Genomic DNA, 53,087 nt, shown 5'->3' on the forward strand with positions numbered 1-53,087 from the left:
CGGACTCTTGCTCGTCCTCGGCATCCTCAACTCCCCAGAGTCGAGCGCCTACGCGATTCCGAGCGTACCCGACACATCATATGTTAGCGGCGCATTCAAAACCGCCGAGCGGCCGAGCCGGGCGCATCAACCTTGGGAGCCGCCGGCTACGGGCGTCGCGCACCTTTTGCCGGCGGTCCGTTCGGACTCGCCTGTTCGAGACGAGCGCCAATCAAAGCCGCGCATTGCCTAAAGTTCCTGACTTCCGCCCGGCAAATTGCTGCGCCTCTCTCAGATCATTCCTCGCCGGGGTGGCCGGCCATAGCTCGCACGCAACTCCATCTCCGTCACGATCGTGATGATTCTTATCCAGCACAACGCCAGCCAAACGAACGTTCAGCCGAGCCACGGTTCTTCACGAACGCGTGGGTGCGCCCTCACTGGGCTTTGAACCGGCCATATCAGCCCTATCTATGCGCCGGGCGGCGTTACGCCCGAGAAGGACCCTGATGCCGCTGTCCGAGTGGACGAGAATGGCCATCGCATCTGCCGTGGCCGTGATCGCAATATCATTTTTGGCAATTGATGCCGGCGTCGTGAACACCGGCGCGATCGCAAGGCGCGTCGAGACGGCAAGGGCGTCCGTTGTCGATGCGGTGGTGCGGCAGCACCAAGTCGCTTTCGCCGTGCAGGCGTGGGCGCGAGGCAACGACAAGCCGCTTCCGGAGAAGCAGCATCTGGAGCAGTGCCTGGCGATCGACTGATCGAGGTCCGCCGTCTCGCGCATCATTTCCAATCCGCCACCTGGTGCGTTCGCCACCACTCCGCAATCGCCGCAGCCAGATCATTCCACAGCTCCGCCGGCAGATCCGGCACCGCCACGCGAACGCTGAACTCGTCCGTGGTCGCATTGTGAAACCATTCGGTCGCGGCAAAGTCGAAGCCGAAGCTGCCGGCGTGGCGGATCGGGAAGCTCGCCCGGCCGAGATCGCGGCTCATCGCTTCTGCGGCCTGCCGCGCGCCGGCCTCATCGAGGGGGAGCCTGCTGCGCAAAGTGACGTACAGCCCGTGGGTGAAATGAAGCTCGGCCGAGAGCGACCGGAGCTCGCGCGCAAAAAGCCGGGTCGCATGGCGGCCGTTGCGCAGGATGATTGCGATGCGTCGTTTGGTGAGAGCCCAATAGGCCTCCGTTCCCACAAACGGAGGAAAATGCGCCGGCAGCGGCGCACCGCCGAGAAGCCGCACGGCGTCACGTGACTCTGCCGCGAGGCGTCCAGCCAGCGAATCTTCGGCGCGCTCACCGCCCCAACCCACGAACACCGCAGAGCCGAGGCGCCCGTACTCCACGCCGAGCGAATCGAGCTTGGTATGGCTTCGCACCATCACCACCGGAATCCCGCTTCGCCTCGCCCAGCGCAGGACGCGCCTGATGCGGCCCGACCGGCCGGCAAAGCATGTCGTGTCGAAAATCATGAGATCGAGACCCGAACCGTCACTGTGCAGCGCTGCTTCGAACGCGGCAGCGGAGACGCAGGAATCCAGCAGGAGGATTTTCGGCGCATCGGCACGAACCGAGACATTCGCAAACGGCGAGCTCAACGTGACGAGCCGCAGCTCCGGGACGAAGCGCTCGATCAGCTCCAATGTCTCGCCGTAGGAGCCCGGCAGCACCAGGATGTCGGCGCCGACGATGATCCGGGTGGCCGCAAGCAGCAGCGCGGAAATCGCGGCCATGCCGGAAGCGGTATAGATCGTCTCGCTGTAGCAGCCGGTTTCATGCTCGTAGAACGAGGGACCGTCCACCTTCAGATCCGCGCGCTGATAATCGTAGCTGAACGCGAACGGACCGCTGGTCGGCGAAGCCGTGGCCGACCAGGATGTCTCCGTGGCCTTCCAGTCCTGCAGCGCGTGTTCGGCGCGCAGCGCGGCCGTCAGCTGGAATTTGGTCTTGATCACCTCGTCCACCGAACGTGGACACGGTACGTGGCGAGGGTTGCTCAGGCAGCCATTCAGCAGCCCGATCTCCCTGTTCTTGCGCTGCAGATAGGCCTCGATGGTCTCCATGTGGCTCTTTGGCGAAACGTCTCGTCGTTCAACGCCGGGCGCAAGCAGGAGGTCCAAACTTCAGTGCGATCGAGGACGATGCCGACAAGCTGTCGGTGAATGCGGACGCGATCCGACGACGCAAGCCGCCCATCAGAACCAAAGGCTCTACAGAGCCTCTTGTTTGTTCACGATCCGACTCCGCTTCGTTCGCAAAGCACGAATCGCGACTGCGCAAATCGGCTGCGCGCAAGTGTTAAGATGAGATTGCCGCGACGCTATCGGTTCATGCGTTCGCGATCACGACCAGCGGCCGCACCCGGTAGGCATCGATGGCGGCGTTCGACAGCAGCAGCCTGCGCTTCTCGCCGCGCAGCATCATGCGGTCGATCCTGTTCAGGATGAAGCGCGCCGATTCCCTGTGCTCGCCCGTGAGCAGGCCGGACTGGTCGAGATATTTCCAGGCAATCTCGAACGACTGTGCGCGCAGCTGGAGGTCGGTCATATCCGCACAACGTCGGCGCGGAACGGATGTTCCTGATTTCGGCGGGGCGCAATGTGGCGCGCGGTGTCCGCAGGCGCTAATCCGTCTGCTCATCCTCGCGACGCTCGCGGGCAAGCTGGTGCCACGCGATGGCGAGCTCGATGAGCCGTTGCCGGTCAGGGCCTTCGGCCGCCGCGGCGCGCTTCATTGCGGCCTCAGCTTCGTGCTGCGGGTCGTACTTGTTACACATGAGGCCGATTGTAGCCCTCTGATCTGGACAAGTGCGTGGCAATTTCGTCCGTATGATTGCGGAGAACGGGCGTTGTCGCGAGGGATTTCGGCACGCTCAGATTGTGGCGGATAGGAAACTTCACTCGCGGTTTCAGCAGTGTCCTCGACGCACGTGAACGAAGGTTCGTCGGCCTTCGGACCCATCTGTGAATTGCATCACAGCGGACGTCCGGCGCGTCGCGGTAAACATCGTCTCAACGCTTCCAGGAAGCGCAAGACGGCGTGGGAGGTCTTCCCGTCATGAGACAGGACGCAGCGGCTCAAGCCGGCATTCCGGCACAGCGACAGAGGCCCGATCTGTTCGGCCTCGCCTGCCTTGCGACCATCGGCATCGTAATGCTGGCCTGGATCGCAGGCCTGGTCTGGGGCGCGATGGCCTTCTTCAACTGGCTCGTGGCCTGACGCGCGATCGGCTCGCATCCGCGCGGCGGAATCGGCCTGTGCGAAAAACAAAAGAGGCGGGCTTTCGCCCGCCTTTTCGATTCACATCCTGCGCAGGAAGCTCAGTAGCAGGCGCGCGGATCGGCCTGGACGTACTGCCCGTTCGGATAGCGGTAGTAGCAATTGCCCTGGGCCACGTAGTAGCCGGGGCGCGAGGCGGCCGTCGCGCCGGCGATGGCGCCGGTCGCGCCGCCGATCACGGCGCCTGCGGCCGCGCCCGTCGCGTTGCCCGAGATCAGGCCCCCGAGCACACCGCCGACAATGGCCCCGCCCAGCGCGCTCGCGCCCGGATCGGCCGGCGGAGGCGGAGGTGGCGGCTCATAGGCGACCGGAGGCGGCGCCGGGGCATAGGCCACCGGCACGTCGTCGTAATATTCCTCCGAAATGTAGCCGGGCGGACCGGCCATCCGCTGCGGATAATAGTACCAGACGCCGCCAACGTCCCACCACCAGCCGGAACGGCCGTTATGGACTTCGCGGCGCCAGCGCCCGCCCTCCCAGGCGAGGTTGCCGCGATAGGCATGTCCGCCCCAGTCGCGCGCCGGCGCGGGGCCACGCGCGTAGTTGCGGCCGGGCGGCGGTCCGCCGGCCTGGTGCGGGCCGGGACCGGGGCCGCCAGCGTGAGGCTGACCACCGGGCTGCGGCGCCGGCCGGGCCGCCTGCTGCGGCGGAGGACCCTTGCGCATGTTCTGATTGGCCTGCGGCGGCGCACCGGCGCCCTGACCGGCCGGCGGCGGGCCTGCGTCCCTTGGCGGCCTCGCCTCCTGCGCCTGCGCCTGCGCCTGCGCCGAGAGCGCGAGCAACGACATGGCCGAAACCATGGGAATGATGATCTTGATGCGGCTGGACGCACTCATGCGTGCTTGACCCCTACTCTCTCTGCCGTGGTCCCCGCGCAATAGACGATTCGTCCAGCGCCGGGCTGATGCCGGCTGACATAACTGACTTTCTTGATCGGCCAAGTCCCGTTACAAATGGTTAAGATCACGGCAATTTTTCGGCCCGGCGAGGCCGCGGACGGCATCACGCAGCGCCTAGCGTGCGGGCTCGATCACGTTGCAATTGGTCCGCCCCGACATCAGGCAGTCCTGCATCTTGCTCGCCGAGGTCAGATCCCGGGCGAGCCACCAGCCGACGCCGAGGATCACAATGGCAATGATCAGCCCGGCGATGGCGCCGCGGCGATTATCAGCGGCTGGAGGTCGCGGCGGGGTTCTGGGCTTCTCGCCCGGATCGGGCTTGGACGTGGCCTTGGAAGCGGCCTTCGAAGCGGTCTTGGACTCGGACTCGGGCATGGCGACCTGATTGCGCGGGCGAGCCGGCTTTAGCACCTCTGCGGCGTGGCGTCACATCCGGGTTTACCGGTCCGGCTCAACCGCGGGTCTGGCGGATCGCGTCCTTGCGTGAGGTCTCGACAGCCGGGATTGCCTGCTGGGCGCGCGGTGCGCAGGTCGTGAGCACGAAGGCCGTCTGGCTGCACTCCCAGCCGGCGCCCAAAACGGTGTTCTCGACCGGCTGCGGACGGGCAAACAGCAATGCGGCCCCCGCCAGCGCCGCCACCACGAAGGTGAGCGCAAGCGCCTTGAGGCCTAGGCGGAAAATGGTCATGCCCGAGCTCCGTCTCGTCTTGGGGCGGACGCTAGGCGCGGCGTCGGGTGCCCACTATGAGGGACATCACAATTCGGCAGTTTTTCGGGGCTACGAGAGATCGTCGGGGCGCGATTTTTCGTCTACCTGATCGGCTGCGATTATGGGTGGCTTCGCGACGCGCGCCGATGTACACGCTTCTGCGTCGCGTGGCGCCTGCTATGCCCAGCCGACGTACCAATTGAAGTGATGTAGGATCGAAAGCGAGGAAGACAAGGCTCGTCCATGAGTGGATTCAGGGAACCCGGCTTCGCAGACCGGCAAAAGGCGGCGCAGGACGCACGCAAAAATCTTTTGAACAAATTCAAGTCGCAGCCGGGCCAAGACGATCCGGCGGTGGCGGCACGCCGCGCCGAGCGCGAGGCACTCGCGGCCAAGCGCGCCGAGACCAAGGCCGCGCGCGAAGCCGAAAAGGCCGAGCAGAAGCGCGTCGCGGAAGAAGCCGCAGCCGCGGAAGCCGCGCGGATCGCCCGCGAAGCCGAAGAAGCGGTTGCCAGGCAGGCCGAACTCGAGGCCGAGCAGAAGGCCAAGCGCGACGCCCGCTACGCCGCCCGCAAGGCGAAGCGCAAGTAGCGGTCGCCAAGCCATCTTCGCGAAGTCACCTTCGCAAAGTCACGTTCAATTGAACTTGAGCTGAAGCATATTCCAGGGCGGTCCACGTGGCCGCCCCAGAATTTTTGACGTGAGCCCGCGCGCGCCTGTGATCGCTGCCGCGCGCGCGGACGACGGCCAAGATCAGTTCTTCTTCATCATCCCGTCGTCTTTCTTCATCCCGTCCTTCGACATGTGATCCTTCTTCATGCCGTCGTCCTTGGACATGGTGTCCTTCTTCATGCCGTCCTTGGACATCGTGTCCTTCTTCATCATGCCGTCGTCCTTGCCCATCTTGTCCTGGGCAAAAGCCGCCGGAGACAGCGCGAGGCCGAGCGAGACAACGGCAGCCGAGACGCCGAGCGCGATACGGGTACGAATGGTCATGGATCGTCTTCCCTTCGAGATGTGTTTGTCAGCGACGGACGCCGCTATCTGATCTCGACGGATCGACGGACGGATTTGTTACGGCGCGCAGATAATTTCTCCGGGCCTCCGCGCATTCGCCGCAATCACGTTCGCGATATCCGGCCTCCATTCGGAGGAGTGTCGACGGCAAGTGTGCAGCGCAGCAAGACCGGCCCTTGCCGCGGCATTCGGTCTCGAACTATCAGATGAGAGAACATCGCCTCAAAGACCGGCTAGGATGGGCCCGAACGCCGGTCTGGCAAGACCCGACCCAAATCACGCCAACAAGAACAGTCCAAAGAACCGTCCAAGGGGATTACACCATGATTACGCGCCGCCATCTGATCGCGACCGCTGTCGCCGCACCCGCCATCCTGCGCTTCGGCACCGGTACCGCGCATGCCGCCACCACGCTGAAGATCTCGCATCAATTCCCCGGCGGCACCATCGACAAGGGCGACTTCCGCGACCGGCTGTGCCGCATGTTCGCCGCTGAAGTCGCCAAGCGCAGCAACGGCGACATCGCCGCCGAGATCTATCCGAACTCCTCGCTGATCAAGACCAACGCGCAGTTCTCCGCGATGCGCAAGGGCGCGCTCGACATCTCGCTGTATCCGATGCCCTATGCCGGCGGCGAGCTGCCGGAAACCAATATCGGCCTGATGCCCGGCCTCGTCACCACCTACGACCAGGGCATGCGCTGGAAGAAGGAGCCGGTCGGCAAGGCGCTCTCCGACTTCCTCGCCGACAAGGGCATCATCCTGCTCACCTGGGTGTGGCAGGCCGGCGGCGTCGCCAGCCGCTCCAAGCCGATCGTCGCCCCCGAAGACGCCAAGGGCATGAAGGTGCGCGGCGGCTCGCGCGAGATGGACATGGTGCTGCAGACCGCCGGCGCCTCGGTGCTGTCGGTGCCCTCCAACGAAATCTACGCGGCGATGCAGACCGGCGCGTGCGATGCCGGCATCACCTCCTCCACCAGCCTGATCTCGTTCCGCCTCGAGGAAGTCGCGAAGTCGCTGACCTCGGGCGCCGGCGCCTCCTACTGGTTCATGCTCGAGCCGTTGATGATGTCGAAGGCGATCTTCGACAAGCTGCCGAAGAACCAGCAGGACGTGCTGCTCTCGGTCGGCGCCGAGCTCGAAGCCTTCGGCCGCAAGGGCGCGCAGGACGACGACGTCGAGGTCGCCAAGGTCTACGAGAAGGCCGGCGCAAAGGTCTCGGCGCTCGATGCCGCGACCGTCGGCAAGTGGCGTGACATCGCCCGCGACACCGCGTGGAAGGATTACGGCGCCAAGACCGCGACCGCGGCCAACCTGCTCAAGCTCGCCACTGACGTTGCGGCATGAGCCACGGTCCGCTTCCGGATCGTGACGACCAGGCGAGCGTTGCCGCAGGGACCGGCCCTGCGGCGGCGATCGATCGCGGTCTCGCCGTCCTCAACAGCATCATCGTCGTGTTCGCGGCGATCGCCCTCGTCGCGGCCTGCGCCATCCTGAGCTACAGCGTGCTGAGCCGCGCGCTGTTCAAGGCCGCCAATTACTGGCAGGACGAGGCCGCCGTGTTCCTGCTGGTCGGCGCGACCTTCATGACAGCCGCCTATGTGCAGCAGAACCGCGGCCATATCGGCATCGAGGCATTCGTCGGCCTGCTCTCGCCGTTCGCCAACAAGGTCCGGCTCTGGCTGGTCGATGTCGCGACGTTCCTGTTCTGCGCTTTCTTCACCTGGAAGTCCTGGACGCTGGCCCATGAAGCCTATGTCGACGGTCAGGTCTCGAATTCGATGTGGTCGCCGCCGCTTGCCATCCCCTATTCGCTGATGGCACTCGGCATGAGCCTGCTCTGCATCCAGATCCTCGTGCAGCTTGCGCTGCCTTTCGCTGGAGCCAGGCGGCCATGAGCGTTTTCGGTATCGGCCTCGCCTATGGCATCGCGACGCTCGTCATCATGTTCTCGGGCATGCCGATTGCGTTTGCACTGGGTGCCGTCGCGGTCGTGTTCATGGGCATCTACATGCCCACTGCGTCGCTCGATACGGTGACGCAGAACGTCTACGAGGAAATGGCCTCGATCACGCTGCTGTCGATCCCGCTCTTCATCCTGAAGGGCGCCGCGATCGGCAAGTCACGCGCCGGCCAGGATCTCTACTCGGCGCTGCACGCCTGGCTGCATCGCGTGCCCGGCGGCCTCGGCGTCGCCAACGTCTTCGCCTGCGCGCTGTTTGCGGCGATGGCGGGCTCATCGCCCGCGACCTGCTCGGCAATCGGTTCGGCCGGCATCCCCGAGATGCGCAAGCGCGGCTATTCCGGCGGCTTTGCGGCCGGCATCATCGCCGCCGGCGGCACGCTCGGCATCCTGCTGCCGCCTTCGATCACCATGATCCTGTTCGCGGTCGCCGCGGAAAAGTCGCTGGGACGGCTGTTCCTCGCCGGCATCGGGCCCGGCCTGCTGCTGGTCTCGCTGTTCGGCTTCTACGCCGTGTACCGCTTCCGCCGGGAATATGCGGCCGCGGAAGCGATCTACAAGAACGGCGGCCCGGAGGCGCCGATCCTCGCCCGCGACGAGTACACGCTGGCCGAGCGCTTCAGCGTGCTGCCGCGCGTGATCCCCTTCGTGCTGCTGCTCACCGGCGTCATGATCGCGCTCTATGGCGGCTACGCCACGCCGTCGGAGACCGCCGGTCTCGGCGGCCTGCTCGCCCTGGCGCTGATCGCTGCGATCTACAGCGTGTGGCGCCCGAGCGACCTCGCCCCGATCATGAAGTCGACGATCCGGGAATCGACCATGCTGATGATGATCATCGGCATGTCGCTGCTCTATTCCTACGTGATGAGCTATCTGCACATCTCGCAATCTGTCGCCGAATCCATCGTCGCGATGCACCTGCCGCGCTGGGAGCTGCTGTTCGCGATCCTCGTCATGGTCGTCGTGCTCGGCTTCTTCCTGCCGCCGGTCTCGATCATCCTGATGACGGCCCCGATCATCCTGCCGCCGCTGCGCGCCGCCAATTTCGACATCATCTGGTTCGGCGTGGTCATGACCATCGTGATGGAGATGGGCCTGATCCATCCCCCCGTCGGCCTCAACATCTTCGTCATCCGCAACGTCGCGCCGGATATTCCCCTGCGCGAGGTGATCTGGGGCACCCTGCCCTTCGTGCTGCTGATGATGTTCGCGGTGCTGCTGCTCTGCTTCGTGCCTGAAATCTCGACCTGGCTGCCGGATCTCGTGATGGGACCGGACGGGAGCAGATAGCGACAAACCAAAAGTGCCGTAGGATGGGTAGAGCGCAGCGAAACCCATCGTCTCCCCGCGCGGACGGAATTGATGGGTTTCGCTGCGCTCTACCCATCCTACTGGCTGCTTCCCCGGAAACGAACAGTGGTGGGTTACGCCTTCGGCTAACCCACCCTACGAGAGCTACGGTCTCTCCTTCCGCCGCCCTTTCGGCGCGATCGCCACGACCTGCAGCAGATCCTTGCGCACGGCCTCGATGTGCCGCTCCAGGAAGCGGCAGGCCTCCTCGACCTTCTGCGCCCGACACAGCGCGATCAGATGGGCGTGCTCCTTTTCGGCCGTCCCCATCGCCTTGGTGTTGGAGAGCTGCAGGCGCGTGTAGCGGTCGCTGGTCTGGAGCAATGACAGCACGATCGCGCGCGTGCGCGGCTGCGGGGCGTGCATATAGAGCGCCAAATGGAAGTCGGCGTTGAGCTGGCCCCAGTCGCTGACATTCTTGGCCTTGATGGCCTTCTCGAATTGCCTGTGGATGTCGTCGAGTGCTTCGAAATCTTCGGCGGAGAAATGCGGCGCCGACTGCGCCAGCAGGCGCGGCTCCAAGATACAGCGCAGGTCGAACACGTCGTTGATCTCGTCCAGCGACAGCTCGGAGACGATGGCGCCTTTTTGCGGGACGATGCGCACCAGCCCTTCGGCCTCGAGCTGGAACAGCGCCTCGCGCACCGGGATGCGGCTGACGCCATAGGCATCGCCGAGCGCATCCTGGCGGAGCTGCGAGCCGGCCGGATAGGTGCCGTCGAGGATCGCCTGCCGGAGCTGGTCGACGATCGCAGCCGACAGGGTGCGATGTTTCAGAGGCTGTTTCATCTGATCGTCTGCTGTCCTTCCCGACTCGTCCGGCCGACGCGGTCCCTGTCTTGCATGTTGCGGCGCGCGACAAAAGTGCGGAGCCGGGCAAAAGCCCGTGCCCAGCAAAAGCGCGCCCTGCCTCCGGATTGACCGCAATCTCCGTTTGACACCCCAAATGTATAAATTATACATTTGGCAATCGCACGACAAATCTTCGGGGGTTGGGGCTTTCTTCATGATCGAGCAGACGATGCCGGCCACGCGCGCGCTCAGCCTCCGACGTACGGTCGTCCGGATGTCGGGTGCCCTGCTCGCCTTCGAGCGTCTGGCGCTGATGGGCCTGATGTACCTGCTCACCGGCCTGATCCTGGTGAACGTCGTCACCCGCTATGCGCGTTTCCCGATCTACTGGATCGACGAATCCGCCGTTTATTGTGTGGTCTGGCTCACCTTCATCGGCGCGTCCGCGATGACACGGCTGCGGCTCGACTTCGCGGTCACCATGCTGACGGAGCGTCTTTCTCCGCAGCACCAGAAACTTGCAAAGGTGATCTCGACCGGCCTCGTCGTGGTGTTCGGCGTCGCCCTGACCATCACCTGCGTGCTCTGGATGGATCCGGTCGGGCTCGCGCGTGCCGGCTTCGACGGGCGCAAGCTCGCGGCCGAGACCTTCAACTTCCTCTACACCGAGCGTACGCAGACGCTGAACTGGCCGACCTGGGTGCTCTATCTGACGCTGCCGATCTTCGCGGTGTCGATGACCGTGCACGGCCTCGCCAACCTCCTGGAAGATCTCGGGCTGGTGCCGCGCACCCCGCCGAAAGGCTTCGAGCTCTCCGAGCTCGACGGGGTCAACTGATGATCACCTCAGCCGCCTTCGTCGCGATCATGCTGGTCGGCGTGCCGATCGGGCTCTGCCTGTGCCTTGCCGGCCTCGTCTACATCGCGGCATCAGGCAATCCCGTGCTGTTCCAGTCCTATCCGCTGCAGCTGTTCGGCGGCGTCGACAGCTACGGCCTGATCGCTATCCCGCTGTTCATCCTGATCGGCGAGATCATGAACGGCGGCGGCATCACGCGGCGCATCGTCGACATGGCGATGGCCTTCGTCGGCTCGCTCAAGGGCGGGCTCGCCTACGTCAACATCCTCGCCAACATGTTCATCTCCTCGATCCTGGGCTCGGCGACCGCGCAGGTCGCGATCATGGCCCAGATCATGGTCCCGGAGATGGAGAAGAAGGGCTACGACAAGACCTTTGCGGCCGGCCTCACCGCCTATGGCGGCATGCTTGGCCCGATCATCCCGCCCTCGGTGATGTTCGTGGTCTACAGCGTGCTGGCGCAGGTTTCGGTCAGCGACATGCTGATCGCCGGCATCGTGCCGGGCGTCATCCTCACCGTAATGTTCTGCCTCGTCATCGCGCTGATGGGATACATGTACAACTATCCCCGCGCCGACTATCAGACGCCGCGCCAGCGCCTGATGACGATCCTGCGGACCTCGCCGACGCTGCTGATCCCGATCGTCATCGTCGGCACGATCCTGAGCGGCCTCGCCAACGCGACGGAATCCGCCGCCGTCGGCGCGGTCGCCGCGGCGCTGGTCGGCAAATACTGGACCAAGGAATTCGAGTTCTCGCAGCTGCCGCAGATGATGCTTCGCAGCGGCATCTATTCCGCCATCGTGCTGTTCCTCGTCGCAGCCGCGGCCGTGTTCTCCTGGGTCCTGATCTTCGGCAAGGTGCCGCAGGAGACCGCCGGCTGGATCCAGTCCGCAGCCAAGGACCCGGTCAGCTTCATGCTGATCTGCAACGTCATCCTGCTGATCATCGGCACCGTCATCGACGGCATTCCCGGCCTGATCATGACCGTGCCGATCCTGCTGCCCGTCGCAACCGACGTCTACCACATCGATCCCCGGCACTTCGGCGTCGTGGTGGTGATCAACCTCGTGCTCGGCCTTTTGTCGCCGCCGGTCGGGCTCTGCTTCTTCGTCGCGGCCGCCGTCACCGGCGCCAAGCCCGGCAAGATGTTCATGGTGACGCTGCCGTTCTTCGTCATCTCCTGCGTCCTCCTGGTGCTGCTCTCGCTCTATCCCTCGCTCTCGCTGATCCTCATCAAATAGGCCCGTTCAAAAGGAAGCCCGACCATGCCGCTTTCACGCCGCCGCTTTCTCGCCGCCAGTGCCGCCGCTTCGGTGTTCGCGCCGTCGCTGGCGCTCGCCCAGGCCAAGGAATTCCGCCTCGGCCTGATCACGCCCAACGGCCATTCCTGGAACAAGGCCGCGCTCAAATTCGGCGACGAGCTCAAGGCCGCAACCAACGGCCGCCTGACCCTGACCGTGTTCCACTCCGGCCAGCTCGGCAACGAGCCTGCGATGATGCAGCAATTGCAGTCCGGCGCGCTCGACATGGGCTTCATCCAGGCCGCCGAGCTCGGATCGCGCGTGCCGCATATCGCCGCGATCAACGCGCCCTACATTGTTCGCTCGACCCCGGCGGTGGCGAAATTCGTGCGCCACCCGGCGGCGGTGAAGCTGTTCGATGTGCTGCCGCAGGAGACCGGCACGATCGGGCTCGGCTGGGGCATCACCGGCATGCGCGCGGTGTTCTCGTCGAAGGACCTGAATTCGCTCGCCGACATCAAGGGCATGAAGCTGCGCATCAACCCGACGCCGGTCTATCGCGACTTCTATTCCTCGCTCGGCGCTGCGCCGACGCCGATCCCGACGCCGCAGGTGTTCGACGCCATGGCCAACGGCCAGGTCGACGGTCTCGAGGCCGATCTCGAATTCTCCTGGAACCAGCGCTTCGACAAGGTGTCGAAGGTGATCCTGCAGATGAACGCCGTCTTCATGCCGATGGCGGCGGTCGTCTCCGGCCGCGTCTGGCAGTCGCTCCCCGCGGCTGACCGCGAGCTGATCACCAAGACGATCAAGACGACGCTGGACGCGCAGATCGACGAACTCGCCGGCAACGAGCCGGCACTGATCGAGAATTTCAAGAACGCGCCGATCCCGATCCGCCAGGTCCCGGCCGGCGACACCGAAGCCGTCATCGCCGAGTTCGACAAGATCTGGCTGCCCAAGGCCCCCGTTCTCGCCGAACTGCGCAAGGTCGGCGCAACGCTCTGATCCTGCCCGCCATCCGCTTCACAACTGCCGGCGGCGCCAGCCCCCCGCCGGCCTTTTCATCTGGAGAAAAACAATGAGCCGCCGCGTTTCCTGGGAAGGTGTCTTCCCGGCCGTCACCACCCAATTCCACGACGATCTCTCGCTCGACATCGACGCGACCGCGAAGGTGATGGACGGTCTGATCCGCGACGGCGTCTCCGGCCTGATCGTCTGCGGCTCGGTCGGCGAGAACACCTCGCTGGAGCGCAAGGAGAAGGTCGCGATCATGGAGACGGCCAAGTCCGTCGCGGCCGGCCGCGTGCCGGTGCTGTGCGGCATCGCCGAATTCACCACGGCGTTCGCGGTCGAGACGGCCAAGGAAGCCGCGCGCGTCGGCATCGACGGCGTGATGGTGATGCCGGCCCTGGTCTATTCGTCCAAGCCGCACGAGACCGCCGCGCATTTCCGCGCCGTCGCCAGCGCGACCGACCTGCCGGTGATGCTCTACAACAACCCGCCGATCTACAAGAACGACGTCACCCCCGATATCCTGGCCTCGCTCGCCGACGTCGAAACCGTGGTCTGCTTCAAGGACTCTTCGGGCGACACGCGCCGCTTCATCGACACCCGCAACATGGTCGGCGACCGCTTCGTGCTGTTCGCCGGCCTCGACGACGTCATCGTCGAGAGCGTCGCCATGGGCGCAGTGGGCTGGGTTTCGGGCATGTCGAATGCCTTCCCGCGCGAAGGAGAGACGCTGTTCCGCCTCGCCAGGGCCGGCCGCTTCGCCGAGGCGATGCCGCTCTACGAATGGTTCATGCCGCTGCTGCATCTCGATGCGCGCCCGGACCTCGTCCAGTGCATCAAGCTGTGCGAGCACATCATGGGCCGCGGCACCGCGCTGACCCGCCCGCCCCGCCTCGCTTTGCTGCCGCAGGAAAAGGCCGAGGTCGAGGCCATGATGGCCAAGGCGCTGAAGAACCGGCCGCGCCTGCCCGATGTCGGCCTGAAGGCCGCTTGAGCTAAGGTCTTGCAGGGTGGGCAAAGCGCAGCGTGCCCACCACCTGGCGGTGATTGCGAACGATGGTGGGCACGGCGCGTTGCGCCTTTGCCCACCCTACGGGGGCTGTTTCCATCGTCATTGCGAGGAGCGCAGCGACGAAGCAATCCAGACTGTCTCCGTGGAAAGACTCTGGATTGCTTCGCTGCGCTCGCAATGACGGAGAACTACGTCGCCGCCCGCTTCTTCTTCGCGTTCAGCGCGGACGCCACGCGGCTCACCGGCGGCTTGCCCAGCACGGTTCCCATCGCGTTCGTTGCCGCCAGCAGCTTCTCCATGTCCACGCCGGTCCTGACGCCCATGCCCTCGAGCATGTAGGCGACGTCCTCGGTCGCGACATTGCCGGTCGCGCCCGGCGCGTAGGGACAGCCGCCGAGCCCGCCGGCGGCGGCGTCGATGACGCGGACGCCTTCCTCCAGGCCGGCATAGAGATTGGCGAGCGCCTGCCCGTAAGTGTCGTGGAAATGCATCGCAAGCTTTGCCGGCGGGATGTTGGCGGCAACCGCGCGCAGCATGTCCTTGGCTTTGCTGGGCGTGCCGACACCGATGGTGTCGCCTAGCGAGATCTCGTAGCAGCCGAGATCCCACAGCGTGTTGGCGAGGTCCGCAACCGCCTTCGGCTTGATCTCACCGTCGAAGGGACAGCCGAGCACGCAGGAGATATAGCCGCGGACCGGCACGCCATCGGCCTTGGCGCGCGCCAGCACCGGCTTGAAGCGTTCGATGGACTCCGCGACCGTGCAGTTGATGTTGGCGCGCGAAAAGCCCTCCGAGGCCGCTGCGAACACGGAAACGACCTTCGCGCCGGCGGCGCGCGCGGCGTCATAACCCTTCTCGTTGGGCACCAGCACGTGAAATTCGGCGCCTTTCACATGGGCGACGCCCCGCAGCACGGCATCCGAGCTTGCCATTTGCGGGATCGCCTTGGGTGAGACGAAGGCGCCGACCTCGACCGTGTCGAGGCCGGCCGCCACCAGCGCCTCGATGAAGGCGATCCGGGCCTCGACGCTGACGGGCGTCTTCTCGTTCTGGAGGCCGTCGCGCGGCCCCATCTCGATGATGCGGACGGGATCGCTCATCTCATTCTCCCGATGGTTCGACCACGGCGAGCTCGATGCCTTCCTGGACGATGTCGCCGACCTTGCACTTGATCGACTTCAGCACGCCGGCATAGGGCGCACGCAGCGTCTGCTCCATCTTCATCACTTCCAGAGTGAGGATCGGCGCGCCCTTGTCGAGCTTGGCCCCTTCCTCCGCCAGCACGGCGACGACGGTGCCCGGCAGCGGTGCGGCGATCTTGTCCTCGCCGGTCTGCTCCTCGGTCTCGCCGCCGAACTGATCCACCCAGTGCAGGTCGAAGCGGCCGTTGCGCGTGCGCAAATACAGCTCATGGCCGGCGATCACGGCCGCGACGGACGATTTGACGCCGTCGAGCGTCAGGTCGAACCCGCCATCCTTCGCCGCGATCGTGAACGCCAGCTCGCGCTCGCCAATCACCAGCGTCGACGGCCCGCTGCCGTAGTTCAGGGAGATCTTCTGCTCGGGCCCATGTCCGACGCGGAAGGAAAAATTGCGCTGACGCCGGCCCACCGGCTGCCAGCCAAAGGTTTGCCACGGTGAATTCACTTGCCCTTGCGCAGCCTGCCGCTCCTCGTTGACGATCGCAGCCACCGCGGCGCAGAGCTCCAGCTCGCCGGGCGCGGGGGAAGCCGAGGTCAGGACCGTCAGCTCGCGCTCGATGAAGCCGGTGTCGATCGCGTTGGTCCGCACCTTCGGGTGCGTGATCAGCGCGGAGAGGAACGGGATGTTGGTGACGATGCCGCGAACGTCGGACTCTTCCAGCCCGCGGTTCAGCCGGTCGATCGCGACATCGCGCGTCGGCGCCCACGCGATCATTTTTGCCAGCATCGCATCATAGTACGGCGAGACGCTGTCGCCTTCGCGGTAGCCGGCGTCGACGCGCAAGCCGCCGGTCTCGGCCGGCAGCCGCCAGGTCGAGATCTTCCCGACCGACGGCATGAAGTTCTTGGTCGGGTTCTCCGCGTAGACGCGCGCCTCGACCGCGTGGCCGTTGAGCTTGATCTCGTCCTGCTTCAGGGGCAGCGCCTCGCCGAAGGCGACGCGGAGCTGCCATTCGACGAGGTCGATGCCGGTGATCAGCTCGGTCACGGGATGCTCGACCTGGAGGCGCGTGTTCATCTCGATGAAGAACACGTCCTTGCCGTCGGAGACGAACTCGATGGTGCCGGCGCCGACATAGTTCACTGCCCCCGCCGCCTTTCGCGCGGCGGCGCAGACCGTCTCGCGCTGGGCAGCGTTGAGCGTCGGCGACGGCGCCTCCTCGATCACCTTCTGGTGCCGGCGCTGCAGCGTGCATTCGCGCTCGAACAGCGAGAGCAGATTGCCCTGGCTGTCGCCGATGATCTGCACCTCGATATGCCGGGGATTGTCGACGTATTTTTCGATTAGCATGCGGTCGTCGCCGAACGCGGCCTTGGCCTCGCGCTTGGCACTGACGATCGCGGGGCCAAGCTCGGCGGCCGAGCGCACGATGCGCATGCCGCGGCCGCCGCCGCCGGCGGAGGCCTTGACGAGAACGGGGAAGCCGACCTTCTCGGCCGCCTTCGCCAGCGTCGCATCGTCCTGGGCGTCGCCGTGATAGCCCGGCACCAGCGGCACGCCGGCCTTCTCCATCAGCGCCTTGGAGCCGGATTTCGAGCCCATGGCGGTCATCATCTCGGCGGTCGGGCCGACGAAGACGAGCCCGGCATCGTAGCAGGCCTGGGCGAATTCGGCGTTCTCCGACAGGAAGCCGTAGCCGGGATGCACGGCCTCGGCTCCGGTCTTGCGCGCGGCCTCGATCAGCCGTTCGACATTGAGATAGCTGTCGCGGGCTCTTGCCGGCCCGAGCAGCACGGCCTCATCCGCGAGCGCGACATGCATCGCGTCGCGATCGGCCTCGGAATAGACCGCGACCGTACGCAAGCCCATGGCCCGCGCGGTGCGGATGACGCGGCAGGCGATCTCGCCGCGGTTGGCGATCAGGAGCGTGCGAAAACGGCGGTAGAGCTTTGAGCGGTCCATCGCATCACATCCTGAACAGGCCGAACTTGGTGGGCTCGATCGGCGCATTCGCCGCCGCCGAGAGGCCGAGGCCGAGCACGAGGCGGGTGTCGGCCGGGTCGATCACGCCGTCGTCCCATAGGCGCGCGGTCGCGTAATAGGGATGGCCCTGGCTCTCATATTGCGCGCGGATCGGCTCGCGGAATTTGTCTTCCGCTTCCTTCGACCAGCTATCGCCCTTGGCCTCGATATTGTCGCGCCTGACCTGGCTCAGCACCATCGAGGCCTGCTCGCCGCCCATCACCGAGATGCGCGCGTTCGGCCACATCCAGAGGAACCGCGGCGAGTAGGCACGGCCGCACATGCCGTAATTGCCGGCGCCGTAGGAGCCGCCGATCACGACGGTGAATTTCGGCACCGAGGCGGTCGCAACCGCCGTCACCAGCTTGGCGCCGTCGCGCGCGATGCCACCGGCCTCGTATTTCTTTCCGACCATGAAGCCGGTGATGTTCTGCAGGAACACCAGGGGGATGCCGCGCTGGCAGCACAGCTCGATGAAATGCGCGCCCTTCAGCGAGCTTTCGCTGAAGAGAATGCCGTTGTTGGCGATGATGCCGACCGGATAGCCCCAAATGTGGGCGAAGCCGCACACCAGCGTCGTGCCGTAGAGTTTCTTGAACTCGTCGAATTCCGAGCCGTCGACGACGCGGGCGATGATGTCGCGGACATCGAACGGCTTGCGGCCGTCCACGGGGACCACGCCGTAGATCTCCTCCGCCGCAAACAGCGGATCACGCGGGGGATGCATGTTGAGGTTCGGCCGCACCGACGGCTTCAGCGTGCCGACGATGCGGCGGGCGATGCCGATCGCATGGGCATCGTTCTGGGCGTAGTGATCGGTCACGCCCGACTGCCGCGAATGCACATCGGCGCCGCCGAGCTCTTCCGCGCTCACGACTTCTCCGGTCGCCGCCTTCACCAGCGGCGGGCCGCCGAGGAAGATCGTGCCTTGATTGCGCACGATGATGCTCTCGTCCGACATCGCGGGCACATAGGCGCCGCCGGCGGTGCAGGAGCCCATCACGATCGCGATCTGCGGAATGCCCTGTGAGGACATCTGCGCCTGATTGTAGAAGATGCGGCCGAAATGCCGCTCGTCCGGAAAGATCTCGTCCTGCAACGGCAGGAAGGCGCCGCCGGAATCGACCATGTAGACGCAGGGCAGATTGTTCTGCCGCGCAATGTCCTGCGCGCGCAGATGCTTCTTCACGGTCATCGGGTAGTAGGTGCCGCCCTTGATGGTGGCGTCATTTGCGACGATGACGCATTCGCGGCCCGAGATGCGCCCGACGCCGGTGACCACGCTCGCGGAATGCACGTCGCCGCCATAGAGGCCGTAGGCCGCCAGCGGCGACAGCTCGAGGAACGAGGTGCCGGGATCGACCAGGAGGTCGACGCGCTCGCGCGCCAGCATCTTGCCGCGTGAGGTGTGGCGATTGCGCGAGGCCTCGCCGCCGCCGCCGGCGACCTGGGCGAGCTTTTCGCGCAAATCCGCGACCAGGCCGCGCATGGCCTCGGCGTTGCGTGCAAAATCTGATGAGGACGGATCGATGCTGGAATGGAGCGGCATGCAGGTCCCGGGTGGCTGGTGAGGTCTGAGAGGCCGCGGACAGGTTGGACCAGTTCCGCGGCAATTCCAATTGGGAGGAGCTTAGGCGGTCTCCGCCATCAGCTCGCGGCCGATCAGCATGCGCCGCACCTCGGATGTGCCGGCACCGATCTCGTAGAGCTTTGCGTCGCGCCACAAGCGCCCGACGGGGAATTCGGAGGTGTAACCGACGCCGCCCAGCGCCTGGATCGCCTCGCCGGCCATCCAGGTCGCCTTCTCCGCGGAATAGAGGATCGCGGCGGCGGCGTCCTTGCGCAAGCTGCGGGCATGATCGGCGCGGTCGCAGGCGCGTCCGACCGCATAGACATAGGCCCGCGTGGCCTGCCAGGTCGCATACATGTCGGCGAGCTTGCCCTGCATCAGCTGGAAATCGCCGATCGGCTGGCCGAACTGCTTGCGCTCGTGCATGTAGGGCACGACAGCGTCCATGCAGGCCGCCATGATGCCGAGCGGGCCGCCCGAGAGCACCGCGCGCTCGTAGTCGAGGCCGGACATCAGCACCTTCACGCCCTCGCCCACCTTGCCCATCACGTTCTCCTCGGGCACCTCGCACTCGTCGAAGAACAGCGGATAGGTGTTGGAGCCGCGCATGCCGAGCTTGTCGAGATGCTGGCCGTGGGTGAAGCCCTTGAAACCCTTCTCGATCAGGAAGGCGGTCATGCCGCGCGGGCCGGCCTCCGGATCGGTCTTGGCGTAGACAACCAGCACGTCGGCATCGCCGCCATTGGTGATCCACATCTTCGAGCCGTTGAGCACGTAGCGGTCGCCGCGCTTGTCGGCGCGCAGCTTCATCGAGACCACGTCGGAGCCGGCGCCGGGCTCGGACATCGCGAGCGCGCCGACATACTCGCCGGAGATCAGCTTGGGGAGATAGCGCTGGCGCTGGGCGTCGTTGCCGTTGCGGCGGATCTGGTTGACGCAGAGGTTGGAATGGGCGCCGTAGGACAGCCCCACGGCCGCCGAGCCGCGCGAGATCTCCTCCATGGCGACGACATGGGCGAGATAGCCCATGCTGGAGCCGCCATATTGCTCCGGCGCGGTCATGCCGAGCAGGCCGAGGTCGCCGAAGCGCTTCCACAGGTCTGCCGGGAACAGATTGGCTTTCTCGATCTCGGCCGCGCGCGGGGTGATCTCCGCCTCCACGAAGGCGCGGAGCGTGTCGCGCAGCATGCCGATGTCTTCGCCCAGATCGAAATCGATGCTCGGGATGTTCAAGGCGATTCCTCCGTAATTTGAGACCGAACCTAGCGGGGAGCCGGCCCTCTTGCGGTCGAAAAGGTTGCATTTTCCGCCAAACTTGGCGAGGATTTTCGGATGCCTTTTCAGGTCGCAACCGCAGTTCCGCGCCGCGCCGTCACCCCCGCCGCCTTCGTCCGCGGCGTGGTGGCCGCCTATGCGCGCTACGGCCGCGATCCGGCCGAGGCCCTCAGCCGGGGCCAGGTGGCGCCGGACCTCGTCAATTCCCCGGACGGACGGGTCACCGCGGCCCAGTTCGAGGCCCTCGCCGGCCATGCCATGCGCGAGCTCGACGACGAGGCGCTGGGCTGGTTCTCGCGCCGGCTGCCATGGGGCACCTATGGCATGCTGTGCCGCGCCTCGATCACGGCACCGACGCTGGAGGTGGCGCTGAAGCGCTGGTGCCGACATCACCGCCTGCTCACCGAGGACGTGCTGCTCGACCTCGCCGTCGGCGAGGAGACCGCAACGGTGACCATTCGCGAGCTGCGCGACCTCGGCGCCTTCCGCGAGTTCTGCCTCGTCACCCTGCTCCGCTACGTGCTCGGCTTCTCCTGCTGGGCGGTGGATTCCAGGATCGCGCTGCGCGCCGCCGAATTTCCTTTCCCGGAGCCCGGCCACGTCTCGGTCTATCCGACCATCTTCTCACGGACCATCCGCTTCGATGCGGCCCGGGCGGCCATCGTGTTTGACAAGCACTATCTCTCGCTGCCGCTGACGCGCAGCGCCGCCGATCTCGACAACATGCTCAAGGGTGCGCTCAGGCTGACCGTGCTGCCCTATCGGCGCGACCGCCTGCTGGTCGAGCGCGTCCGTCGCGTGCTGCGCAATGCGCGCGGGCGGGTGCTCGGCGCCGAGGACGTCGCAAGCGAGCTCGCGCTGTCCACCCGCACCATGCATCGCCGCCTGCGCGAGGAGGCCACCTCGCTGCGCGATCTCAAGGAAGAGGCAAAGTTCGAGCTGGCAAAGCAGGAGCTGATGCGCGGCCGCACGCCGATCAAGCGCATCGCGGAGATCGCCGGATTCCGCAACGAGAAAAGCTTCTCGCGCGCCTTCCGCAGCTGGACCGGCGCCTCTCCACGCGAGTTTCGCGGCCGCTACAGGTAAGGCGCGCACGCGCCTGCCCGCCATAAATTGACGGCCCCCGAGATCGCTCTCGGAGGCCGCAATGTCCCGGATGAGGTATCAGTTAAGACGTTTAGTTCTGCGCGCCCGAGCGAACCTTGGGCTGCTTCGTCTGCTTCGGCTGGAACGCAAGCGCGTCGTTGCTGGTCTTCGCGCCACCGGCCTGCGAGCACGAGCCGCCGATGCCGCCGGCCGCCTGACGGCAGGCTTCCATGGTCGGATAGCCGCAGCCATGCGCGGCCTGGGCGCCGTTGGTGATGCAGTAATCCTCGGCCTGCGCGGCCGGCGCGGTCATCATCAGAAACGCAGAGGCGAACAGCGTCGCAGCGGAGGCGACGAACGTCTTCGAAATCGAGGTCATGTTGTCTTTTTCCTGGCTCAGGGTCCCACAAAAGAGTCCTCCGCATGCGACGCAGGCGCGAGGTTCACACCTCGGATGTAGGCCGCCGTCAGGAACCGACAATCACGGTTCGGCGCATTGCAGGACTTCCCAAATCACATGTCAAAATTAGGTGAGTTACTAAGCAGTATAATTCGGCTTTTGTGAAATCCCGATTCGCACGGCGCGGCCCGGCTAGCCCGCCGGCAGCGCCGCCACCTCCTGCAACGGCAGCGGCACGTCCTTGGCAACGCCGAGCACGGGGAAGCTGCGGACGTTCTTGACGTTCGGCATGGCCGCGAAATGCAATAGCTGCTGGCGCATGCTCTCGACGCTCGGAGCCACGCATTTGAGGAGATAGTCGGTGTCGCCCGAGATGCGCCAGCACTGCTGGATGCGCGGGATTACGGCGATCGAGCTCTCGAACGCCTCCAGCACCGGCTGGGCCTGGCTGCCGAGCTGGATCGAAACGAACGACACCACCTCATAGCCGAGCCGCCGCTCGTCGATGACGGCGCGGACCGCCCGGATCACGCCGCGGCTGAACAGCGATTTCAGCCGCCGCAGGCAGTTCGGCGCGGACACGCCGACGCGCAGCGCCAGCTCGTTGTTGCGAACCCGCCCGTCCTCTTGGAGCTCGGCAAGTATCTTCAGATCGACGCCGTCGAGCTGGTCACGCCCCGCCATCCCCTGCCCTCGTCATGGTCCCGTCACGCGAGGCAGCGAAGCACGGGGCGGAAGGGGTGCCAAGGGGCTGGAGCTGCACATGGCGCGCCCGCGCGCGAGCAGAATACGTCTGTCCGCCGTCATGGCCGGGCATAGCCGTCCGAAGGACGGCGTCGCTTCCGCTCGCCTATGTCCCGGCCATCCACGGACTTTCAGACGCCCAAAAACGTGGATGCCCGGGACAGGCCCGGGCATGATGAATTCGGCGCGCGTGGATGCGGGCGGTTAGTGCGTCCAGGGCTCGCCGCGGCGGAACGAGAAATTGTCGGCATAGGCGACCGGGCGGCGGATCGATTCCTGGGGCTCGATGACCTGGTAGGCGATGCCCTTGCGCTCGCAATAGGCGACCGCCTCGTCCTTGCTGTCGAAGCGAAGGGTGATCTGCTGCTTCATGTCGCCCGACGAGGTCCAGCCCATCAGCGGCTCCACCGACCGCGGCTGCTCCGGCTCGTAGTCCAGCTGCCATTCCTTCGTCTTGGACCGGCCGGATTGCATCGCGTTCTTGGCGGGCTTGAAAATGCGTGCGGTCATGGGTGGTCCGGGCCTCGTTTTGCGTCTTTATCGTTCAATTTCGATGCGTCAGGGTGGCAGTTGTTGCAAACCTCAGGGATAGTATAGAGACACCGATCGGGAACTGATTGGTGATTCCGGCCCTCCGGTAGCCTCTGCGACGGTATAGTCATTATGCTGCACCGTGACAATTGCGTACCCGCCTCCCGCCCCGGGGTCCCGTCCGGGGCTACTGCCTCGCCGACATCAGCGTATCCGTCCCCTCCGAAAGCTCCCGTCGCATGGCCTTCCTGAACATCAACGCCACGCTGCCCGAAAAGGGCCGCGACCTCCGGCTCGACCTGTTTCGCGGCGTCGCCAACTGGGCGATCTTCCTCGACCACATCCCCGACAACGTGGTGAACTGGATCACCACGCGCAATTACGGCTTTTCCGACGCGGCCGACCTGTTCGTCTTCATCTCCGGCTACACCGCCTCATTCGTCTATGCGCGGATGATGCTGGAACGCGGCTTCATCGTCGGCGCCACCCGGCTGACCAAGCGGGTCTGGCAGCTCTACGTCGCCCACATCATCCTTTTCGTGATCTACATCGCCTCGATCAGCTATCTGGCGCTGCGCTTCGGCGATTCCGAGATGATCAACGAGTTCAACGTTGCCGGCCTCGTCGACAACGCCACCGAGACGCTTCGCCAGGGCCTGTTCCTGCGCTTCAAGCCGCTCAATCTCGACGTGCTGCCGCTCTATATCGTGCTGATGGGCCTGTTCCCGCCGGTGCTGTGGTTCATGCTGCGCAAGCCCGACCTGACCATGGCGCTGTCGATCGTGCTGTGGCTCGCCGCGCGCCATTTCGGCCTCAACCTGACCGCCTATCCGGCTGGCCAGTGGTACTTCAACCCCTACGCCTGGCAGGTGCTGTTCGTGTTCGGCGCCTGGTGCGCCATGGGCGGCGCCCGTCGTTCGATGACGCTGATCAACTCGCCGATTACGCTGTGGCTCTGCCTCGGGTACATGCTGTTCGCGCTCGTCATGACCATGGCCGGTCGTTTCCCCACCTTCGGCGGCATGTTCCCGGAATGGCTGTTCTCGGCCTTCAATCCGAACGACAAGACCAACCTTGCGCCCTACCGCTTCCTCCACTTCGTGGTGATCGTGGTGCTGGTGATCCGCTTCGTGCCGAAGGACTGGCCGGGGCTGGAGTGGAAGGTGTTCGATCCGCTGATCGTCTGCGGCCAGCAATCGCTCGCGGTGTTCTGCGTCGGCGTGTTCCTGTCCTTCGTCGGCCATTTCGAGCTGTCGATGAGCTCGGGCTCGCTGTTCGCGCAGCTCTTCGTCAGCATCGCCGGCATCGCGATCATGACCACAGTGGCCTATTACATCTCGTGGTCGAAGAAGCAGGACAAGCCGCTGAAGCCGCCCCCGGCCAAGCCGGCCGCCGCGGCCAAAGCGGCCTGAGAGAGGCGGCCTGAGAGAGGCAGCCTGAGCAAGGCCGCCTGAAGGTAGACCGCTGAGAGAGGCGGCGGCTAAGCCGCCTCCTCGCCGTCGAACTCGGTGAATTTCTTGTAGATCCAGTCGCGGCCGTCGTGGCGCCGCCAGACCTTGCCGTAAACGAGCTGCCCGTTGATCGAGCGCCGCGGCACGATCACTGTCCAGAGGTGCCAGATTTCGGTCCAGCTCGTTTGCGAACCGACGATTTTGAAGTTGCGATCGAAAGACATGACGCAGAACTCGACTGATACGCGCGCCGCAACGAACTGTGACCTTGTGTGAGCACGGATTTCAGGCAGCCGTCGCGGGCCAGGGCCGATTTGACCACGCCAGCGGAAGCGGCCGCAACAACCGCTCGCCCTTAACCTAACCGGTCAACCTTACCCGCCGCGAACGGCCGGCGAGACAGGTTGAAACCCGGCGCCGGCTTTTCTAGAATAGATGCGCAATTTGAGAACGAGCGCGCCGTTTTGGACGCGTGGCGATTTTGACCGACATTGATTTTGAAGAATGACTTACTCGGCTGGGGCGATCGCAATGAACTTGCAGTGTGTATGTCTGCGCCTGGCGGTGCGTTCGACGCCGCCTGCCCCGCTGCTCCTGACATCTGTCCAGGAGCCGCCCAAGCCCGCCAACGACAATCAGATGGTCTGGCCGTTCGTGCCGTTTCCGCCCGGTTGGCACGCGTCGAGCTGATTGCGCCTGCCTGAAAAAGCGCAACGCCGCACAAGCGGAATATCATCGCTTGGCGGCGTCCGTTTAGGCATTGGGCGCTGAAATCCCCAACACCCTTATGTCTGTGGCGACAGCCAAAGGTTCGATGAATCCCGGGTAATTCTGCGCCGCGTGCAGTGCGGTTAGACGGCGGCGGCAGCACTCGACGTGCTGCCGGATGCGCTCTGGCCACCGGTCCCGAGCGCGCCTTGCGCGTTGTAGGTCTGCCCCGCCTGATTGCCTTGACCACCTTGCGAGCTCGCGGACGTCTCGACCTCGGTCGTGCCGTCGGAATAGGTGATCGTCGTCGTGGTGACGCCGTCGATGGTGATGGAGACCTCGCTGACGATGGTCTTGGCCGACCCGCCGCCTCCCGATCCCGCGCTTCCGCCCGCCGACTGCGAAGACGATGCGGCCGATGCCGCCGATGTCGATGACGCCGCCGCCGTCGACGAAGCCGCCGACGTCGAGGATGCCGCGGACGACGATGCCGCCGCTGTCGATGCGGATGACGTCGCCGCCGCACTGGTTGATGCAATCGCACTGATGGACATGAAAGCCTCGCTTGAAGATGTCCTCGGGCGCAACGGGGTTGCGTGCCCGATCGTCTCCTTCAACGCGGCGGTCGGGCGAAGCAGGCGCGCGGAGGGCGTGAAAAAATCGACGAGGCAGTCATTTTCCGCACCCGGCGCAGCAACCAAACAGGCCACCCGCGCGTTGCTGCTTTTTCCCACCAATTATTCCCTCTCCCTTTTTCCCTCTCCTGGCACCCGCGAGCGTCCCAGACGGCGCGCCCGTTGCGGATGACCAGTCATCTCGTCTCACGTCCGTGTGAGCTGGAGCGCGGCCGGTGAATTTCTTCGACCGAGCAGAGACCAATCAAGAGCAGGCCGCAAGGCAAGGGGGTGCTGTGAGCCAGATTGATACGACCGAGAAACTCGAGAGCGCGCCTGAAGCCAAAAACTCATTGTTCGCACTCTGCGGCCTCGGCTTTGCCGCCATCGCCATGCTTGGCTGGATCTGCGCCCTCGCCTGGATTGCCTGGCGTCTCGCCGACTGGCTGCTGTTCTGAACTCCGGAACGCGGCCGGCTCCCGGCAACGGGAGCGGCCTCCCGATCGCATCAGTAGTGATAGTTCACGCCAACCGTCGCGGCATGGATGGTATCCTTGAGGTGCGCCACCGTGATGCCTTCGACAGGACTGATCAACTGGATCGGGCCCTTCGTGCCGAAGTCGTGGTAATTGTATTCGACGTTGGCCGACCAGCTTGGCGCAAACGCCCATTCCACACCGGCGCCCATCGTCCAACCGGTCCGCATGACGGACGCGCTTGGATCGACCGCAAAGCCGGCCGTCGGGCTGACATAGGCGTCATCGACCTTCTCGTGAGTCCAGGCGACGCCGCCCCGCGCATAAAACAGCCAGCTTAAGCCGTAGGCGTAGCCGAGCCGTGCCGTCACCGAACCCAAGAAGTCGTTCTTGAGGCCGAACCGCGATGGCACCGCGAGATTGCCGAGCGCGGGAAATCTGACACTGCTGCCGTGCTGGCTCGACAAGCTCGACCATGCGGCCCGGCCCTCGGCGCCGACGACCCAGTTGGATTCGAATTGATGGTCACAGCCGGCCTGTCCGCCGCCGACAAAGCCGGAGGATCCGAAATCAGCGGCCCCCCCAGCGCTGTTGATCGTGCGATCCTCGCTCGCGGCGCCGCCGATATGGCCGCCGATGTAGCATCCGGTCCAGTTGAAGGTGACTCGCGCAGTTGGTGGCGCCTGCAACGCAAGATCAGCCGCAGATGCCGTCGTTGCGGACAGGGCGAAAATCGCCGCGCCGTAAAGAGCTTTCAACATGTCCTCACACTCCCCCGTTGCATCGCTGGATTTGTGCACGCGAAGCTGACGCGGAGGTTGCGTGGTGGACAAGTTGTCGCGGGAAGCCTGCCGGCGGAGCCGGACGCCAGCGATGACGGACCGGAGCCTACCGGGTCGAAATCTGCAGGAAGTTGAAGGAGATTCAGGCCGGGGACTGGTCGGGGCAGCTGGAGCCTAACCTTTCCACACGAAAACCCCGGAAAACCTTGTGTTTCCTGCACTTAGCCCCTAACTCTGTAGGGGAGAATTGTAGGGAAGGCACATGGCAGCAGACACTTCGTACCTCTGGAAGCGCGGCAACACCTATTCGGCGGTCCTCGACATTCCGAAGAAGCTCCAGCCCGTCTTGGGCGAGCGGCGCTTCGTGAAGGCGCTCGACACGGACAGCCTTGCAGAGGCCAACAAGCGCAAGCTCCCTGTCCTGCTCCAGTGGAGGCAGGCGCTCGATACGGCTCGTGAGGCGGCCACAGACCCGCTTGCAGCGGCACGGGCGCTGGCGATGGTCAACCGCACCACCTTGGGCGACGACAACCCGCACTACGCCAACGCGGCCCGCATGGCGATTATGGAGGAGGCCCTTGCCATCGCTGAGAAGCACGGCAACGAGGCAGGCATCCGGTTCCGCGACGCCAGCTTGGGCAAGGCCACGTTCATCAAGGACACCTACAAGCTCTGGCTTGGCGAGGTCGAGGGAACCGAACAGACCAAGTGCCAGCACGAGGCCGCCGTCGAGCGCTACATCGAATGGGCGAAGGATGGCGTGACGGTCGAGGAGACCGACCGCAAGAAGACCGGCGAGTACGTGAGCAAGCTCATCGCCTCCTCTGGCCTCACGAAGCGCACCATCCAACGCCACTGCTCCTCGCTCGCCAACCTGTGGCGCTGGTACAAGGCGCGCGGCTACTTCGAGTGGACGGACAACCCGTGGCTTGGGCACGGCCTCGCCGCGAAGAAGGGCAAGGGGAAGCCCTACCGCAGGGCCTACGAGGACGACCTGATTGTCTCGCTGCTCAGCATCGACTACGGCAAGCGCTACAAGCAGGACATTCCCGACCTCGTGCGCCTCGCACTGATGACCGGCGCGCGGCTGGAGGTCTTCTGCGCGATGAAGAAGGATGCCATCAAGAAGCACGAGGGCGTCTATTGGGCGACCATTGAGGACGACAAGACGGAGGCAGGCGTCCGCACTGTGCCGCTCCACAGCGCCCTCAATGGGCTCATCGAGCGCCGCCTGAAGGGCCAGGGCGAATACCTCATCGCTGGACTGGAGCCCGGAGGCCCCGACAAGAAGCGCTCGTGGTATGTGGGCAAGATGTTCCGTTACCATAAGAGCAAGGCCGGGGCGAAGGAGAAGGGACAGGACTACCATGCGTTCCGCAACACGTTCATTGCGGTCATGGAAGGGTTGGAGGTCGCTGAGAGCACTGTGAAGCTCCTCGTGGGCCACAAGCGCCAGAGCATGACCTATGGGCATTACTCGAAGGGCGAACGCGTGAAGTTGGTGAAGGCTATCGAGACTCTGGACTACGGCCCGAAGATCATGAAGCTGATCAGCCAAACCGCTTAATCAGGTACTCGCCTATCCTCGCCGCAGCAGCACACATGGCGAGGAAGGCAACGATCACTAGGGGCGAGACGTGGTGATAAGCCAGCACGACCGCGAAGACCGCCCCTAGAACCAACTCGGACTTGCTGAAACCCAAAGCCATGCTGCCCTCACGATTAGGAACAGCAGCATGGTTATCATCGCGGCGACGGTGAAGCCACCCACGCGATTGAGGCGCACTATCGGGAACTCCTCATCGTAGCGGCCACGTCCGCCATGTCTTCGTCCTCAAGGTGGATATAGTTCTGCGTCGTCCTGTAGTCCTTGTGGCCTGCGAACTTCTGGACCTTTGCGCCCGCGTTGCGCCTTGCAGCGCGCGTGCAGCCCGTGTGGCGCATGCTGTAGACGTTGAAGCCCTTGTCGTATCCGAGAGATGCGCAGGCCGCCTTGATGGCCTTGTAGAAGTCGTCATGTGAGGGCAGCGCGCCGGTCTTGATCAGCATCAGCAGTTCCTTGCCTAGCTCGATATCGACGGGGATGCTGCGCGCCTCATCGTTCTTCGTCTTCCACAGCCGCAGCCACGCCCAATCGTTCCGCACGTCCACTTGCTGCTCAGTGAGGCTGAAGAACTCCGTAGGCCGCAAGGCCGCCGCAGCGAAGACCTCGTAGCAGACCTGAAGGGGACGCTCCGCAAGCGCAGCCAGCATCGGCGCGTCCTGCCAGTCTTTGAAGTAGAGCATGCGTCCCTTCGTTTCATTCTGCCATGGGAATGCAGGTGTGTTCATTGTCCAGCCAAGGAAGCGCCCATGGTCGAGCAAGGCGGACACCACTGACAGGTAGCGGTTGACGGTCTTGCCGCTCAGGGAGCCGCCGTAGCGCCCTCCCCGCGCCTCCAGAGCCCGCACAAACTCAGTGAGCTTATCATTTGTGATAGCTTCGAGGGTCGAGGTCGCGCCAAAGAACTCCATGACGACCTCAAGGCGTTGGTCGAGCGACGGGTCGCGGCTGTCCTTCCAGTCAGGTCGCTCAGCCCTCGCACGAACCTTGAGAGCGCCCAAGGTGTGCGGGTTGGCGCTGCCTGTGCCGTCCGTAGGCTCGCAGCCGAAGCGGTCCACATAGGCTTCCCAAGCGTCCGCCGCCTTCTTGGTGGTCGCACGGCAACGGCGCTTGCGTCCGTCAATCGTGCGCTCGCCAATCCAAATGCCCGTCTTCTTACCCTTGCGCGTCTCAGCGTAGCTCATCGCTTGCTCAACTTCTTTGCTATTGAATGCATCAGCTTCGTGCCCTCTTCGGACAGGAACGTCTCGTGTTCTCGCAGCGAGTGCGCCGATGGGCGAGCTTCGAGCAGTCCCAAGCCCGCCTCGCCACTTCGCATCTTCGGACCACAGTCGAGGAACGTCCGCGATATGGTCGAGGGCGGGAAGTCGGTTAGTTCGGAATACTTCTTTAGAGACTTCCCTTCGTTGAGCGCCACTGTGAGCATGACGATGACTTGATGCAGCGGCATGTTTGGTCGCAGTTCGATGAGTTCGCTAAGGACCTCGCATAGGTTCCTTAGCTGCTTTCGCTCCTCCTCAGAGAGCGGGTTAGAGCCTGCCAACTTATGTCCCCTCTTATTCTCTAATCCTGCTGCTTGATTTAGCATGTTTACGCCTCGCAACATTGTTGAAATTGCAATTAGATCACAAGAACCGTTAGGAGAACTGCCAGAGAGGCTAGAATTGCCTCTCTAGAGCCTGTCAGGGCGGCCAAAATGAAGACCGCCACGCCAAGTTGTATGAGCATTTGCGCTCCTCCTGCACACTTCTCAGGCCGACTCAGTGACAGTGAACCGCCTGCCCGCCCTCACGAGAGCCGGGAAGGTCAAGGCCACGCCGATGTAGGCCGCAGCCAGGACGAACTCATAGGGTTGCCAAGGTGTCAGATGCCAGTGCGGCACCGTGCAAACGATGTTGTAGGCGTATGGCGTCACCAAGGCGAGCAGCAAGGCCGAACGTTGCCCCAGCGCGACCGAAGCCCAAGCTACAGCGCAGATCATGAAGAACGATGGACCAGCCTCGCCCGGCATCCAAGGGCGCAAAAGCTCAGTGATGGGCAGGGTGATAAGGAGGGTCGAGAGGGCGAGCCCCTTGCTCCGCCAGTTGATGGGCGTGGGCCTGCCAAACGCCGACACTCTAAGGCGTTCCACAGCCGCAAGCGTCGCGTCGTCATGGTGTGGCGTGATGGTCAAGGTGTTGTCACCAAGCCCCGCATGCATGCCTTCGAGGAGGATGCTAACGGTGCCGCTCGCAGGGTCGATGCCGGACACGATGCCCCGCTCGCCTGCTTCGATGAAGTCTGATGGGTACAGGTCCACGGCAGCGCGGAACGTCACGCGATGCCCGACCTTAAAGGCAGGCCGCGCGCCAGCGACTAGCACGAACTCGCCGCCCTCCGCTGCCTCTGTGAAGATGCTTCCAGTTGTGAGGGCCAACCAGCCCGAACGGAAGATGGCACTATCCCGCGTTTTGTAGATGATCGGTCGCAAGTTCAAAGTATTCATTTCCACGCTCCAGAGGCCGCCTCGCCTCTTTTGATTGCATCACTGGTTAGGAACGCACGCCACTAAGCCGGAAGCACGAGATAACGGTAGCCTCGCCACTCCGTTCGCGCCTCGTTGCGCGCATCCTCGAAGGTGGTGTGTTGTAGACCAATCTCCTGCCACTTCATCCCGACCTTAACAAGCAGTTTGTATGCCATAACCGATTAACTCCTATTGTGTTCAATGCTGCGATGCGTTTGCATCACCGGGATTTTGCGGAGTTGAACGCAGCGCCTGCGGCCGCGCGCCACGCCTGCTCCGAAGTCTTGAAACCGCCTGCCATGGTCTCAGATGGCCTGCGAGGGCGCTTAGGCGTGATGTAGACCCATCCGCCGTGTTCCTCGCTTTCCTCGACCCTGTAGCCTGCTCGTGAGGCTTCGTTGATGTAGTCGAGCCACGTCTTACCGTTCGCCTTCACTTGCCCTGCTCCTTAAGCCAGATGCCCCAATCGCCGTAGTAGCTTGGTCCGTCCGTGGTGTTCGTCACCACCATGTCGTCATGCCAACGCATCTCCAATTGGCATTCGTCCCATACGTCCCAGCCTGTGAGAGCCCTTGCCGCTTCCATCGCCGCATCATCAGCGAACACCACACGCGCGGCGTTGCCATAGGTCTGATGCAAGCCCGTAACGCCTTGCAGGCGAGGCCCATCAAAGCCCCAATTATCCATGCTCTGTTCGGGATTGTTGCGCCCATGGATCAAGTAGAGTTCGAACATCGCAGCGCTCATGACAGATAGACCTTGCCATCATCGCCACGGTAGGCATCGCGCGACCCATCAGCCTTTGCTGCGCATGTGAGACGCTGCCCGACCTCGCCTAAGCCCCTATCCCAAAAGCCCGCGCCGTGGCCGTTGCGTGTCAGCCAGTAGTCATGCCCTGCCCGCTCCTCGTCGTAGCCCTCGACCTCATAGGCGCGGCTTAGAAGCGTCGCATAGCAGGCTTGGAAGTCTTTGCAGTCTTCAACGATGCTCGCCAGCGTCTCCGCTGCGAGGTCTTCGAAAGTCGCGTCTTCGAGTTCGGGATTGTCGCCGTGGCACTCTGTGAAGAACACGCACTCAACATAAGCTTGGGTGAACGTGTCGAGGTCGTTAAAGAGCCTAACGCCCTCTACGCTATCGTGCGGCATGATGAATTGCGGCATGTGGTGAACTCCTCACGAGGCGGGATGCCTCTAACGCCCTAAAGCGGGTAAGCCGAAGCTGCCCGCGATAGGTGCAATGTGATTGCAGTTGTGTTGATTGGTGACGTGCTAGAACCGATCGCGCGGCTTAAGGGCGCATTGCCCGACTATGTTTCCGTTCGCGTCGCTGATGTTGCGGAAGTGGCCGAAGTCTTCGCCCCGCTCTAAGCGTGTCGCGACCTCTCGAAGGCAGCGCGCAAGCTCCTGCTCTGGCGTTTCGTCAAAGGCTGAGTTGTCGCAGTTGATGGTAAGGCGGAATTGCATGGTGTTCCCTCGTGTCAATATTCGTCCAGGCGGATTAGTGTCAGTAGTCTTGAAAAGCTTCCTGCAAGGTCTTGAGCGCAGCATCACCAAGGGCGAAGCGAAGCTTGAGAGCGATGGCGAGGCAGGCTTGATAGGTGCGTTCGGCCTTGCGGCTGTCCGTGTCGTATCCGTAGTTGCTCGCCCAATCCTCAAAGCCGCCCATGTCGAGCACGTCCGCATCCATCACGAGGCTATGCACAACGTCGATTGCATTGGGCTCAATCGCGTTCTTCGCATTGGTCGCGCCATAGGCTTCCGGTCGAGAGCCCCAACGCACGCCCAAGGCCCTAAAGCCGTGCTCGCATTCGTAGGCAATCATCCAGCGACGTTCGGGCTTGTCACCATGGCTGTACGATGGGCAATGCGCGCATCCTGCGCTGTAGAGGGTCGAGACGATTGCTTGCTCGCCCTTGTGCAGCGTCACTTCCCAATTGAGCGAAGGATGGGCTTCGCCTTTGTTACGCGACTGCGACCACGGGATAAACTTGCTCGACACTCGCAGGCCCATTGCCTCGATTGCTGCCATTGCTTCGGTCTTCGCCATCGTCCTAGCTCCTCACGAGGCTTGATTGCCTCTCTAACGCCCTAAAGCCCGTAAGCTTGCGCTGCGGGCGATAGGTGCAATGTGATTGCAGTTGTGTTTATCGTTGACGTGGCTTTGCCTTGGTCGAGGGCTTCGAGGGCTTCGCAGGCTTCGGAGGCAGGTTAACGCCAATGAACGGATTGGGCAGGGCCTTGGACAGGTCGATAGCGGTCATGTGTCAGTCTTCCTTGTTGTGCTCGTTGAACTCAGCTTCGGTTAGGCCGTGAAACTCGACCATGTTGTGATCATCGGTCGCGATGCAGAAGTGAACCGACGACGTGCCGTGACGCTTGGCCGTGCTCCAGAGCTTGGACCATGAGACCTCACGCAGCCTGCTCTTAGGCGCTTCGTAGAACTCCAGAGCGTCGCGCATGGCGTTCACGAGGTCTTTGCGACGCGTCACAGCGAATGGGCCGAAGTGGCTATCAGGCATGTAACAGCCTTGCAGGCCGTAAGAGATGGTGAAGTAGCAAGTAGCAGCGCGGGACATGCTCGACCTCACAGGCTGCGAACGTAGTTCATTGCGGTCATGACCTTGCGCCGATAGGTCTTGTCATCGTGGACAGTGTTAGCGCAGCGCATCGCCTGCTTGAGGCAGAACATTGCAGCCTGCTTGTCGCCGCGCGTTACTGCATCGGTCGCAACGTGCAAGAACTCGTTGTAGATGGTGCGAAGGTCGGGACGCATTGTCTAAGCTCCTCGTGAGACTGTTAGGCCAGGGTGATTTAGTGTCAGCCGATAGGCCGTGATTGATCGGCAGAGACTTCGCAGCGCGTGAGGTAGAACCAATGAGACGCAAGCTTGCGCTCGTGGTCGCGCATCGAGAACCTTGCGCGGCGATACAGGGCCTCGAAGGCATCATCAGCAGAGCGAAGGAACAGGCGAGCAGACCACTCGCAGCCGTTGAGCCTGCATCGCAGTGTCAGGTCGTAGGCTTGGCGCTTCGTGGTCTGCATCGTGCTCGCTCCGTGTTGATGCCCCTAATATGATCGAACACGCTCGCAGTGTCAACACAACTGCAATCAATCTGCGAAAGAAATGCATTAGACCTTGGTAGTATTCGGAAGTAATCGCGAAGCCTCCAAAGCCCTCACGAGCCCTTGCGCCCTACATCTTGGGTCTAACAACGCTCGCACAATTGAATTGCGCACAACACAATAACGAGACGCGACGCTTCGACCTCGACCGAACTATGCACGCTCGCCCATTGTCCAGACCGAATGCATGGATTTGCCTGCACTCGCACGCACGACGGATACGCTATCCTTCACTTATCCTGTGCTATCAATGGCTTAGCTCGCGTGCGGGGCGAACGTGCGGGGCGCGGGTCGGGTCCCTGCCAGCCCCGATACTTGGCACGACCCTTGCGATAATGACTTCAAAATTCGGGGTTAAAGTCGCCGTTGTTGTTCGACTGAAACGGGCTGTGAAAGCCTCCGGGGCCGGGTCCCTCTTTGGGGCAATTGGGGCCAAGAAGAGGCAAGTATTCCCCAAGTAAGGCACCAATCCGGGTTTCTGCAATGCTTACAGTGGGTTAAGCGATCCAAGAGCCACCTATACACGGAGGCGCGGTCTGGATACTGCAACATGCCTCATTCGACCAAGTATTCCCTAGAAGAGGCCCGCTTAAGTGCCCTTAGAGACCTTCAACTACCTTGACAGCCTCGTGCCGGACAATCCGGTCGTCAGCGACGGCTTGGTCAATGGCGACGACCATATCAGGGGCCTGAAGCTTACCCTGAAGAACACCTTCCCCGGAGTCTCTGGAGCCCTCACGAGCACCTTGGGCAACTTCAGCGCCCTCTCTGGCACTGCTGCGGCTCCCGGCTACGGCTTCGCTGCTGAGCCCTCCTTGGGCTTCTATCGCTCCGCTGCGGGCGTGATCCGCGTGGCAGGCGGCAAGCTCGCGAACGCCACTCCGACTGGCGCTATCGTCATGTTCCCTGTTGCCCCTCCAGGCATGGGCACGACCATCAACGACGTGGGCCGCGACTTTCTGGAGTGCAACGGCGTCACGTTCAACACGGCGGACTATCCCGACCTCGCAGCCTTCCTTGGCGCGACCGGCAGCACGTTCCAAGTGCCGCTCATGACGGACACGGGCCGCTTCCCGCGCTCCCGCACGTCCTCTCTGGCCGCTGGCGCTCGACTGTCCAACCAGAACAAGACGCACACCCACGTTGTCTCCGGCAACACGGGCACCATCTCCAACGACCACACGCACACCTTCAGCGGCACGACCGGCACTGACAGCCCTGATCACACTCACGGCTTCTCCGCTTCGGTCTCAGGTAGCTCGACGGGCGGCGGTTCGTTCGCGGCGGGCGGTCCCATCCAAGGCTCGACCACTGGCGGCGCTAACCAGCGTCATGCTCACAGCTTCAGTGGCACCACGAGCGGCGCAAGCACTGGACACTCGCATCCCATCTCCATGACTTCCGCAACCGGAAGCGCAGACGGTGATGAGGCGCGGCCTGAGTGCATCGCGTTCGTGTTCTGCATCAAGACATAGGCAATGATCACTCTCTTCCCGAACATCGTCTCCATCACAGACCGAACCCGGCGACGCCGCGTGATGGTGCTCGTGAGCCCTATCGTGCTCTGCGAGTACATCGTCAACTCAGTCATCGGGTTCTGCATCGACTTCAAGCGCCTCTGGCAGGCGTAGCGTTTCTGCAATCCTGACAGCGGATAACGGGGGTAAGGGGGCTTACAAAGCTCTCCAGCATCTCAAGCTCCTTAAGAGTAGATGTTGAAGCCTAACTATAGTGCTCCCTTAAGAGCCTTAGTAAGCCTTACCCTCTCGCTGTCTCCAACATCATCCTCATGGCCGTGCCCTCACGCGTAAGCGTGGGCGCGACGCCGCATGGAGACCTCAGTGAGCCTCCCTAAGCTCCGCAATCTGGACAAGTACGGCGTCATCACGGACGTTGACCCGTTTGACCTCCCGCTTGGCGCTTGGTCGATGGCTCTCAACGTGCGCTTCGAGGATGGCCGAGTCACTTCTGCGCCCGTGTGGCGCGCTGTAGGCAACGCGCTGACGAACACCAAGCCTCGCTTCGTGTATGTCGCGAACAAAGCCGACACCACCACGTCCGTCTACGTGGGCTCCCTCGACGGGAGCGTGACAGACTGGACCCCTTCCAGCGAGACCGCCGTGAACGTCACTGGCTTCACGCCCAACGAGGCTGAAGCGCAGTGGAGCGGAGCGACACTCGCGAACGTCGTTTACCTCAACCGCGAAGACCGCATCCCGTGGCTCATGCGCCCGGCCGACACGAAGTTCTCCAACCTCACGGGTTGGGACCCTTCATGGCGCGCGAAGCTCATCCGTTCCTATGCGAGCGCCTTGGTGGCCTTCAACATCACCAAGACGGGCGTGCGATACCCGACGCTGGTAAAGACTTCCGACCTCGTGATTGAGGCGGGCTTCGAGCCGCCCTCATGGGACGCGACGGACCCGACCACGAACGCGACCGAGAACCCGCTGACTGAGATGAACGGCGAGATTGTCGAAGCTCAACAGCTTGGCAACTCCATGATCATCTACAGCAACAGCGAAGCGTGGCAGATGACCGCGGATGGCAGCGACAACGTGTATGCGTATCGCCCTCTGCCGTTCTCCAAAGGCGCTATCGGGACCAACTGCGTCGTAGAGGTCGATAACCAGCACTATGTGTTCGGTTCGGACGACATTTGGCGACACGACGGCCTCTCCAGCGAGAGCATCGCGGACGGTCGAGTGCGCAAGTTCATCTACAACAGCATGAACGCGAAGCAGAGCGACCGCTTCTTCGCTTCGTACAATCCCAGCAAGAAGACCATCAGCTTCCACTACGTGAGCGGCGACGCTTTCGTGAGCTTCAACGGCAACGGATGCAACCGCGCAGCGGTCTATCATCTGACCTCGAAGACTTGGACGTTCGATGACGTGCCTCTGGCGTTCGCCTCCGGTTACGCGAAGGTCTCGCTCAACACTCAGACGTGGGCGAGCGTCACTTCGACGTGGGCGACGGCTGGTGGCTCGTGGCAGGACCTCGAAGACGGTTTCAAGCGCACCATGATCTACGTTGGCGAGAACGCCAGCGGCCTCACGGCACGCGTCTACGCACGCGACAACTACGGCAACGGCTCCAACCTCTCCGCTTCGGTGGACACGGTGGCGACGCGGCCGGGCTTGCTGCTCCGTGACGGCATCGACATGGACGAACTGGACGCTGAGTTGCGTGGATACAAGGTTCTGCTCGCCATCTGGCCGCAGGGACGCTTGGACTCCGGCGCGGCTCCGTTGAGCTTCAGCGTGGGCGTGACCGACTACCCGAACGTCGCCCCGTTCTTCGACGCGCCTCAGACCTATGACGCGCTTGAGAACTACAAGCTCGACTTCACGGCGTCCGGTCGCTTCCTCAGTCTGCGGATTGACTACCCCGACTACAAGACCATGAGCTTGAGCGGGTTCGACTTCGAACTCGACAGTACAGGGTCTCGATAACATGGCCCGCGCCTCTGCTTCGGTACGCGCGGGTCCTCATCTGCGTGTAGCTCAGCCCGGTTAGAGCACTGGCCTTGGAAGCCAGGGGCCGAAGGTTCAAATCCTTCTGCGCAGACCAACCTTTGGAGGTCCCATGAGATTGTGGGAGTTTGAGAACAACCGCAACACTGCCAACGAGGCACTGTTCAAGCGGATGCTGGCTCTCGCGTATCCCGACGTGGACCTCGTGGTGTCAGGCCATCACATATTCTATCGGCGCGCGGGAGACCCGCAGCACGAAGAGATACCGAGCGCGGACGCGCTGATCTTCGACCACACCATCGCTCAGAAGGTTTGGGGAGACGGCTACAGGGACGTGTTGACTACGCTGGTTATTGAGCCTGTGGCAACGCGCGATGCGCTCCTGCAACGCCTATTCGAGGGACGGCATGGCTGATACCGACGCACTGCGCAACTACACGGTTGGCGACCCGCCGACACTGCCGAACGGTGATAAGCTGTACCTGTCCGCGCAGCTAAAGCTTATCTCCATCGCCCTCAACCTCATCATTCAGGTGATGAAGAAGCTCGAAGCGCGCATGGCCGCTCATGGGATTTGAGTTCTACGCAGAGTATGCGCTGAGCGATGCTCCTGAGTACGAGGCCGTGCTTCACGAGCTTCGGGACGAACACGAGCAGCAGATGATGGTGATGCACATTGACGTGTATCATTTCGCTCCTTCCGTGCTCAAGCGCATGAAGCGAGAGTTCTCTGCACTGCGCTCCTGCACGGACGCAAACCTATTCGCTATCGAGCCCTCCCCTGATGACGCCAAGTGGCAACGCTTCGTCACCATCATGGGCTTCGACTTCTTATGCCGTGTCGAATGCACGGACGGCCTCTCACGGCGCTGCTATGTGAGCAAGAAAAAGAACAATGACCTCATCCAGCACTTCCGAGTCCAAAACGAGCGCCCCGTGGTCGGTCCAACAGCCGTATCTTCAGCAGGCGTTCGGGCAGGCGTCAACGAACCTCGCTAACGCCAACGCGAACACTTACACGGGCGACCAAATCGCTCAGATGACCCCGGAGCAGCTTGCCAACTACAAGGCAATGATTGCGCGCGGCGGTGACATGAGCGGAGCCGACACGTCAACGAACGTGGGCATGAGCACTGCCAACGCAGGCTCCAGCGCTCTTGGCACGGCCCTTCAGGGTCTCACGAACTACAAGCCGACTGGCGGGACTGACAGCAACATCGCTGCTGCGACCGCCTATGCGAACAACCCGGCCGTCGATGGTATGGTTGCTTCCGCGATGCGTGACGCGACGCGACAGGTCTCCGAGCAGACGTTGCCGCAGCTTCAGCGCTCCAGCGCCCTCACGGGCAACACGTTGGGCACTCGCAGCGCCATCTCGCAGGGTCTTGTCGAGCGCGGCTTGGCCGATGCGACGGCGGACACGAGCGCGAACATTCGCGGCAACCTCTTCAACGCTGGCCTCCAGCTTGCGGAGAACGGCCGACAGGCTGACAACAGCGCCTCGCTCTCTGCGCTCAACAGCGCGGCCGGTGCAGGCAACAGCGCCGTCAACTCTGGTGTCGGTGCCATCGGCAGCGGCATCTCTCAGGCAGGCGGTCTGTTCGACCTCGCCAACACTGGCGGCTCCGGCTTGCAGCAGAACGCTCAGAACGCCATCGACAACTCGAAGGGCATGTCTGAGTACGCCAACGGCACGGCTGCACAGAACCTTCAGAACTTCTTCAACATCATCGGCTCGAATAATTGGGGTGGTACTCAGACGGGTACTTCCACGAGCACGCCGAGCACTTGGAGCACGATTGGCTCTGCGCTTGGTATGGGCGCTTCGCTGTTCAAGCTCTCCGACCGACGACTGAAGACGGACATTCGCTGCATCGGTGCGGCCGACAACGGCTTGCCGATCTACACGTTCCGCTACATCAACGACCCGAAGGGCGAACTCCACATGGGCTTCATGGCCCAGGACGTGGAGAAGGTTCGACCTGAAGCGGTGTCGAAGGTTGGCGGCGTCATGGCAGTCAACTACGAACTCGCGAGCAAGTAATGGCACAGTGGAACCCGCTTTGGGGCGACGCAATCGCCTCTATCGAGAGCAGCGGAGGCAACTACAGCCTCCTTGGTCCCGTCACCAAGAGCGGGGACCGCGCCTATGGCAAGTACCAAGTCATGGGCAACAACATCGGTCCTTGGACGCAGAGCGCTCTAGGGCGCGCTATGTCGCCGCAGGAGTTCTTGCAGGACAAGGACGCTCAGGAAGCTGTCTTCAAGCAGCAGTTCGGCAACTCAGTAGACAAGTATGGATCGCCGCAAGAGGCAGCGTCTGTCTGGTTTAGCGGTCGTCCGATGGCTAAGGCGGGGAATGCCTCCGACATTCTCGGAACGACCGTGCCCGCTTACGTCAACAAGTTCAACGCGTACATGGGCAACCCAACTCAGCCCGCAGCAGTCGCCGCCATCAACCGAGCGGCCCCACAACAGCAGTCAGGAGACGGCAACGTGAATACTCCCCCGCCCGATGACGGCTTCATGGGCGCGCTGCTCAACCGCATCAATGGCAACAGCGCCGCTGGTACGGGCCAAGCGCCTTACGACCTTGGTGACGCCTTGGGCAACGCCGGCGCTGCGATGATGGCGCTCGACAACCCTCGTGGCGCTGCTGTGCTCGCTTCCATGACGGCAGCGAACCGCAAGGCCGCGACGCAGAAGAAGATGACCGAGTGGTCCTTCGAGCCCGGCACGGGCACGTTCTATCGCACGGACCCGAACACGGGGAAGCTGGAGACGATGGGCGGTCCTAAGAAGGAAGCGCAGGGTCCCAAGCTCTCCGAGAGTGCTCTGAAGCACGTTGACGAGACGATGGGTAACTACGACTACCTCTCGCAGTCCGCGACGAACGCCGCAGACATTCTGGACGACCTCAACACGGGCAAGCTCGACCTTGGCATGTTCAAGAACTGGATCAACTCCGGTAAGAACATGGCGGGCATCAGCGATGAGCAGTCGCGAGCCCTCGCCCGCTTCAATCAGTATCAGCAGAGCCTCGTCAACGACAACCTGCGCCTCAACAAGGGTGTGCAGACCGAAGGCGACGCCTACCGCGAACTGAAGTCGTTTGCTGCCAACGGCACCAACTACGACAACGAAGCCGCGAAGGAAGCTCTGAAGCGCGTCATCACCAAGTCGCAGGAAGCCGTGACGAAGCGTGGCGTTGCCAGCTTTGACACTCACAAGGCGACCTACGGCGACGACGCTTTCGCGCCGTACAACGACATGGTGACGGGTTGGAAGTCCAACTTCGACAACATCAACCAACGTATCGCGAAGATGGGCCAACCGGCTCAGCCTTCACCATCAGCAAACGTACCTGACCGCTCTGCCGTAGAGGCTGAGATGCGTCGAAGGGGCCTGTTGAAGTGACCGACCTAACCTCCTTGTCTGACGATGACCTGCGAGCGCTCTACTCTGCTGCTCCTGACTTGACTAAGTTGTCAGACGAGGAGCTAAAGGCCGCATACGCTGCTCATCAACCCAAAGCCGACACGTCGATGCTCAGCGCGCTCAATCAGGGCGCGTCTGACCTCGTGTCGGGCGTGGGCAAGACCGTCAAGAACTACATCAGCACTGATGCTGGTAAGGCTATCGAGGCCAAGGGCAACTCCCTCGCCTCCAAGAATTACAAGTCCGCCTCCGAGCAGTTCATCCATCCCGACGACGGGGCGGATAAGCACACGCTAGGCGTCGATTGGTCCGCACTGCCCCGTGCAGCGGTCGAGCAGGCTCCCGCCCTCGCCTCTGACGTGGCCGGACAGGTGCTCACGAAGCGCCTTGGACCTGTGGGCCAGTGGCTCGCCAACACCTTGACCTTCGGGGCCAGGACGGCGGGCGGCGAAGCTGAGAAGCGTGCTCAGGCGCGCACTGGCGACGCCAACGCAGAGCCGACGACCGAAGACAAGCTCACGGGCTTGACCTCGACGCTCGCTCAGTCCGCCCTCAACAAGATGGGCACGAGCGCCATCGTCAGTCCCTCGAAGGTGACGGCGACGGGCATCAAGGGCGCGTTGCAGGCAGGCGGCAACGTCGCCAAGGCCGCAGCGACCGAAGGCGTGACCAACGCGGCTCAGGACGCCGTGTCGCAGGGCTTCGCCAAGCGAGGCACGGACCAAGAGATGGACCCGGCCGCCACGAAGGGCGCGCTGATCATGGGCGCTCTTGGCGGTGGCGTTTTCTCAATGCCGCACGCGGCCAAGGAGACCATCACGGTCACTCGCATGCGCAATCAGAGCGCAGACGAGCATACGGCGATGGCGGCCAACCGCATCACTGAAGCCGCAGGCGGCTCCAAAGAGCTATCCGACCCGACCGTGGCCTTCGACGCCACGAAGCGAGCAGTGGACGACGTTAGGCGTGAGCTTAGCGACGCGTCCAAGAGCGTCACGAACCCATCGCAGGTCGCAGCCAACGCCATCGACGCTGCCAAGCGCGGTGACAAGCTGTCCCAGCGTGACCTCGCAGCCGTTGACGCGGAAGGCAACGAACAGTTGTCGTCCCTCGTGCGTCAAGCCACGGCGCTGAGCAAGCTCGTGGACATGGGCAACTACGACAGTGGCGAAGGCCGCTTCGCAGGCGGCGGTAGCGAGTTCGCTCGCAAGAACGCCAAGGCCGCCCTGTTCGGTCTTACCGGCATCGGCGCGCTGCCTCACATTGCTGCCCAAGGCGGTATCGGCCTCGACACCTTGTCCGCCACGCTCCCGCACGTCGCGTCGTCTATCGCGACCGGCTACGGCGGCTACAGGGGTCTAAAGGTCCTCGACAAGATGCTTGGCACGGCCTCGCCTGCTCAGACGTTCGCCAACAAGTTTGGTGACGCCAGCGGCAACGTCCGCGTCCAGCCGCCGCTTAACCAGAGCCCGACCGGGCCGAAGGTGGTGCCGCAGAACAGCCTCACGACTCCGCAGCCTTGGGGACCCGTCCCTGAGCCGATGCCGAAGTTCAAGCCAGACGTGCTTGAGCCAGGTATCGCGAAGATCGTTGAGAAGCTTCAGCGCCAGAAGCAGCAGCAGACGGCTCGTGAAGCGATGCCACTGCTCCGGCAGTTGGCTCAGGACGCGAAGCCTGCTCCTGAAGCTCCCGGCCTCGACGCCAGCGCGCTCAACGAGCAGATCAAGGGCGCTCTCCTGATGGCGTCTGCGCGGCGCAAGCTCGCAGGCCAGATGCAGGCAGAGGCGGAAGCCGAAGTGTCTCCGATGATCCAAGAGCAAGGCGGTCTCGAAGCTGTTCGTAACCCCGCAATGGGCAAGCGAGCGCAAGAACTCATCAGTGCTGCTAACGCGCTGGCGAGGCTCCGACGACAGCCGGAAGAGGAAGCCCCTGCTCCCGCTCCCGACGCTCCCGAAACTCCTCCGACCGCGCCTGAGCCCTCCGTGGCACAGCCGAAGAACGTGGACACTCGTGGCGCGACGCCGACTGATGCTCCTCCGCAACCCGAACCGTTCGTGCTCCCTGAGAGCCCGCACGTCTTCAAGGAGCCGAAGGAGGCCGCAGAGGCGATCTACAACGAGGCAGTGGCAGGCGGAAAGACCATCCGTCACGCCGAAGGCTTCAAGGCTGGTACGACCCGCCGTCTCGCGGGTGAAGAGGCGATCTACAACAAGATTAGCACTGCGATGCCTACCGTGGCAGAGCGTGGAGCCTTCCATAAGTACCTCGCAGCCCTGTGGGGCTCCGACAGTCCCGACGTTGTGTCGCAGGTTCGTGAGCACATGCTTGCAGAGTTTCCGCAACACGCGGGGACCATCATGCAGCATCTCTCAGACGAAGCGATCAAGGGCCTATGGACCAAGCCAAAGAAGAAGTAGCAACCAAGCGCGGTAGGAAGCGACGCAAACGCTCCTACCGCCGCATCAAAGACCCTGTGCTGAAGGCCCGCAAGGCCATCCAGTGCGCCATCAACACTGAGGCGCGAACTGAAGCTGGACAATCTCGTGCTCGTGTCCCCAACGGGTGGACGCGAGTGCAGGTTGACGTGCAGGAGGTCTACGACGGCATCAGAGCCGACCTCATCATGGATCGAATGAAAGCTGAAGGCATGATTGACCAGACGCAACCGGGCGACTTCGAGACCGTAACGGTTGAAGTCAACGGGCTCCCTGTGGAAGTCCGCGTGCCCAAGACCGAAGCAGGAATGGCGCAAGCCGCCCTGCGGGAAGCCATCATCGGTGCGATCAGTCCTCTGACACCGCGCAAAGATCAGGTGGCTTACATTCGCACTGTCCTTGAATGGACCAAGAAGAAGCCTGCGACCGACAGCAACGTGAACCTCAAGTCTGAGGAGTGGCTGGAAGCCGCTCTGAAGGACAATGATGGATACGAAGGATCAGGCGAAGATAGCGCTCCGTAGGCGCTTCTACAACGACTTCGACTTCTACGCTAAGCACGCACTGAAGGTTCGCTCGAAGCAGAACAAAATCGTTCCCTTCGAGTTGAACCTTGTGCAGCGTAAATTCCACGCCGAAGTGGAAGACCAACGCCGCCGCACGGGTCGCGTCCGCAAGATCATCCTCAAGGGACGACAGCAGGGCCTCTCGACCTACGTTTCCGGCCGCAAGTATTTCCGGCTGTCACAGCGCACAGCCAAGAAGGGCATCGTCATCGCTCATAAGGCCGAGAGCACGCAAGCGCTCTGGCAGATGTATAAGCGCTATCACAATGCCTGCCCGGAGTGGCTGAAGCCCTCCACTGCGTACTCCTCGAAGAAGGAGTTGAACTTCGACAAGCTCGATACAGGCTTGATCGTTGCTACCGCAGGCGGCGACGGCGTTGGCCGTGGCGAAATGCTCTCCGACATGCACTTGTCAGAGCTCGCCTTCTGGCCCGCCAACAACGCAGACGAAACCCTCAACGGCCTGCTCCAGTGTATGCCCAACGAGGACGACACTGAGGCGTTCATCGAAAGCACCGCGAACGGCTTCAACCTGTTCAAGGACCTTTGGGACGGCGCTGTGGCTGGCATCAACGGCTTCGAGCCGTTCTTCTCGCCTTGGTTCGATAGTCCTGAGTACCGATACCCGGTGCCAGAGGGCTTCGAGCGCACGCTGGAAGAAGACGACCTCGTGTCGCTGTACGGCCTGGACGATGAGCAACTGATGTTCCGGCGCACCAAGATCGGCGCGCACGGACGCATGAAGTTCATGCAGGAGTATCCCTGCACGCCCGACGAAGCCTTCATCGCTTCCGGTCGTCCCGTGTTCAACCCTGAGCAGATTGTCGAACTCCTCGCCAACAAGCCGCCTGTGCTTGAGACGAAGGACGTGGAGGAGACTGGCGTATTCCAGCACGGCAACAACGTGCTCCGCATCGCTGACACTCCCGTAGGCCGCTTGACGGTTTATCGAGAGAAGGAAGCTGGCGAGCAATACGTCATCGGAGCCGACGTGGGCCTTGGCGTGCAGGACGGCGACTATTCGGTTGCCCAAGTCCTCGACACTGAGAAGCGCCAAGTCGCCATCTTCCGCGCTCAGGTGCATCCCGACTACTTCGCGGACATTCTCGCGGCGATCGGTCGCTACTACAACGAAGCGCTGATCGGTCCTGAGCGCAACAACCACGGCCTCGTGACGTGCTTGCGGCTCTACAAGGACCTCGAATACCCGAACGTCTACCTCGACCTCAAAGAGGGACAAATCGAGGATCAGGACACCCTCAACATCGGCCACTACACGGACGTAAAGACCCGCCCGCTCATCATCGACCGCCTTCGAGGCGCGATGCGTGAGGGCGAGATTTTCGTCAACGATGAGACGACCCTGAAGGAGATGCAAACCTTCGTCGTCAACGAGGCGGGCAAGATGACCGCTGAAGCGAAATGCCACGACGACTGCGTGATGAGCCTTGCCATCGCGAACCACATTCACCCCGGACGCGCCACGCCCGTCATCATCCCTGACGACTACTATGTGAACGCAATTTGATGCTCGATACAAAGAAGAAGTACGGGAAGACGGAAGAAGAGATTATGGCACTGGTTGACCCTGCGGTTGGCCGGTCCACGTCTTGGGTTGACACCACTCTGTCCTCCGAACGAACGCGCATGCAGCGCTACTACGACGGCCAACTCCCGAAGCGACAGCACGAGGGAAGCTCCAGCTACGTCTCGTCTGACGTGCAGGATGGCGTCGATAGCATGAAGTCGCAACTGCTCGAAGTGTTCGGCGGTGCTCACGATATCATCCGCTTCAAGCCGCTCAACGCGACCGACGTTGACGTGACGCGCCTTGAGACCTCCTATATCGCCTACCTGATCATGGAGGAGAACAAGGGCTTCGAGATTTTCGAGGACATCATCGACGATGCCTTGAAGAACCGAAACGGCGTCATCCAATACTATTGGGAAGACTGCATCGAACGCGATGAGCATACCGTCACGGGCATGGACTTTGACGACGCTCAGGCGCTCGCCTCGCAGGAAGACGTTGAACTCGACCTTGAACTCAACGAGGAGACGGGCCTGTACGACGGCTCGTGGACGCGCATTGTCGATAAGTCCGGCCTGCGCATCGAGAACGTCCCACCCGAAGAGTATTTCTCGGACGGCACTAAGAAGAAGCGACAGGATGGCGTTCGGGGACGCAAGACCCTGAAGACCCGTGCGGACCTCCGCAAGGAAGGCTATCCGGCCGATAAGGTCGAGAAGATCGGCACGAGCAACGAACTGGACTTCGACAGCGAACGACAGACGCGTGACCAAGACACGAGCGACAACATGCCCCGCGACGCGGCGCAGCCGGAGCTTGAGAGCGTCATGGTCTACGAGACGTTCATCCCGCTCGCCCTGAAGGGTGACGGAACGTCCGCGCTCTATCGTGTCGTCCACGCTGGCGGCCAGTTGTTTGAGCTTGATGAGGTTGCCTATGACAACTTCCTCGACTTCAAGCCGCTCCGTCGTCCGCACTCGCAGTTCGGCAACAACTTCGCCAAGCGCATCGTCCCGACGCAGAACGCGCGCACGGTGCTCACGCGAGCCATCCTCGACCACACGGTTACGACGACCAACCCTCGCTGGACGGTCCTCAACAACTCGCTGACGAACCCCAAGGAGCTTCTTGAGAACCGCTTGCGCGGTATCGTGAACGTCAAGAACCGCGACGCGATTGGTGTGCTGCCTTACCCGCAGATGAACCAATTCGCCATGCCGGTCCTTGAAATGCTCAAGAGCAACAAGGAAGAGACCACTGGCCTCTCCTCGCTGTCTCAGGGTCTCAACAAGGACGCCATCAGCAGCCAGAACTCGCAGGGCATGGTGAATGACCTCGTGAACCTCTCGCAGGTTCGCCAGAAGATCATCGCCCGCAACTTCGCGATGTTCGTGCATGACCTGTTCCTTGCGTGTCGCCGTCTCGTCATCGAAAACCAGACCCGTAAGAAGGTGTGGGAGTTCGACAACGAGTTCGTCAACATCGACCCGAAGCTCTGGACGCCCACGCGGAAGGTCCAGGTCTCCCTCAACGTCGGTTACGGCGAACAGGAGAAGGAAGCGGCGAAGTATGCCCAACTGTGGGGCATGCTCTCGAATGACCCGAAGGCGTCAATGTTCTGTCCGCCCGATAAGCAATACAAGTTGCTCACGGACGGTCTGAAGAAGAACGGCTTCATCAACGTCAACGACTACCTCATCACTCCTGACAAGGTGCAACCGCCCGGCCCCGACCCAATCGAGATGAAGAAGCTCGAAGTCGAGGACAAGAAGGCACAGGCAGCGCTACTCACGGCTCAGGCCGCGATGGCGAAGGCTCAGGGGCACCACGAGATTGAGATGATGAAGGTGCAGATTGCCGAACTTCTGGCTCAGGTCAAGGAGTTCACAGCGCATCGCGACGCCGACCGCAAGGACATGGACATCGCCAACAAGGTCAACGTGTCACAGCGTGAGACCGAGATGCTTGAGAACGCTCCTCCAGCCGCCGAGAAGGCAATCATCAGTCCCGCATGAGCAATCCGTTCATAAACCTCCTGCTCTCCCGCTACGACAGTGGCGGGGGAGTACAGTTCGCCGGAAACGGCATGGACGACCTCAAGGGCCTTACCGACGCTCTCGCTGCCTACAAGAAGGCGGCGGGGCCGGACGAGCCCAAGAAGGACGACAGCCCGAAGGTCGCTCCAATCGACCGCATCAAGGCCGCGTTCGAAGACCTCAGAAACATGCACAGGACCTCCGACGCATCAGCGCCGCAGACCTATGGCATGGCTCCGGGCTCTCCAGCGCCTCCACTGCCGACTGGCACGGTAACGCCCGCGCCCATCTTCAATGGCTTGATGGCTCAGGACAGTGCTCCGGCCGCTCCACGCGTGCCGATGCCGCAACCGCGCCCTGCGGAAGCGGATGCACAACAGCCTGCCTTGATGAGCTTCTTCCAGCGCAACGCTGCGATGATGAAGGACCCATCGACGGGCGACTACATCGACCCACAAGGAGCCGCAAAGGCCGGAACGCAAGCAGGCATCTTCGACCGCCTGTTTGGCTAACAACTCTCCCATACGTGTTCGCGTATATCCTAGATTTATACGCCTTCGCGTATGGGACCTCCTTCAGGACACATGCAGAGAACCGACGACGAAATTCTCGCCGTGGGCGCATACGCACGGTCGCTCATGACCGATGAGACGTTCAACGCGCTCTACAGGGAGTACACGGACGGCATGCTTGCGAACATCATCGCGAGCCAGCCGCACGAAGTCAAAGTGCGTGAGTTTGAGTACGCACAAATCAGAGCCATGACTGGCTTTATGTCGCATCTCGTTGGCCTCGCTGAGAGTGCCGCGAAGATCATCGAAAAGAACGCGCCTTCGTCCAGCCAGGACGATGAGCTTGAGGACTAAACGAACTGCCCATGACAACCATCCGACAGGACGTTGCTGACACTGTGAACGACAACGGCGATGACGCCGCTGAAGCTTTCTCGAAGTTGTGGAATTTGGACGCTTCCGAGCCATCCGACGAGACCAACAACGACGAAGACGACAAGAAGAAGAAGCAGGAAACTGCTCAGGACGAAGACGACAACGAGCCCGAAGGCGACGAAGAGAACCCCGAAGAAGTCGAGGGTGACGACGAAGCCGATGAGGACGATGAAGACGAAGGCGATGAAGACGCCGACAAGGACCCTGAGCCGACGGTCGAGATTAAGGACGACCACAAGTTCAAAATCCTCGTTGACGGTGCAGAGCAGGAGTTCACTCTTGGCTCGCTGAAGCGCCTCGCAGGTCAAGAAGCCTCCCTCACTCGCAAGAGTCAGGAAGTCGCGACCAAGCGCAAGACGATGGACGAACAGGGCGCTGTGCTGCTCGCTCAGCAGACCGCTTTGCTCGACCGCGCCAAGAAGCGCTACGAGCCCTATGCGAAGCTCGACCTCCTTGCAGCCTCGAAGGACCCGAACATCTCCGCAGAGGAGTTGGTTGCTGTCCGCAACGCTGCGCAGGCCGCCTACGACGACGTGCAGTATCTCGAACAGGAGACCTCACGCGTCGCTGAAGCCCTCCGCACGCAGGCCCGCAAGGACCTGATGGAGCAGGCTCAGGAGAGCATCAAGGTTCTATCCGACCCTGAGAAGGGCATCGAAGGGTTCAATCAGGCCATGTATGGCGACATCTGCACGTTCGCAGTCGAACAGGGCTTGCCCGCAGAAATCGTCAATGACCTCGTGAACCCGGCAGCTATCAAGCTGATCAACATGGCTCGCCTCTTCATGAAGGGCCAGAAGGTCGTGCAGACCGCCAAGCCGGACAACAAGAAGCCGCCGAAGCGGATTGTGAAGGCCACGGCGACCGCCGAGACCACGAAGAAAGTCATCAAGACCGCCAAGGCCGCTGAGCCGATGAAGCGGTTGAAAGCCTCCGGTACGCAGGAAGACGCCGCCGACGCCTTTATGGCGCGGTGGAATAAGCCGAGCGACGACGAATAATCCAAACCACACCTACGAGAACGAGAAGAAGAAACTATGGGCACTCAGTATCAGTCCTATGACGTTGTTGGCGCGAAGGAAGACGTGTCGGACATCATCAGCATGATCACCCCGACCAAGGCTCCTTTCACTTCGCTCACGAAGCAGGAGACGGTCCACAACACCTACTTCGAGTGGCAGGAAGACGAGCTTCGCGACAGCGCTGAGAACGCGCAGGTCGAAGGCTTCACCGCCACTCCGACCGCTCGCACTCCGACCGTCATGCGTGGCAACGTCACGCAGATCATGCAGGACACCTTCGAGGTCTCCGGCACGAACGACGCGGTGGCGAAGTACGGTCGCGGCAAGGAGTCCGCTCGTGAGGCCGGTAAGGCTGCGGCGGCTCTGAAGCTGGACCTCGAAGACGCGTTCACCAAGAACGACGTTGCGATGGTCAAGCCTGTGACTTCGGGCACCGCCCGCAAGTTCGCTGGCGTGCAGCGCCAGATTGACGCTGGCAACATCGTCTATACCGGCGCGACCGGCACCAAGATCAGCGAAGAGAACTATCTGGACGCTGCTCAGGCTCTCTACGATGCCGGTGCGGACGCCTCGATCACTCTCGTCACCCCGACCAACTCGCGTACCTTCGCGGGCTTCACGGGTGCTGCGGGTCGCTCCCGCGTCATCAACGACGACAGCAAGAAGATCGTTAACGCGGTCAACCTGTATGTCTCGCCGTTCGGTGAAGAGAAGATCGTTCTCAGCCGTCGCCTGAAGGCTGGCGACACGCTGCTGTTCGATCCGGCCAACTGGAAGCGCGTCGTGCTCAACGGCCGTAACTGGTTCCGCGAGACGCTGGCGAAGACCGGCGACAGCATGCGTATGATGATCGTGGGCGAGTTCTCCCTGAAGCACGTCAACCAGAAGGCTTCGGCTCTGGTGCGTGAGATGGTTGACCCCGGCTAATCATCCGAGAGGTTTGGGAGGGTCTTAATGGCCCTCCCTTCTTTCTAAGGACACCATGGATACCACTGAGACGAAGACCCGGCTCCTCACGAGCGCGGGCGACCTTGGCGTGGAATACAGCCAAGAGATTACTGACGACTTCATTCAGGACATTCAGGACCGCTTCACAGGTGCGAACGACCGCATCGACGGCAACTTCCTGTTCGTCGGTTCTGTCCCCGCTGCCATCGCTGATCGATGGATGCGTGAGGGCTACAACGTATTCGAGGAGCCCATCCGAAAGTCGCTCGCCCGTTTGAAGGCTGAGAACTTCGGCAAGTTCGTCGCTACCTCCAAGAACATCTAAGGCACAATGAACTACGGAGAACTCAAAGCAGACTTCCTTGGTCTGCTGAAGCGCCGTGACATCACGGACACTCAGGCTGACAGCTTCATCCAGAAGGCCGTGAACCGCGTGCAGCGGGTTCTCCGTATTCCGCCTATGGAGAAGGCCGTCGCCATCACCTACGATGGAGTCCAGTTCACGGACGGCCAAATCCCCATCCCTTCCGACTACCTTCGCCTCATCTCCATGACGGCGACCGACCCTTCCGGCCGCGAGCAGGAGGTCGTCCCTGTGGCCCTCAACGAGGTCCTTCAGGAGCGCTTCCGCACTGCGTGCCCGACCAAGTTCGTTCGGCGCGGTGGCTACTGGCAGTTCGCTCCCTCGCCTGCCGTGGGCACGGTCTTCCGCATCGACTACTACGATGAGTTTCCGACGCTCAGCGCCGCAGGCGACACGAGCTATCTCACGACCGGCGCGGCCGACCTCGTGACCTATGGCGCTCTGAAGTACGCAGCCGACTACTTCATGGACAAGCGCAAGGAAGACTTCGAGAACACGTTCCAGACCATCCGCCTTGAGATTGAGGAGCAGGCTGCGAACGATGCTCTGATCAACGCACGGGCTTCAGCAGCCTACCAGTGGCCGGAGGACTGACATGGGCAGCGGCTTCTTCAGCGGCGGCTCGCAGGGCCAGGTGGTGGACAATCAGGGCTTCTACGATGGCCCCAGCGTCACGCCGATCACTCAGCCCTCTGCGGGCTCTCCGGGTGGCAGCGGCTTCTTCGACGGACCACAGGGCTCCACGCTCGACAGCAAGGGCTTCTACGATGGTCCCTCGCTGGAGCAGCTTGACCCGGTAATCGTCGGCGCATTCCGAGATGAGGCTGTGGCTGCGGCTGCGGCCTCGAAGGCTTCAGAGACCGCCGCAGCGTCCAGCGCCATCGCTGCATCCAACTCGTCTGACAGCGCTCATGCGCACGAGATGAACGCTGCGACCAGTGCCTCCAGCGCAGCGGGAAGCGCCACAGCGGCCTCCACGAGCGCGGGCAACGCAGCTACCAGCGAGTTCAACGCCGCCTCCAGCGCCTCTACAGCGGCCACGCAGGCGGGCATTGCGACCACTCAGGCTGGTATCGCCACCACGAAGGCTGGCGACGCCTCCACGAGCGCTGGCAACGCGGCCACAAGCGCCTCTAACGCGGCTACCAGTGCGACCAACGCCAGCAACAGCGCCACAGCGGCCAATACGAGCGCTGGCAACGCGGCTGGCAGCGCCTCCGCAGCAGCTACCAGCGCCTCTAACGCCGCATCAGCGGCCTCCACAGCGGCCACCAACGCCGTTGCGGCTGCACAGGGCACGGTCACGCCTGCGGTTGACGGCACGGCTTCGGTCGGGTCGAGCACCAAGTGGGCTCGTGAGGATCACGTTCACCCCTTCCCTTGGACCCTTGGACAGCTTCCCGGCGTCCTTGGTGCCTCGACCGTGGCAGCGGGACGGGTTGGCGAGCGCCTTATCTCATCAGGCTCAGCGAACCTTAGCAGCAACGTGTGGGCCAACTGCGGCTCGCTCACGCTAACGCCCGGCGTTTGGGACGTTGAAGGCTATGTGTCGTTCGGTGGCCCCGGAGCAACCGGCTCCAACAATTGGGGCATCTGCGTAGGACCAAACCCGGCAAGCACGAGCGGCGCAGTCTGGAACTCAGCCACTCGCTCTAACGGCGGCTCGCTCACAGGCGACAGTTCGCCTTGGTATCACACGCCGCGCAGTCGAGTGACCGTGGGAGCGAACACGCCCTACTACGTCAACGGCGTCGCTCAAACCAACGGCGCATATAGCTGCACTGGCTACATCATCGCCACGAGGGTTGCCTAATGGCTTACAACAGCGATCAGATTGACCTCGCTGTGCAGGCACTCTGTCCCGGCTTGAACAACACGGCTGACTACGAACTGTCCGACTTCGGGCAGGGTCCCGTCATCGGTCGATGGATGACTGACAAGTATCCGCAGCCGACGCCTGAGCAGCTTGCCTCCGTCGATACCGATGCCCTGCTCGCCAAGGCAACCGTCCCGCAGGTTGTCACGCCTCGACAAGCGCGCCTCGCCCTCTTCGCGGCGAAGCTCCTTGATCAGGTCGAGCAGGCTGTCACGACGGCGGGCGGTGCTACGAAGATCACTTGGGACTTCGCGACCGAGATACGGCGCGATGATCCTCTCATCACGACAATTGGCTC

62 protein-coding genes and 1 tRNA gene (2 of these 63 cut by a window edge) are annotated in these 53,087 nt (G+C 62.8%); 36 read left to right on the plus strand and 27 right to left on the minus strand.

Translation table 11 applies throughout. The features are described 5' to 3' along the window. Window positions 1-24, minus strand: the 5' portion of a protein-coding gene (locus tag JQ617_RS07740; RefSeq protein ID WP_283842038.1) for a helix-turn-helix domain-containing protein. The gene continues 297 nt to the left of window position 1, outside the view; the window shows 24 of its 321 coding nt (coding positions 1-24); the start codon lies at window positions 22-24; the stop codon falls past the left edge of the window. A gap of 488 nt (window positions 25-512) precedes the next feature. Between JQ617_RS07740 and JQ617_RS07750 the strand changes: the two genes are divergently transcribed. Next, window positions 513-743 carry a hypothetical protein gene (locus JQ617_RS07750; protein ID WP_249156701.1) on the plus strand — a complete coding sequence of 77 codons (231 nt, stop codon included), beginning with the start codon at window positions 513-515 and terminating at the stop codon, window positions 741-743. Window positions 744-765: 22 nt separating this feature from the next. On the opposite strand, the gene JQ617_RS07755 is transcribed toward JQ617_RS07750, so the two are convergent. Both JQ617_RS07755 and JQ617_RS07760 read right to left on the minus strand, forming a co-directional pair. Next, complete coding sequence (locus JQ617_RS07755) at window positions 766-2,043, minus strand: hypothetical protein (protein ID WP_212025650.1); 1,278 nt, start codon at window positions 2,041-2,043, stop codon at window positions 766-768. Between the two features lie 265 nt (window positions 2,044-2,308). Then, window positions 2,309-2,527, minus strand: a complete 219-nt coding sequence (locus JQ617_RS07760) for a hypothetical protein (protein ID WP_212025652.1) — start codon at window positions 2,525-2,527, stop codon at window positions 2,309-2,311. A 510-nt stretch (window positions 2,528-3,037) separates the two neighbouring features. Between JQ617_RS07760 and JQ617_RS07765 the strand changes: the two genes are divergently transcribed. Continuing rightward, complete coding sequence (locus JQ617_RS07765) at window positions 3,038-3,199, plus strand: hypothetical protein (RefSeq protein ID WP_212025654.1); 162 nt, start codon at window positions 3,038-3,040, stop codon at window positions 3,197-3,199. Window positions 3,200-3,300: 101 nt separating this feature from the next. Here JQ617_RS07765 and JQ617_RS07770 read toward each other — a convergent pair whose 3' ends face one another. From JQ617_RS07770 to JQ617_RS07780, 3 genes are all read right to left on the minus strand, one after another. Next, window positions 3,301-4,095: a hypothetical protein gene (locus tag JQ617_RS07770; RefSeq protein WP_212025656.1), complete on the minus strand. Its 795-nt coding sequence runs from the start codon at window positions 4,093-4,095 to the stop codon at window positions 3,301-3,303. 177 nt (window positions 4,096-4,272) lie between these two features. Continuing rightward, entirely contained in the window at window positions 4,273-4,533 is a 261-nt protein-coding gene (locus JQ617_RS07775; protein WP_212025658.1) for a DUF2273 domain-containing protein, read from the minus strand. A 76-nt stretch (window positions 4,534-4,609) separates the two neighbouring features. Continuing rightward, on the minus strand, window positions 4,610-4,846 hold the full coding sequence (locus JQ617_RS07780) for a hypothetical protein (RefSeq protein WP_063683614.1): 237 nt from the start codon (window positions 4,844-4,846) through the stop codon (window positions 4,610-4,612). Window positions 4,847-5,110: 264 nt separating this feature from the next. On the opposite strand from JQ617_RS07780, the gene JQ617_RS07785 reads away from it, so the two are divergent. Further along, the gene (locus JQ617_RS07785) at window positions 5,111-5,458 is read left to right on the plus strand and encodes a DUF6481 family protein (RefSeq protein WP_212025660.1); all 348 of its coding nucleotides are present in this window, start codon (window positions 5,111-5,113) and stop codon (window positions 5,456-5,458) included. A 162-nt stretch (window positions 5,459-5,620) separates the two neighbouring features. On the opposite strand, the gene JQ617_RS07790 is transcribed toward JQ617_RS07785, so the two are convergent. Further along, on the minus strand, window positions 5,621-5,863 hold the full coding sequence (locus JQ617_RS07790; RefSeq protein ID WP_145659668.1) for a pentapeptide MXKDX repeat protein: 243 nt from the start codon (window positions 5,861-5,863) through the stop codon (window positions 5,621-5,623). A 344-nt stretch (window positions 5,864-6,207) separates the two neighbouring features. Between JQ617_RS07790 and JQ617_RS07795 the strand changes: the two genes are divergently transcribed. The 3 genes from JQ617_RS07795 to JQ617_RS07805 are packed head-to-tail and all read left to right on the plus strand — an operon-like array spanning window position 6,208 to window position 9,136. Continuing rightward, the gene (locus JQ617_RS07795) at window positions 6,208-7,230 is read left to right on the plus strand and encodes a TRAP transporter substrate-binding protein (RefSeq protein ID WP_212025662.1); all 1,023 of its coding nucleotides are present in this window, start codon (window positions 6,208-6,210) and stop codon (window positions 7,228-7,230) included. Continuing rightward, window positions 7,227-7,781 (plus strand): TRAP transporter small permease, encoded by a 555-nt coding sequence (locus JQ617_RS07800; protein ID WP_063683619.1) that lies wholly within the window; start codon window positions 7,227-7,229, stop codon window positions 7,779-7,781. The genes JQ617_RS07795 and JQ617_RS07800 overlap by 4 nt, the downstream gene beginning before the upstream one ends. After that, complete coding sequence (locus JQ617_RS07805) at window positions 7,778-9,136, plus strand: TRAP transporter large permease (protein ID WP_212025665.1); 1,359 nt, start codon at window positions 7,778-7,780, stop codon at window positions 9,134-9,136. Before JQ617_RS07800 ends, JQ617_RS07805 begins: the two co-directional genes overlap by 4 nt. A gap of 165 nt (window positions 9,137-9,301) precedes the next feature. Here the strand turns inward: JQ617_RS07805 and JQ617_RS07810 are convergent, their stop codons facing one another. After that, window positions 9,302-9,985 (minus strand): GntR family transcriptional regulator, encoded by a 684-nt coding sequence (locus tag JQ617_RS07810; protein ID WP_212025667.1) that lies wholly within the window; start codon window positions 9,983-9,985, stop codon window positions 9,302-9,304. A 217-nt stretch (window positions 9,986-10,202) separates the two neighbouring features. Between JQ617_RS07810 and JQ617_RS07815 the strand changes: the two genes are divergently transcribed. The 4 genes from JQ617_RS07815 to JQ617_RS07830 all read left to right on the plus strand — a co-directional run bounded on the left by JQ617_RS07815 (window position 10,203) and on the right by JQ617_RS07830 (window position 14,099). Continuing rightward, on the plus strand, window positions 10,203-10,826 hold the full coding sequence (locus JQ617_RS07815; protein ID WP_502754867.1) for a TRAP transporter small permease: 624 nt from the start codon (window positions 10,203-10,205) through the stop codon (window positions 10,824-10,826). Continuing rightward, complete coding sequence (locus JQ617_RS07820) at window positions 10,826-12,091, plus strand: TRAP transporter large permease (RefSeq protein WP_063683622.1); 1,266 nt, start codon at window positions 10,826-10,828, stop codon at window positions 12,089-12,091. Before JQ617_RS07815 ends, JQ617_RS07820 begins: the two co-directional genes overlap by 1 nt. A 24-nt stretch (window positions 12,092-12,115) precedes the next feature. Next, window positions 12,116-13,099, plus strand: a complete 984-nt coding sequence (locus JQ617_RS07825) for a TRAP transporter substrate-binding protein (protein WP_212025669.1) — start codon at window positions 12,116-12,118, stop codon at window positions 13,097-13,099. A gap of 73 nt (window positions 13,100-13,172) precedes the next feature. Next, window positions 13,173-14,099, plus strand: coding sequence for a dihydrodipicolinate synthase family protein (locus JQ617_RS07830; protein ID WP_063683624.1), 927 nt, complete (start codon window positions 13,173-13,175; stop codon window positions 14,097-14,099). 206 nt (window positions 14,100-14,305) lie between these two features. On the opposite strand, the gene JQ617_RS07835 is transcribed toward JQ617_RS07830, so the two are convergent. From JQ617_RS07835 to JQ617_RS07850, 4 genes are all read right to left on the minus strand, one after another. Then, window positions 14,306-15,217, minus strand: coding sequence for a hydroxymethylglutaryl-CoA lyase (locus JQ617_RS07835; protein ID WP_212025671.1), 912 nt, complete (start codon window positions 15,215-15,217; stop codon window positions 14,306-14,308). A gap of 1 nt (window position 15,218) precedes the next feature. Then, entirely contained in the window at window positions 15,219-17,222 is a 2,004-nt protein-coding gene (locus JQ617_RS07840) for an acetyl/propionyl/methylcrotonyl-CoA carboxylase subunit alpha (RefSeq protein WP_212025673.1), read from the minus strand. A 4-nt stretch (window positions 17,223-17,226) separates the two neighbouring features. Next, a complete protein-coding gene (locus JQ617_RS07845; protein ID WP_212025675.1) occupies window positions 17,227-18,831 on the minus strand; it encodes a carboxyl transferase domain-containing protein in 1,605 nt (534 codons plus the stop codon). Between the two features lie 81 nt (window positions 18,832-18,912). Next, window positions 18,913-20,085, minus strand: a complete 1,173-nt coding sequence (locus tag JQ617_RS07850; RefSeq protein ID WP_063683629.1) for an isovaleryl-CoA dehydrogenase — start codon at window positions 20,083-20,085, stop codon at window positions 18,913-18,915. Between the two features lie 99 nt (window positions 20,086-20,184). On the opposite strand from JQ617_RS07850, the gene JQ617_RS07855 reads away from it, so the two are divergent. Continuing rightward, the gene (locus JQ617_RS07855) at window positions 20,185-21,213 is read left to right on the plus strand and encodes an AraC family transcriptional regulator (protein WP_212025676.1); all 1,029 of its coding nucleotides are present in this window, start codon (window positions 20,185-20,187) and stop codon (window positions 21,211-21,213) included. Between the two features lie 91 nt (window positions 21,214-21,304). Here JQ617_RS07855 and JQ617_RS07860 read toward each other — a convergent pair whose 3' ends face one another. The 3 genes from JQ617_RS07860 to JQ617_RS07870 form a co-directional block, all read right to left on the minus strand. Beyond that, window positions 21,305-21,592: a DUF3551 domain-containing protein gene (locus JQ617_RS07860; RefSeq protein WP_212025678.1), complete on the minus strand. Its 288-nt coding sequence runs from the start codon at window positions 21,590-21,592 to the stop codon at window positions 21,305-21,307. Between the two features lie 213 nt (window positions 21,593-21,805). Continuing rightward, on the minus strand, window positions 21,806-22,297 hold the full coding sequence (locus JQ617_RS07865) for an Lrp/AsnC family transcriptional regulator (RefSeq protein WP_212025680.1): 492 nt from the start codon (window positions 22,295-22,297) through the stop codon (window positions 21,806-21,808). A gap of 264 nt (window positions 22,298-22,561) precedes the next feature. Next, entirely contained in the window at window positions 22,562-22,867 is a 306-nt protein-coding gene (locus tag JQ617_RS07870; RefSeq protein ID WP_063683633.1) for an ETC complex I subunit, read from the minus strand. 260 nt (window positions 22,868-23,127) lie between these two features. Here JQ617_RS07870 and JQ617_RS07875 point away from each other — a divergent pair, with 260 nt between their 5' ends. Continuing rightward, a complete protein-coding gene (locus JQ617_RS07875; protein WP_212025681.1) occupies window positions 23,128-24,300 on the plus strand; it encodes an OpgC domain-containing protein in 1,173 nt (390 codons plus the stop codon). A gap of 68 nt (window positions 24,301-24,368) precedes the next feature. Here JQ617_RS07875 and JQ617_RS07880 read toward each other — a convergent pair whose 3' ends face one another. Then, complete coding sequence (locus tag JQ617_RS07880) at window positions 24,369-24,563, minus strand: hypothetical protein (protein WP_212025683.1); 195 nt, start codon at window positions 24,561-24,563, stop codon at window positions 24,369-24,371. A gap of 781 nt (window positions 24,564-25,344) precedes the next feature. On the opposite strand from JQ617_RS07880, the gene JQ617_RS07885 reads away from it, so the two are divergent. Next, window positions 25,345-25,854, plus strand: a complete 510-nt coding sequence (locus tag JQ617_RS07885; protein ID WP_212025685.1) for a hypothetical protein — start codon at window positions 25,345-25,347, stop codon at window positions 25,852-25,854. 43 nt (window positions 25,855-25,897) lie between these two features. After that, window positions 25,898-26,119, plus strand: a complete 222-nt coding sequence (locus tag JQ617_RS07890) for an RNA-binding protein (protein ID WP_212025687.1) — start codon at window positions 25,898-25,900, stop codon at window positions 26,117-26,119. 50 nt (window positions 26,120-26,169) lie between these two features. On the opposite strand, the gene JQ617_RS07895 is transcribed toward JQ617_RS07890, so the two are convergent. After that, window positions 26,170-26,970 (minus strand): outer membrane protein, encoded by an 801-nt coding sequence (locus JQ617_RS07895; protein ID WP_249156704.1) that lies wholly within the window; start codon window positions 26,968-26,970, stop codon window positions 26,170-26,172. A gap of 211 nt (window positions 26,971-27,181) precedes the next feature. Between JQ617_RS07895 and JQ617_RS07900 the strand changes: the two genes are divergently transcribed. Further along, complete coding sequence (locus tag JQ617_RS07900) at window positions 27,182-28,486, plus strand: DUF6538 domain-containing protein (RefSeq protein ID WP_212025689.1); 1,305 nt, start codon at window positions 27,182-27,184, stop codon at window positions 28,484-28,486. Here the strand turns inward: JQ617_RS07900 and JQ617_RS07905 are convergent. From JQ617_RS07905 to JQ617_RS07950, 10 genes are all read right to left on the minus strand, one after another. Then, window positions 28,470-28,628, minus strand: a complete 159-nt coding sequence (locus JQ617_RS07905; protein WP_212025691.1) for a hypothetical protein — start codon at window positions 28,626-28,628, stop codon at window positions 28,470-28,472. The genes JQ617_RS07900 and JQ617_RS07905 overlap by 17 nt on opposite strands. A gap of 76 nt (window positions 28,629-28,704) precedes the next feature. Next, window positions 28,705-29,706, minus strand: a complete 1,002-nt coding sequence (locus JQ617_RS07910; protein ID WP_212025693.1) for a tyrosine-type recombinase/integrase — start codon at window positions 29,704-29,706, stop codon at window positions 28,705-28,707. Next, on the minus strand, window positions 29,703-29,972 hold the full coding sequence (locus JQ617_RS07915; RefSeq protein ID WP_249156706.1) for a hypothetical protein: 270 nt from the start codon (window positions 29,970-29,972) through the stop codon (window positions 29,703-29,705). The genes JQ617_RS07910 and JQ617_RS07915 overlap by 4 nt, the downstream gene beginning before the upstream one ends. Window positions 29,973-30,272: 300 nt before the next feature. After that, window positions 30,273-31,007 carry a hypothetical protein gene (locus JQ617_RS07920; RefSeq protein ID WP_212025696.1) on the minus strand — a complete coding sequence of 245 codons (735 nt, stop codon included), beginning with the start codon at window positions 31,005-31,007 and terminating at the stop codon, window positions 30,273-30,275. Window positions 31,008-31,460: 453 nt separating this feature from the next. Then, on the minus strand, window positions 31,461-31,763 hold the full coding sequence (locus JQ617_RS07925; protein ID WP_212025698.1) for a hypothetical protein: 303 nt from the start codon (window positions 31,761-31,763) through the stop codon (window positions 31,461-31,463). An 8-nt stretch (window positions 31,764-31,771) separates the two neighbouring features. Next, window positions 31,772-32,188 (minus strand): hypothetical protein, encoded by a 417-nt coding sequence (locus tag JQ617_RS07930; protein WP_212025700.1) that lies wholly within the window; start codon window positions 32,186-32,188, stop codon window positions 31,772-31,774. Window positions 32,189-32,531: 343 nt separating this feature from the next. Continuing rightward, on the minus strand, window positions 32,532-33,074 hold the full coding sequence (locus JQ617_RS07935; protein WP_212025702.1) for a hypothetical protein: 543 nt from the start codon (window positions 33,072-33,074) through the stop codon (window positions 32,532-32,534). 217 nt (window positions 33,075-33,291) lie between these two features. After that, complete coding sequence (locus tag JQ617_RS07940) at window positions 33,292-33,603, minus strand: hypothetical protein (protein ID WP_212025704.1); 312 nt, start codon at window positions 33,601-33,603, stop codon at window positions 33,292-33,294. 8 nt (window positions 33,604-33,611) lie between these two features. Next, window positions 33,612-33,800: a hypothetical protein gene (locus tag JQ617_RS07945; protein ID WP_212025706.1), complete on the minus strand. Its 189-nt coding sequence runs from the start codon at window positions 33,798-33,800 to the stop codon at window positions 33,612-33,614. A gap of 44 nt (window positions 33,801-33,844) precedes the next feature. Beyond that, window positions 33,845-34,069: a hypothetical protein gene (locus JQ617_RS07950; protein WP_212025708.1), complete on the minus strand. Its 225-nt coding sequence runs from the start codon at window positions 34,067-34,069 to the stop codon at window positions 33,845-33,847. 674 nt (window positions 34,070-34,743) lie between these two features. Between JQ617_RS07950 and JQ617_RS39910 the strand changes: the two genes are divergently transcribed. From JQ617_RS39910 to JQ617_RS08055, 21 genes are all read left to right on the plus strand, one after another. Beyond that, window positions 34,744-35,625, plus strand: coding sequence for a phage tail protein (locus JQ617_RS39910; protein ID WP_212025710.1), 882 nt, complete (start codon window positions 34,744-34,746; stop codon window positions 35,623-35,625). A gap of 3 nt (window positions 35,626-35,628) precedes the next feature. Beyond that, window positions 35,629-35,781, plus strand: coding sequence for a hypothetical protein (locus JQ617_RS07960; RefSeq protein ID WP_212025712.1), 153 nt, complete (start codon window positions 35,629-35,631; stop codon window positions 35,779-35,781). Between the two features lie 210 nt (window positions 35,782-35,991). Then, window positions 35,992-37,605: a hypothetical protein gene (locus JQ617_RS07965; protein ID WP_212025714.1), complete on the plus strand. Its 1,614-nt coding sequence runs from the start codon at window positions 35,992-35,994 to the stop codon at window positions 37,603-37,605. Between the two features lie 40 nt (window positions 37,606-37,645). Then, window positions 37,646-37,723, plus strand: a tRNA-Pro gene (locus JQ617_RS07970). 15 nt (window positions 37,724-37,738) lie between these two features. Then, entirely contained in the window at window positions 37,739-38,041 is a 303-nt protein-coding gene (locus JQ617_RS07975; RefSeq protein ID WP_212025716.1) for a hypothetical protein, read from the plus strand. Next, window positions 38,034-38,204, plus strand: coding sequence for a hypothetical protein (locus tag JQ617_RS07980; protein ID WP_212025718.1), 171 nt, complete (start codon window positions 38,034-38,036; stop codon window positions 38,202-38,204). Before JQ617_RS07975 ends, JQ617_RS07980 begins: the two co-directional genes overlap by 8 nt. Further along, a complete protein-coding gene (locus tag JQ617_RS07985; protein ID WP_212025720.1) occupies window positions 38,194-38,625 on the plus strand; it encodes a hypothetical protein in 432 nt (143 codons plus the stop codon). Before JQ617_RS07980 ends, JQ617_RS07985 begins: the two co-directional genes overlap by 11 nt. Before the next feature lie 40 nt (window positions 38,626-38,665). Continuing rightward, a complete protein-coding gene (locus JQ617_RS39915; protein ID WP_249156708.1) occupies window positions 38,666-39,670 on the plus strand; it encodes a tail fiber domain-containing protein in 1,005 nt (334 codons plus the stop codon). Beyond that, window positions 39,670-41,043 (plus strand): hypothetical protein, encoded by a 1,374-nt coding sequence (locus JQ617_RS07995; protein WP_212025722.1) that lies wholly within the window; start codon window positions 39,670-39,672, stop codon window positions 41,041-41,043. The genes JQ617_RS39915 and JQ617_RS07995 overlap by 1 nt, the downstream gene beginning before the upstream one ends. Then, window positions 41,040-43,481, plus strand: coding sequence for a hypothetical protein (locus tag JQ617_RS08000; protein ID WP_212025724.1), 2,442 nt, complete (start codon window positions 41,040-41,042; stop codon window positions 43,479-43,481). Before JQ617_RS07995 ends, JQ617_RS08000 begins: the two co-directional genes overlap by 4 nt. Beyond that, on the plus strand, window positions 43,457-44,023 hold the full coding sequence (locus tag JQ617_RS08005) for a hypothetical protein (RefSeq protein ID WP_212025726.1): 567 nt from the start codon (window positions 43,457-43,459) through the stop codon (window positions 44,021-44,023). The genes JQ617_RS08000 and JQ617_RS08005 overlap by 25 nt, the downstream gene beginning before the upstream one ends. Beyond that, window positions 43,983-45,593: a terminase large subunit gene (locus tag JQ617_RS08010; protein WP_212025728.1), complete on the plus strand. Its 1,611-nt coding sequence runs from the start codon at window positions 43,983-43,985 to the stop codon at window positions 45,591-45,593. The genes JQ617_RS08005 and JQ617_RS08010 overlap by 41 nt, the downstream gene beginning before the upstream one ends. Beyond that, the gene (locus JQ617_RS08015; RefSeq protein ID WP_212025730.1) at window positions 45,593-47,611 is read left to right on the plus strand and encodes a portal protein; all 2,019 of its coding nucleotides are present in this window, start codon (window positions 45,593-45,595) and stop codon (window positions 47,609-47,611) included. Before JQ617_RS08010 ends, JQ617_RS08015 begins: the two co-directional genes overlap by 1 nt. Next, window positions 47,608-48,144, plus strand: a complete 537-nt coding sequence (locus tag JQ617_RS08020; RefSeq protein ID WP_212025731.1) for a hypothetical protein — start codon at window positions 47,608-47,610, stop codon at window positions 48,142-48,144. Before JQ617_RS08015 ends, JQ617_RS08020 begins: the two co-directional genes overlap by 4 nt. 72 nt (window positions 48,145-48,216) lie before the next feature. Next, complete coding sequence (locus tag JQ617_RS08025) at window positions 48,217-48,498, plus strand: hypothetical protein (RefSeq protein WP_212025733.1); 282 nt, start codon at window positions 48,217-48,219, stop codon at window positions 48,496-48,498. Between the two features lie 11 nt (window positions 48,499-48,509). Then, a complete protein-coding gene (locus JQ617_RS08030) occupies window positions 48,510-49,580 on the plus strand; it encodes a hypothetical protein (protein ID WP_212025735.1) in 1,071 nt (356 codons plus the stop codon). A gap of 36 nt (window positions 49,581-49,616) precedes the next feature. Beyond that, window positions 49,617-50,528, plus strand: coding sequence for an SU10 major capsid protein (locus JQ617_RS08035; RefSeq protein WP_212025737.1), 912 nt, complete (start codon window positions 49,617-49,619; stop codon window positions 50,526-50,528). Between the two features lie 55 nt (window positions 50,529-50,583). Further along, complete coding sequence (locus tag JQ617_RS08040; protein WP_212025738.1) at window positions 50,584-50,874, plus strand: hypothetical protein; 291 nt, start codon at window positions 50,584-50,586, stop codon at window positions 50,872-50,874. Window positions 50,875-50,880: 6 nt separating this feature from the next. Further along, complete coding sequence (locus JQ617_RS08045) at window positions 50,881-51,507, plus strand: phage adaptor protein (protein WP_212025740.1); 627 nt, start codon at window positions 50,881-50,883, stop codon at window positions 51,505-51,507. A gap of 1 nt (window position 51,508) precedes the next feature. After that, window positions 51,509-52,726 carry a hypothetical protein gene (locus tag JQ617_RS08050; protein WP_212025742.1) on the plus strand — a complete coding sequence of 406 codons (1,218 nt, stop codon included), beginning with the start codon at window positions 51,509-51,511 and terminating at the stop codon, window positions 52,724-52,726. Then, window positions 52,726-53,087 carry the 5' portion of an XkdW family protein gene (locus JQ617_RS08055; RefSeq protein WP_212025744.1) on the plus strand. 61 nt of this gene lie beyond the right edge of the window, so 362 of the gene's 423 nt are visible here — the first part of the coding sequence; the start codon lies at window positions 52,726-52,728; its stop codon lies beyond the right edge, outside the window. Before JQ617_RS08050 ends, JQ617_RS08055 begins: the two co-directional genes overlap by 1 nt.

This window comes from Bradyrhizobium sp. KB893862 SZCCT0404 (assembly GCF_018130885.1).
GTDB lineage: Bacteria > Pseudomonadota > Alphaproteobacteria > Rhizobiales > Xanthobacteraceae > Bradyrhizobium > Bradyrhizobium stylosanthis.

Coding starts and splice junctions, on each gene's coding strand:
- JQ617_RS08040 (WP_212025738.1), top strand. CDS start 50,584: ATGGATACCACTGAGACGAAGACCCGGCTCCTCACGAGCGCGGGCGAC.
- JQ617_RS07870 (WP_063683633.1), bottom strand. CDS start 22,867: ATGACCGCACGCATTTTCAAGCCCGCCAAGAACGCGATGCAATCCGGC.
- JQ617_RS07975 (WP_212025716.1), top strand. CDS start 37,739: ATGAGATTGTGGGAGTTTGAGAACAACCGCAACACTGCCAACGAGGCA.
- JQ617_RS07860 (WP_212025678.1), bottom strand. CDS start 21,592: ATGACCTCGATTTCGAAGACGTTCGTCGCCTCCGCTGCGACGCTGTTC.
- JQ617_RS07805 (WP_212025665.1), top strand. CDS start 7,778: ATGAGCGTTTTCGGTATCGGCCTCGCCTATGGCATCGCGACGCTCGTC.
- JQ617_RS07915 (WP_249156706.1), bottom strand. CDS start 29,972: ATGCCGCTGCATCAAGTCATCGTCATGCTCACAGTGGCGCTCAACGAA.
- JQ617_RS07950 (WP_212025708.1), bottom strand. CDS start 34,069: ATGCAGACCACGAAGCGCCAAGCCTACGACCTGACACTGCGATGCAGG.
- JQ617_RS07770 (WP_212025656.1), bottom strand. CDS start 4,095: ATGAGTGCGTCCAGCCGCATCAAGATCATCATTCCCATGGTTTCGGCC.
- JQ617_RS08015 (WP_212025730.1), top strand. CDS start 45,593: ATGCTCGATACAAAGAAGAAGTACGGGAAGACGGAAGAAGAGATTATG.
- JQ617_RS07880 (WP_212025683.1), bottom strand. CDS start 24,563: ATGTCTTTCGATCGCAACTTCAAAATCGTCGGTTCGCAAACGAGCTGG.
- JQ617_RS07760 (WP_212025652.1), bottom strand. CDS start 2,527: ATGACCGACCTCCAGCTGCGCGCACAGTCGTTCGAGATTGCCTGGAAA.
- JQ617_RS07835 (WP_212025671.1), bottom strand. CDS start 15,217: ATGAGCGATCCCGTCCGCATCATCGAGATGGGGCCGCGCGACGGCCTC.
- JQ617_RS07810 (WP_212025667.1), bottom strand. CDS start 9,985: ATGAAACAGCCTCTGAAACATCGCACCCTGTCGGCTGCGATCGTCGAC.
- JQ617_RS07820 (WP_063683622.1), top strand. CDS start 10,826: ATGATCACCTCAGCCGCCTTCGTCGCGATCATGCTGGTCGGCGTGCCG.
- JQ617_RS07930 (WP_212025700.1), bottom strand. CDS start 32,188: ATGCCGCAATTCATCATGCCGCACGATAGCGTAGAGGGCGTTAGGCTC.
- JQ617_RS08045 (WP_212025740.1), top strand. CDS start 50,881: ATGAACTACGGAGAACTCAAAGCAGACTTCCTTGGTCTGCTGAAGCGC.
- JQ617_RS07865 (WP_212025680.1), bottom strand. CDS start 22,297: ATGGCGGGGCGTGACCAGCTCGACGGCGTCGATCTGAAGATACTTGCC.
- JQ617_RS07855 (WP_212025676.1), top strand. CDS start 20,185: ATGCCTTTTCAGGTCGCAACCGCAGTTCCGCGCCGCGCCGTCACCCCC.
- JQ617_RS07935 (WP_212025702.1), bottom strand. CDS start 33,074: ATGGCGAAGACCGAAGCAATGGCAGCAATCGAGGCAATGGGCCTGCGA.
- JQ617_RS07815 (WP_502754867.1), top strand. CDS start 10,203: ATGATCGAGCAGACGATGCCGGCCACGCGCGCGCTCAGCCTCCGACGT.
- JQ617_RS07980 (WP_212025718.1), top strand. CDS start 38,034: ATGGCTGATACCGACGCACTGCGCAACTACACGGTTGGCGACCCGCCG.
- JQ617_RS07920 (WP_212025696.1), bottom strand. CDS start 31,007: ATGAATACTTTGAACTTGCGACCGATCATCTACAAAACGCGGGATAGT.
- JQ617_RS07875 (WP_212025681.1), top strand. CDS start 23,128: ATGGCCTTCCTGAACATCAACGCCACGCTGCCCGAAAAGGGCCGCGAC.
- JQ617_RS07775 (WP_212025658.1), bottom strand. CDS start 4,533: ATGCCCGAGTCCGAGTCCAAGACCGCTTCGAAGGCCGCTTCCAAGGCC.
- JQ617_RS08030 (WP_212025735.1), top strand. CDS start 48,510: ATGACAACCATCCGACAGGACGTTGCTGACACTGTGAACGACAACGGC.
- JQ617_RS08035 (WP_212025737.1), top strand. CDS start 49,617: ATGGGCACTCAGTATCAGTCCTATGACGTTGTTGGCGCGAAGGAAGAC.
- JQ617_RS07845 (WP_212025675.1), bottom strand. CDS start 18,831: ATGCCGCTCCATTCCAGCATCGATCCGTCCTCATCAGATTTTGCACGC.
- JQ617_RS07940 (WP_212025704.1), bottom strand. CDS start 33,603: ATGTCCCGCGCTGCTACTTGCTACTTCACCATCTCTTACGGCCTGCAA.
- JQ617_RS07785 (WP_212025660.1), top strand. CDS start 5,111: ATGAGTGGATTCAGGGAACCCGGCTTCGCAGACCGGCAAAAGGCGGCG.
- JQ617_RS07765 (WP_212025654.1), top strand. CDS start 3,038: ATGAGACAGGACGCAGCGGCTCAAGCCGGCATTCCGGCACAGCGACAG.
- JQ617_RS08025 (WP_212025733.1), top strand. CDS start 48,217: ATGCAGAGAACCGACGACGAAATTCTCGCCGTGGGCGCATACGCACGG.
- JQ617_RS07900 (WP_212025689.1), top strand. CDS start 27,182: ATGGCAGCAGACACTTCGTACCTCTGGAAGCGCGGCAACACCTATTCG.
- JQ617_RS07795 (WP_212025662.1), top strand. CDS start 6,208: ATGATTACGCGCCGCCATCTGATCGCGACCGCTGTCGCCGCACCCGCC.
- JQ617_RS07755 (WP_212025650.1), bottom strand. CDS start 2,043: ATGGAGACCATCGAGGCCTATCTGCAGCGCAAGAACAGGGAGATCGGG.
- JQ617_RS07830 (WP_063683624.1), top strand. CDS start 13,173: ATGAGCCGCCGCGTTTCCTGGGAAGGTGTCTTCCCGGCCGTCACCACC.
- JQ617_RS39915 (WP_249156708.1), top strand. CDS start 38,666: ATGACCCCGGAGCAGCTTGCCAACTACAAGGCAATGATTGCGCGCGGC.
- JQ617_RS07750 (WP_249156701.1), top strand. CDS start 513: ATGGCCATCGCATCTGCCGTGGCCGTGATCGCAATATCATTTTTGGCA.
- JQ617_RS07905 (WP_212025691.1), bottom strand. CDS start 28,628: ATGGCTTTGGGTTTCAGCAAGTCCGAGTTGGTTCTAGGGGCGGTCTTC.
- JQ617_RS07960 (WP_212025712.1), top strand. CDS start 35,629: ATGATCACTCTCTTCCCGAACATCGTCTCCATCACAGACCGAACCCGG.
- JQ617_RS07995 (WP_212025722.1), top strand. CDS start 39,670: ATGGCACAGTGGAACCCGCTTTGGGGCGACGCAATCGCCTCTATCGAG.
- JQ617_RS07910 (WP_212025693.1), bottom strand. CDS start 29,706: ATGAGCTACGCTGAGACGCGCAAGGGTAAGAAGACGGGCATTTGGATT.
- JQ617_RS07945 (WP_212025706.1), bottom strand. CDS start 33,800: ATGCGTCCCGACCTTCGCACCATCTACAACGAGTTCTTGCACGTTGCG.
- JQ617_RS08020 (WP_212025731.1), top strand. CDS start 47,608: ATGAGCAATCCGTTCATAAACCTCCTGCTCTCCCGCTACGACAGTGGC.
- JQ617_RS07985 (WP_212025720.1), top strand. CDS start 38,194: ATGGGATTTGAGTTCTACGCAGAGTATGCGCTGAGCGATGCTCCTGAG.
- JQ617_RS07800 (WP_063683619.1), top strand. CDS start 7,227: ATGAGCCACGGTCCGCTTCCGGATCGTGACGACCAGGCGAGCGTTGCC.
- JQ617_RS07925 (WP_212025698.1), bottom strand. CDS start 31,763: ATGTTCGAACTCTACTTGATCCATGGGCGCAACAATCCCGAACAGAGC.
- JQ617_RS08010 (WP_212025728.1), top strand. CDS start 43,983: ATGATGGATACGAAGGATCAGGCGAAGATAGCGCTCCGTAGGCGCTTC.
- JQ617_RS08005 (WP_212025726.1), top strand. CDS start 43,457: ATGGACCAAGCCAAAGAAGAAGTAGCAACCAAGCGCGGTAGGAAGCGA.
- JQ617_RS07825 (WP_212025669.1), top strand. CDS start 12,116: ATGCCGCTTTCACGCCGCCGCTTTCTCGCCGCCAGTGCCGCCGCTTCG.
- JQ617_RS07780 (WP_063683614.1), bottom strand. CDS start 4,846: ATGACCATTTTCCGCCTAGGCCTCAAGGCGCTTGCGCTCACCTTCGTG.
- JQ617_RS07840 (WP_212025673.1), bottom strand. CDS start 17,222: ATGGACCGCTCAAAGCTCTACCGCCGTTTTCGCACGCTCCTGATCGCC.
- JQ617_RS08050 (WP_212025742.1), top strand. CDS start 51,509: ATGGGCAGCGGCTTCTTCAGCGGCGGCTCGCAGGGCCAGGTGGTGGAC.
- JQ617_RS07790 (WP_145659668.1), bottom strand. CDS start 5,863: ATGACCATTCGTACCCGTATCGCGCTCGGCGTCTCGGCTGCCGTTGTC.